Annotated in this window: 58 protein-coding genes (2 of these 58 only partly in view); 51 read left to right on the top strand and 7 right to left on the bottom strand. The window is 58.0% G+C overall.

Features of this window, described 5'->3' with window-relative positions:
* The 12 genes from ACQ4WY_RS26050 to ACQ4WY_RS25995 form a co-directional block, all read left to right on the top strand.
* Positions 1-8, top strand: the 3' end of a protein-coding gene (locus tag ACQ4WY_RS26050; RefSeq protein ID WP_436506583.1) for a phosphatidate cytidylyltransferase. The gene continues 826 nt to the left of window position 1, outside the view; only the last 8 of its 834 coding nucleotides appear in the window; the start codon falls outside the window, past its left edge; its stop codon occupies positions 6-8.
* An 8-nt stretch (positions 9-16) separates the two neighbouring features.
* On the top strand, positions 17-1201 hold the full coding sequence (ispC, locus tag ACQ4WY_RS26045; protein WP_436506582.1) for a 1-deoxy-D-xylulose-5-phosphate reductoisomerase: 1185 nt from the start codon (positions 17-19) through the stop codon (positions 1199-1201).
* Positions 1198-2559 (top strand): RIP metalloprotease RseP, encoded by a 1362-nt coding sequence (gene rseP, locus ACQ4WY_RS26040; RefSeq protein WP_436506581.1) that lies wholly within the window; start codon positions 1198-1200, stop codon positions 2557-2559. Before ispC ends, rseP begins: the two co-directional genes overlap by 4 nt.
* An 83-nt stretch (positions 2560-2642) precedes the next feature.
* Positions 2643-4979, top strand: coding sequence for an outer membrane protein assembly factor BamA (bamA, locus tag ACQ4WY_RS26035; protein ID WP_436506580.1), 2337 nt, complete (start codon positions 2643-2645; stop codon positions 4977-4979).
* A 51-nt stretch (positions 4980-5030) separates the two neighbouring features.
* Positions 5031-5549, top strand: a complete 519-nt coding sequence (locus ACQ4WY_RS26030; protein ID WP_353657557.1) for an OmpH/Skp family outer membrane protein — start codon at positions 5031-5033, stop codon at positions 5547-5549.
* 25 nt (positions 5550-5574) lie between these two features.
* A complete protein-coding gene (lpxD, locus tag ACQ4WY_RS26025; protein WP_353657556.1) occupies positions 5575-6630 on the top strand; it encodes a UDP-3-O-(3-hydroxymyristoyl)glucosamine N-acyltransferase in 1056 nt (351 codons plus the stop codon).
* Positions 6627-7121 carry a 3-hydroxyacyl-ACP dehydratase FabZ gene (gene fabZ, locus ACQ4WY_RS26020; protein ID WP_070257388.1) on the top strand — a complete coding sequence of 165 codons (495 nt, stop codon included), beginning with the start codon at positions 6627-6629 and terminating at the stop codon, positions 7119-7121. Before lpxD ends, fabZ begins: the two co-directional genes overlap by 4 nt.
* On the top strand, positions 7121-7912 hold the full coding sequence (gene lpxA, locus ACQ4WY_RS26015; RefSeq protein WP_436506579.1) for an acyl-ACP--UDP-N-acetylglucosamine O-acyltransferase: 792 nt from the start codon (positions 7121-7123) through the stop codon (positions 7910-7912). The genes fabZ and lpxA overlap by 1 nt, the downstream gene beginning before the upstream one ends.
* Positions 7896-9080, top strand: a complete 1185-nt coding sequence (gene lpxB / locus ACQ4WY_RS26010; protein WP_436506578.1) for a lipid-A-disaccharide synthase — start codon at positions 7896-7898, stop codon at positions 9078-9080. The genes lpxA and lpxB overlap by 17 nt, the downstream gene beginning before the upstream one ends.
* A gap of 44 nt (positions 9081-9124) precedes the next feature.
* Positions 9125-9763, top strand: a complete 639-nt coding sequence (gene rnhB / locus ACQ4WY_RS26005) for a ribonuclease HII (RefSeq protein ID WP_436472847.1) — start codon at positions 9125-9127, stop codon at positions 9761-9763.
* The gene (locus ACQ4WY_RS26000; RefSeq protein WP_353657553.1) at positions 9760-10545 is read left to right on the top strand and encodes a TrmH family RNA methyltransferase; all 786 of its coding nucleotides are present in this window, start codon (positions 9760-9762) and stop codon (positions 10543-10545) included. Before rnhB ends, ACQ4WY_RS26000 begins: the two co-directional genes overlap by 4 nt.
* Before the next feature lie 22 nt (positions 10546-10567).
* Entirely contained in the window at positions 10568-11782 is a 1215-nt protein-coding gene (locus ACQ4WY_RS25995; protein WP_436506577.1) for an aminotransferase class V-fold PLP-dependent enzyme, read from the top strand.
* Positions 11783-11826: 44 nt separating this feature from the next.
* On the opposite strand, the gene ppsR is transcribed toward ACQ4WY_RS25995, so the two are convergent.
* A complete protein-coding gene (gene ppsR / locus ACQ4WY_RS25990) occupies positions 11827-12675 on the bottom strand; it encodes a posphoenolpyruvate synthetase regulatory kinase/phosphorylase PpsR (protein WP_436506576.1) in 849 nt (282 codons plus the stop codon).
* 152 nt (positions 12676-12827) lie between these two features.
* On the opposite strand from ppsR, the gene ppsA reads away from it, so the two are divergent.
* From ppsA to ACQ4WY_RS25965, 5 genes are all read left to right on the top strand, one after another.
* Positions 12828-15260 carry a phosphoenolpyruvate synthase gene (gene ppsA, locus ACQ4WY_RS25985; RefSeq protein WP_071078407.1) on the top strand — a complete coding sequence of 811 codons (2433 nt, stop codon included), beginning with the start codon at positions 12828-12830 and terminating at the stop codon, positions 15258-15260.
* Between the two features lie 141 nt (positions 15261-15401).
* Positions 15402-15899, top strand: coding sequence for a Dps family protein (locus ACQ4WY_RS25980; protein ID WP_034752224.1), 498 nt, complete (start codon positions 15402-15404; stop codon positions 15897-15899).
* 185 nt (positions 15900-16084) lie between these two features.
* A complete protein-coding gene (locus ACQ4WY_RS25975; RefSeq protein ID WP_436506575.1) occupies positions 16085-16501 on the top strand; it encodes an NfeD family protein in 417 nt (138 codons plus the stop codon).
* A gap of 15 nt (positions 16502-16516) precedes the next feature.
* Positions 16517-17461, top strand: coding sequence for an SPFH domain-containing protein (locus ACQ4WY_RS25970; protein WP_436506574.1), 945 nt, complete (start codon positions 16517-16519; stop codon positions 17459-17461).
* A 632-nt stretch (positions 17462-18093) separates the two neighbouring features.
* A complete protein-coding gene (locus ACQ4WY_RS25965; RefSeq protein ID WP_010397665.1) occupies positions 18094-18402 on the top strand; it encodes an H-NS histone family protein in 309 nt (102 codons plus the stop codon).
* Positions 18403-18716: 314 nt separating this feature from the next.
* Here the strand turns inward: ACQ4WY_RS25965 and smpB are convergent, their stop codons facing one another.
* A complete protein-coding gene (gene smpB, locus ACQ4WY_RS25960; protein WP_034752217.1) occupies positions 18717-19166 on the bottom strand; it encodes an SsrA-binding protein SmpB in 450 nt (149 codons plus the stop codon).
* Between the two features lie 92 nt (positions 19167-19258).
* Here smpB and ACQ4WY_RS25955 point away from each other — a divergent pair, with 92 nt between their 5' ends.
* Complete coding sequence (locus ACQ4WY_RS25955) at positions 19259-19690, top strand: type II toxin-antitoxin system RatA family toxin (RefSeq protein ID WP_436506573.1); 432 nt, start codon at positions 19259-19261, stop codon at positions 19688-19690.
* Positions 19683-19979 (top strand): RnfH family protein, encoded by a 297-nt coding sequence (locus ACQ4WY_RS25950; RefSeq protein WP_436506572.1) that lies wholly within the window; start codon positions 19683-19685, stop codon positions 19977-19979. The genes ACQ4WY_RS25955 and ACQ4WY_RS25950 overlap by 8 nt, the downstream gene beginning before the upstream one ends.
* Before the next feature lie 220 nt (positions 19980-20199).
* Here the strand turns inward: ACQ4WY_RS25950 and ACQ4WY_RS25945 are convergent, their stop codons facing one another.
* Positions 20200-21240, bottom strand: coding sequence for an SMI1/KNR4 family protein (locus tag ACQ4WY_RS25945; RefSeq protein WP_436506571.1), 1041 nt, complete (start codon positions 21238-21240; stop codon positions 20200-20202).
* A gap of 462 nt (positions 21241-21702) precedes the next feature.
* Between ACQ4WY_RS25945 and guaB the strand changes: the two genes are divergently transcribed.
* The 3 genes from guaB to ACQ4WY_RS25930 all read left to right on the top strand — a co-directional run bounded on the left by guaB (position 21703) and on the right by ACQ4WY_RS25930 (position 26540).
* Positions 21703-23163, top strand: a complete 1461-nt coding sequence (gene guaB / locus ACQ4WY_RS25940; RefSeq protein WP_099377100.1) for an IMP dehydrogenase — start codon at positions 21703-21705, stop codon at positions 23161-23163.
* A 170-nt stretch (positions 23164-23333) separates the two neighbouring features.
* Entirely contained in the window at positions 23334-24944 is a 1611-nt protein-coding gene (gene guaA / locus ACQ4WY_RS25935; RefSeq protein WP_426075120.1) for a glutamine-hydrolyzing GMP synthase, read from the top strand.
* A 399-nt stretch (positions 24945-25343) separates the two neighbouring features.
* Positions 25344-26540 (top strand): tyrosine-type recombinase/integrase, encoded by a 1197-nt coding sequence (locus ACQ4WY_RS25930; RefSeq protein WP_436506570.1) that lies wholly within the window; start codon positions 25344-25346, stop codon positions 26538-26540.
* A 4-nt stretch (positions 26541-26544) separates the two neighbouring features.
* On the opposite strand, the gene ACQ4WY_RS25925 is transcribed toward ACQ4WY_RS25930, so the two are convergent.
* Together ACQ4WY_RS25925 and ACQ4WY_RS25920 are read right to left on the bottom strand one after the other, a co-directional pair.
* Positions 26545-26937, bottom strand: a complete 393-nt coding sequence (locus tag ACQ4WY_RS25925; protein WP_436506569.1) for a helix-turn-helix transcriptional regulator — start codon at positions 26935-26937, stop codon at positions 26545-26547.
* An 803-nt stretch (positions 26938-27740) separates the two neighbouring features.
* A complete protein-coding gene (locus ACQ4WY_RS25920; protein WP_436506568.1) occupies positions 27741-28526 on the bottom strand; it encodes a hypothetical protein in 786 nt (261 codons plus the stop codon).
* Positions 28527-29115: 589 nt separating this feature from the next.
* On the opposite strand from ACQ4WY_RS25920, the gene ACQ4WY_RS25915 reads away from it, so the two are divergent.
* The 4 genes from ACQ4WY_RS25915 (at position 29116) to ACQ4WY_RS25900 (ending at position 32331) form a co-directional block, all read left to right on the top strand.
* Positions 29116-29736: a hypothetical protein gene (locus ACQ4WY_RS25915; protein ID WP_436506567.1), complete on the top strand. Its 621-nt coding sequence runs from the start codon at positions 29116-29118 to the stop codon at positions 29734-29736.
* On the top strand, positions 29729-30106 hold the full coding sequence (locus ACQ4WY_RS25910; protein ID WP_436506566.1) for a hypothetical protein: 378 nt from the start codon (positions 29729-29731) through the stop codon (positions 30104-30106). Before ACQ4WY_RS25915 ends, ACQ4WY_RS25910 begins: the two co-directional genes overlap by 8 nt.
* A complete protein-coding gene (locus tag ACQ4WY_RS25905) occupies positions 30081-31103 on the top strand; it encodes a DUF7146 domain-containing protein (RefSeq protein WP_436506565.1) in 1023 nt (340 codons plus the stop codon). Before ACQ4WY_RS25910 ends, ACQ4WY_RS25905 begins: the two co-directional genes overlap by 26 nt.
* Positions 31104-31269: 166 nt before the next feature.
* Entirely contained in the window at positions 31270-32331 is a 1062-nt protein-coding gene (locus ACQ4WY_RS25900; protein WP_436506564.1) for a DUF932 domain-containing protein, read from the top strand.
* A gap of 196 nt (positions 32332-32527) precedes the next feature.
* Here the strand turns inward: ACQ4WY_RS25900 and ACQ4WY_RS25895 are convergent, their stop codons facing one another.
* Positions 32528-33109, bottom strand: a complete 582-nt coding sequence (locus tag ACQ4WY_RS25895) for a hypothetical protein (RefSeq protein ID WP_436506562.1) — start codon at positions 33107-33109, stop codon at positions 32528-32530.
* A 74-nt stretch (positions 33110-33183) separates the two neighbouring features.
* Entirely contained in the window at positions 33184-33879 is a 696-nt protein-coding gene (locus tag ACQ4WY_RS25890; protein ID WP_436506561.1) for a S24 family peptidase, read from the bottom strand.
* A 350-nt stretch (positions 33880-34229) separates the two neighbouring features.
* On the opposite strand from ACQ4WY_RS25890, the gene ACQ4WY_RS25885 reads away from it, so the two are divergent.
* From ACQ4WY_RS25885 to trbC, 25 genes are all read left to right on the top strand, one after another.
* Complete coding sequence (locus ACQ4WY_RS25885; protein WP_436506559.1) at positions 34230-34577, top strand: flagellar transcriptional regulator FlhD; 348 nt, start codon at positions 34230-34232, stop codon at positions 34575-34577.
* Between the two features lie 7 nt (positions 34578-34584).
* Complete coding sequence (locus ACQ4WY_RS25880) at positions 34585-35166, top strand: FlhC family transcriptional regulator (RefSeq protein WP_436506558.1); 582 nt, start codon at positions 34585-34587, stop codon at positions 35164-35166.
* A gap of 679 nt (positions 35167-35845) precedes the next feature.
* Positions 35846-36301 (top strand): DUF2262 domain-containing protein, encoded by a 456-nt coding sequence (locus ACQ4WY_RS25875; protein WP_436506556.1) that lies wholly within the window; start codon positions 35846-35848, stop codon positions 36299-36301.
* A gap of 178 nt (positions 36302-36479) precedes the next feature.
* Positions 36480-36941, top strand: coding sequence for a hypothetical protein (locus ACQ4WY_RS25870; protein ID WP_436506555.1), 462 nt, complete (start codon positions 36480-36482; stop codon positions 36939-36941).
* Positions 36942-37012: 71 nt separating this feature from the next.
* Entirely contained in the window at positions 37013-37312 is a 300-nt protein-coding gene (locus tag ACQ4WY_RS25865) for a hypothetical protein (protein ID WP_436506554.1), read from the top strand.
* A gap of 621 nt (positions 37313-37933) precedes the next feature.
* A complete protein-coding gene (locus ACQ4WY_RS25860) occupies positions 37934-38764 on the top strand; it encodes a GTP-binding protein (RefSeq protein WP_436506553.1) in 831 nt (276 codons plus the stop codon).
* Between the two features lie 385 nt (positions 38765-39149).
* Positions 39150-40967 (top strand): MobH family relaxase, encoded by a 1818-nt coding sequence (mobH, locus tag ACQ4WY_RS25855; RefSeq protein WP_436506552.1) that lies wholly within the window; start codon positions 39150-39152, stop codon positions 40965-40967.
* Positions 40968-40969: 2 nt separating this feature from the next.
* Positions 40970-42883: a conjugative transfer system coupling protein TraD gene (gene traD, locus ACQ4WY_RS25850; RefSeq protein ID WP_436506551.1), complete on the top strand. Its 1914-nt coding sequence runs from the start codon at positions 40970-40972 to the stop codon at positions 42881-42883.
* The gene (locus tag ACQ4WY_RS25845) at positions 42877-43491 is read left to right on the top strand and encodes an IncC plasmid conjugative DNA transfer DtrJ family protein (RefSeq protein ID WP_436506550.1); all 615 of its coding nucleotides are present in this window, start codon (positions 42877-42879) and stop codon (positions 43489-43491) included. The genes traD and ACQ4WY_RS25845 overlap by 7 nt, the downstream gene beginning before the upstream one ends.
* Positions 43492-43646: 155 nt before the next feature.
* Complete coding sequence (locus ACQ4WY_RS25840) at positions 43647-44153, top strand: hypothetical protein (protein WP_436506549.1); 507 nt, start codon at positions 43647-43649, stop codon at positions 44151-44153.
* 153 nt (positions 44154-44306) lie between these two features.
* On the top strand, positions 44307-44867 hold the full coding sequence (locus ACQ4WY_RS25835; RefSeq protein WP_436506548.1) for a lytic transglycosylase domain-containing protein: 561 nt from the start codon (positions 44307-44309) through the stop codon (positions 44865-44867).
* A 137-nt stretch (positions 44868-45004) separates the two neighbouring features.
* Positions 45005-45574 (top strand): OmpA family protein, encoded by a 570-nt coding sequence (locus tag ACQ4WY_RS25830; protein WP_436506546.1) that lies wholly within the window; start codon positions 45005-45007, stop codon positions 45572-45574.
* A gap of 172 nt (positions 45575-45746) precedes the next feature.
* Positions 45747-46127: a hypothetical protein gene (locus tag ACQ4WY_RS25825; RefSeq protein WP_436506545.1), complete on the top strand. Its 381-nt coding sequence runs from the start codon at positions 45747-45749 to the stop codon at positions 46125-46127.
* A gap of 44 nt (positions 46128-46171) precedes the next feature.
* Positions 46172-46471 carry a type IV conjugative transfer system protein TraL gene (gene traL / locus ACQ4WY_RS25820; protein ID WP_092804423.1) on the top strand — a complete coding sequence of 100 codons (300 nt, stop codon included), beginning with the start codon at positions 46172-46174 and terminating at the stop codon, positions 46469-46471.
* Positions 46472-46487: 16 nt separating this feature from the next.
* Entirely contained in the window at positions 46488-47090 is a 603-nt protein-coding gene (traE, locus tag ACQ4WY_RS25815; protein WP_436506543.1) for a type IV conjugative transfer system protein TraE, read from the top strand.
* A complete protein-coding gene (locus ACQ4WY_RS25810; RefSeq protein ID WP_436506541.1) occupies positions 47041-47847 on the top strand; it encodes a type-F conjugative transfer system secretin TraK in 807 nt (268 codons plus the stop codon). The genes traE and ACQ4WY_RS25810 overlap by 50 nt, the downstream gene beginning before the upstream one ends.
* A 6-nt stretch (positions 47848-47853) precedes the next feature.
* Positions 47854-49236, top strand: a complete 1383-nt coding sequence (locus ACQ4WY_RS25805; RefSeq protein ID WP_436506539.1) for a TraB/VirB10 family protein — start codon at positions 47854-47856, stop codon at positions 49234-49236.
* Positions 49220-49996, top strand: coding sequence for a DsbC family protein (locus tag ACQ4WY_RS25800; protein WP_436506537.1), 777 nt, complete (start codon positions 49220-49222; stop codon positions 49994-49996). The genes ACQ4WY_RS25805 and ACQ4WY_RS25800 overlap by 17 nt, the downstream gene beginning before the upstream one ends.
* 2 nt (positions 49997-49998) lie before the next feature.
* On the top strand, positions 49999-50661 hold the full coding sequence (locus tag ACQ4WY_RS25795) for a TraV family lipoprotein (protein WP_436506535.1): 663 nt from the start codon (positions 49999-50001) through the stop codon (positions 50659-50661).
* A gap of 26 nt (positions 50662-50687) precedes the next feature.
* Positions 50688-53255: a type IV secretion system protein TraC gene (gene traC / locus ACQ4WY_RS25790; RefSeq protein ID WP_436506534.1), complete on the top strand. Its 2568-nt coding sequence runs from the start codon at positions 50688-50690 to the stop codon at positions 53253-53255.
* Positions 53256-53260: 5 nt separating this feature from the next.
* Positions 53261-53605, top strand: coding sequence for a hypothetical protein (locus ACQ4WY_RS25785; protein ID WP_436506533.1), 345 nt, complete (start codon positions 53261-53263; stop codon positions 53603-53605).
* Positions 53602-54126 carry a conjugative transfer signal peptidase TraF gene (gene traF / locus ACQ4WY_RS25780; RefSeq protein WP_436506532.1) on the top strand — a complete coding sequence of 175 codons (525 nt, stop codon included), beginning with the start codon at positions 53602-53604 and terminating at the stop codon, positions 54124-54126. The genes ACQ4WY_RS25785 and traF overlap by 4 nt, the downstream gene beginning before the upstream one ends.
* Positions 54127-54138: 12 nt before the next feature.
* Complete coding sequence (gene traW / locus ACQ4WY_RS25775) at positions 54139-54834, top strand: type-F conjugative transfer system protein TraW (RefSeq protein WP_436506531.1); 696 nt, start codon at positions 54139-54141, stop codon at positions 54832-54834.
* Positions 54831-55838 (top strand): conjugal transfer pilus assembly protein TraU, encoded by a 1008-nt coding sequence (gene traU / locus ACQ4WY_RS25770; protein ID WP_436506530.1) that lies wholly within the window; start codon positions 54831-54833, stop codon positions 55836-55838. The genes traW and traU overlap by 4 nt, the downstream gene beginning before the upstream one ends.
* Positions 55828-56166 carry the 5' portion of a type-F conjugative transfer system pilin assembly protein TrbC gene (gene trbC / locus ACQ4WY_RS25765; RefSeq protein WP_436506529.1) on the top strand. Its footprint extends 435 nt past the window's final position, so 339 of the gene's 774 nt are visible here — the first part of the coding sequence; its start codon is at positions 55828-55830; its stop codon lies beyond the right edge, outside the window. Before traU ends, trbC begins: the two co-directional genes overlap by 11 nt.

The raw sequence follows: 56166 nt of genomic DNA, 5'->3' as shown, positions 1-56166 counted from the left end.
GGCTTTAAGGAAACTCATGCAATACATCACCATCCTTGGCGCGACCGGTTCGATCGGCGTGTCCACCCTGGACGTGCTCGCGCGTCATCCGGAGCAGTACAGCGTGTATGCGCTGAGCGCGCACAGCCGTGTGGCCGAACTGGCCGCCCAGTGCCTGCAGTTCCGTCCCCAGCGCGCCGTCGTCGGCACGGCAGACGCCGCGCTTGAACTGACGCGCTTGCTACGGGGGCAGGGCGTCGAGACGCAAGTCGAGTACGGTGTGGACGCCCTGTGCGCCATCGCCAGCGCGCCGCAGGTGACGGGTGTGATGGCGGCCATCGTCGGCGCGGCCGGCCTGGCGCCCACTCTGGCGGCGGCGCGTGCGGGCAAGAAAGTATTGCTGGCGAACAAGGAAGCGCTCGTCATGTCCGGCCAGTTGTTCATCGATGCCGTGCACGATAACGGTGCCGTGCTGCTGCCGATCGACAGCGAACACAATGCCATCTTCCAATGCATGCCGCACGCCCATGGCCGCGCGCCTGGCGCCGCAGGCGTGGCGAAAATCGTGCTGACGGCGTCAGGCGGCCCCTTCCTCACGCGCGACGTCGAGACGCTCGACACGGTCACGCCGGACCAGGCCTGCAAGCATCCGACCTGGGCCATGGGGCGCAAGATTTCCGTCGATTCGGCCACCATGATGAACAAGGGGCTGGAAGTGATCGAGGCGCACTGGCTGTTCGGTGCGCCAGCGGAGCAGATCGAGGTGCTGATCCACCCGCAAAGCGTGATTCATTCGATGGTGTCGTATATCGACGGCTCCGTGCTGGCCCAGCTGGGTAATCCGGACATGCGCACGCCAATCGCGCATGCGCTGGCCTATCCGCAGCGCATCGCTTCCGGCGTCGCGCAACTGGACCTGGCGCAAGTGGCTACCTTGCAGTTCGAACGTCCCGATTTTCGCCGTTTCCCCTGCCTGGCGCTGGCCTTCGACGCCTTGCGCGCAGGCGGTACGGCGCCGGCCCTGCTGAACGCGGCCAATGAAGTGGCCGTGCAAGCCTTCCTCGACGAGCAGATCGGCTTCCGCCAGATCGACCGCGTCATCGCCCACGTGATCGAGACGGTGCCGCACGGCGCCGCTTCCAGCATCGAGGCCGTGATGGAGCAGGACCGCCTGGCCAGAGTGGCCGCGCAGGCTTACATCGCCCACAGGCTGGCGGCATGACCTTGATTACCACCTTGCTGGCGTTTATCGTCGCGCTGGGCTCGCTGATCACCTTGCACGAGCTGGGCCACTACCTGGTGGCGCGCTGGTGCGGCGTGAAAGTGCTGCGTTTCTCGATCGGTATGGGAAAAGTGGTGTATTCGCGCAAGTTTGGCAAGGACCAGACGGAATGGGCGATTTCCGCGCTGCCGCTGGGCGGCTATGTGAGCATGCTCGACAGCCGCGCGCAAGACCTCAGTGATTTGCCGGAAAGCGAACTGCGGCGCGAATTCACGCGCCAGAGCGTGTGGCGCCGCATCGCCATCGTGGCCGCCGGCCCGCTGGCCAATTTCCTCGTCGCCATCGTGTTGTACGCGGGTCTGTTCATGTACGGCATCGAAGAGCCGTCGAGCAAGCTCGGTCCCGTGGCCGAGCAGACGGCTGCGTATGCGGCCGGTTTGCGCAGCGGCGATACCGTTGAAACGGTGAATGGCAAGGCTGTGGCCAGCTGGTCCGAGCTGCGCTGGGAACTGATCCAGGCCACCCTCGACAAGCAGCCGGCCCGCATCGAAGTGCGCCGGCCCGACCGCGGCCAGCAGGAGGCGACCTTGCCGACGGCCAGCCTGACGGAAACGGACCTGGAAGGCGACGTGCTGGGCAAGCTGGGTCTGACCCTGGCCCGTTCCGCGCCCACCCTGATGGAAATCATGCCCGGTGGCGCCGCCGCGCGCGCCGGCCTGCAGAAAAACGACCAGATCCTGGCCATCGACGAACAGCCCGTGCACGACGTGGCGGCCGTCATCGCCACCCTGAGCCAGGCGCCGGGCCGGACTTTGCAATTGCAACTCTTGCGCCAGGGCCAGGACCTGACCCTGTCGATTACGCCGGAAGCCGTGCCGGGCGCCGGGGCAGAGGGAGCTGTAACAGTTGGTAAGATACAGGCAAAGCTGGGGCAGGTGCCAGATATGATCACCGTGGCCTCCGGACCGTTCTCTGCCGTGGGCAAGGCGTCCGCCAAGGTCTGGGATACCAGTGTCATGAGCTTGAAAATGCTGGGCAAGATGATCACCGGCCAGGTCTCGCTGAAGAATGTGACGGGGCCTATTACCATCGCCGATTACGCGGGCCAGACGGCGCGCATCGGCCTGGTAAGCTACCTGAGCTTCATTGCCTTCATCAGTATCAGTCTGGGCGTGATGAATTTGCTACCCATTCCTGTTCTGGATGGCGGGCATTTGCTGTATTATTCGCTGGAAGTTTTGACCGGACGCCCCTTACCGGAGCGCGTAGGCGAGATTGCCCAGCGCCTGGGGATCGGTTTGTTGCTGACCTTGATGGTGCTTGCCGTCTTTAATGACGTATTGCGATTGCTGAATTAGGGCGCTGGTTGATGCCATTGCGTGAGTCGCACAAGCAATCTTTTGTGTATGTTGTCCATTGATTTACCCATTGAATAACCCCAATGAAATTACATTCTGCTCGTTTTGCCTTGCCTTCCTTTCGTCGCAGCCTGATCGGCGCCGCCGTCATGGCCTTCTGTTCCGGCCACGCGCTGGCCGTCCAGCCATTTACTGTCAAGGACATCCGGGTCGAAGGGATCCAGCGTACCGAAGCGGGCACCGTCTTTGCCTACCTGCCGGTGCGGGTCGGCGAAACGTTCTCCGACGAGAAGAGCGTTGCCGCCATCAAGGCCCTGTATGCGACGGGCATGTTCAAGGATGTGCGCCTGGAAGCCGATGGCGACGTGCTGGTGGTGCTGGTCGAGGAACGCCCGGCCATCGCGACCGTGCAATTTACGGGTACCAAGGAATTTGAAAAGGATGTGCTGGTCAAGGCATTGAAGGAAATCGGCGTGGGTGAAGCCAAGATTTTCGACAAGGCATCCGTTGACCGCGCGGAACAGGAACTCAAGCGCCAGTACCTGTCGCATGGCCTGTACGGCGTGAAGATCACCACCACCGTCACGCCGATCGAGCGCAACCGCGTCAACGTGGTGTTCGCCGTCGACGAGGGCGATGTGGCCCGCATCAAGCAGATCAACATCGTCGGCAACAAGGCTTTCACCGACAAAGAACTGCGCGAACAGCTGGCCCTGAACACGGGCGGCTGGTTCAGCTGGTACACCAAGGCCGATCAATATTCGAAGACCAAGCTGACGGGCGACATCGAGGCGCTCAAGTCCTACTACCTGGACCGCGGCTATATCGAGATGCAGGTCGACTCGACGCAAGTGTCGATCACGCCCGATAAAAAAGACATTTACCTGACGATCAATATCACCGAAGGTGAAAAGTACAAGATCGCCGGCACCAAGTTCGAAGGCGAGATGTTTGGCCGCGAAGAAGAGCTGAAAGCCCTGAACCTGATGCGCGAAGGCGAAATCTATTCGGGCGCGCGCCTGACGGCGACGAACAAGCGCATCCAGGACCGCCTGGCCACGTTCGGCTATGCCTTTGCCAACGTCAACGCCAATCCGGAAATCAACCGTGAAAAGCATGAAGTCGGTTTCACCTTCTTCATCGATCCGGGCAAGCGCGTGTACGTGCGCCACATGAATATCGCCGGCAATACCACCACGCGCGATGAAGTCATCCGCCGCGAATTCCGCCAGTTTGAATCGTCCTGGTATGACAGCAACAAGATCAAGCTGTCGCGCGACCGTGTCGACCGCCTGGGCTACTTCAAGGATGTGACCATCGACACGCCGGAAGCGCAGGGCACGACCGACCAGGTCGACGTCAACGTGACGGTGGTGGAAAAACCAACGGGTAACTTCCTGATCGGCGGCGCCTTCTCGCAATCGGAGAAGTTCACCCTGTCGGCGTCGATTTCGCAGGCCAACTTTGCCGGTAGCGGCAACACGGTCGGCATTGAGCTCAATACCAGCCATTACAGCCGCACGATCGCGTTTTCGCAAACCAATCCGTACTACACGGACGACGGCATTTCGCGCAGCTTTGAAGTCTATCTGCGTACGACTGAACCGCCGGCGCTGAACATCGGCAGCTACAAGATCAAGCAAACCGGTGGCCGCGTCAGTTTCGGCGTGCCGTTCTCGGAAGTCGACACCGTCTTCTTCGGTATCGGCGCCGAGCGTTCGCGCATCGAGACCGACATCACCAGCCCGATCCGCTTCAAGCAGTACGTGATCGACAATGGCGGCCCGTCTGACGGCATCGGTTCGGCTACCACCAATTCCATCCCGCTGACGGCGGCATGGCAGCGCGACAGCCGCGACAGCGCGCTGACGCCATCGATCGGCCGCTACCAGCGCGTCAATCTGGAGGCTGACCTGATCGGCGACCAGAAGTACTTCCGTGCCATCTATGAGCACCAGTATTTCCGTCCGCTGTTCAGCAAGGTTACCCTGGCTCTGAAGGGCGAGATTGATTATGGCCACGGCATCGGCAAGCACGTGTATCCGGTCTTCAAGAACTTCTACGGCGGCGGCATCGGTTCGGTACGCGGCTACCTGAGTTCCTCGCTGGGCGCGGTCGAACCGAGCACCAACGATGCCTTGGGCGGCGCTTCGCGCCTGATCGGTAACGCGGAACTGCAGATGCCATTCCCCGGTTCGGGCAATGACCGCAGCCTGCGTTGGTTCGGTTTCCTTGACGGCGGCCAGGTCTACCAGGAAGGCGAAAAAATGCGGATTTCGCAATTGCGCTATTCTGCTGGCTTGGGCATCAGCTGGATTTCACCGGTGGGCCCGCTCAAGCTGAGCTATGCCAAGCCGCTTAACGCCAAGCCGACGGACCGCCTGGAGCGCTTCCAGTTCCAGATGGGTACCGGTTTCTAACCGGCCATCTGAATCGGGACGACAGCTTTTACTTTTTGACCATGGAGTATCATGAATACCGCATCCGCCACCCTGCCCAAGTCCCTTGCCATGATTGCATTGTGCTGGAGTTCGCTGTTGCCGGTGCAGGCGCAGGCTCAGGATTCGAAGATCGCCTGGATCAGCAGCGAACGTATTTATAACGAATCGAAGCTGGCCAAAGCGGCCAGCGCCAAACTGGCCGAAGAGTTCCGCTCGCGTGAAAAAGCCGTGCAGGAACTGGCCAGCCGCTTCAAGGTCGCCAACGAAGCCCTGGAAAAGGACATGCCGACCCTGAGCGAGGCGGAGCGCGCCAAGCGCCAGCGCGAGTTTTTCGAGCTGGACAAGGAATTGCAGCGCCGCCAGCGCGAGTTCCGCGAAGACTTGAGCCAGCGCACGAACGAAGAGCGCAGCGCCATCGCGGAAAAAGCCAACACCATCATCCAGCAGATGGCGCATATCGAAGGATATGACATCGTGCTGCAGGAAGCCCTGTGGGCCAGCCCACGCATCGACATTACCGACAAGGTCTTGAAGGCGCTGGACAAGTAACAGCAATAAAATAAGGGTTAAATAGATGGGCACTCGACTAGGAGATTTGGTCGAACGCTTCGGCGGGCAATTGGCGGGCGATCCCAACCTGGAAGTCACAGGCATCGCACCGCTGGCCGACGCCGGCGCTTCGCACATCAGCTTTCTCAGCAATAGCAAGTTCCGCGCGCAGGCCGCCCAGAGCGGCGCTGCGGCACTGATCCTCACGCCAGCCGACGATGCGCTGATCGGCGACGACTACGCCGGCGCGCGCATCGTTACACCGAATCCCTATGTGTATTTCGCGCGCGCGGCGCAGTATTTCGCCGCCCTGCATGAGATCAAGGCCCCGATCGGCATACATCCGGGCGCCTTTGTCGACGCCAGCGCGCAAGTTGACGCAAGCGCCTCCGTCGGCGTGCATGCGGTGATCGAAGCGGGCGCCGTGATTGGCCCTGGCTGCGTGATCGGTGCCGGCTGCGTGGTGGGGCGCGACGCCGTCATCGGCGCAGGCACCCAGCTGTTCGCCAACGTGACGTTCCACGCGCGCTGCGTGATCGGCCAGCGCGGCATCATCCATTCGGGCGCCGTGATCGGCACCGATGGATTCGGCTTCGCCAACGAAGGCGGCGTGTATATCAAGATTCCGCAGACGGGCAGGGTGGTGATCGGTGACGATGTCGATATCGGCGCCAACACCACCATCGACCGTGGCGCACTGGCCGACACCATCATTGAAGATGGCGTCAAGCTCGATAACCAGATCCAGATCGGCCATAACTGCCACATCGGCGCACACACGGCCATGGCCGGCTGCGTCGGGGTGGCCGGCAGCGCCATCATCGGCAAGTACTGTACCTTTGGCGGCGCCGCCATGGTGCTGGGGCACCTGACCATTGCCGACCGCGTCCACGTGGGCTCGGGCAGCATGGTCTCGCGGTCGATTCTCGAAGCGGGCCAGTACACGGGTTTTTATCCGCTGGCCAAGAACGCCGACTGGGAAAAGAGCGCCGCCATCGTGCGCAACCTGTCAAGCATGCGCGAGAAGATCCGCGCGCTTGAAAAAACAATTAAAACACTGACCACGCAAGACGAAAAATGACTACTGAAAAAAAGACCCTCGACATCCTCGCCATCAAATCGCTGCTGCCGCACCGTTACCCGCTGCTGCTGGTTGACCGCGTGCTGGACTGGGAAGCGAATAAAACCATCACCGCCATCAAGAACGTGACGGTCAATGAAGAGTTCTTCCAGGGGCATTTCCCGCACAAACCGGTCATGCCCGGCGTGCTGATGATCGAAGCGCTGGCGCAGACGGCGGCCTTGCTGTCGTTCCTGACGATGGGCGTGAAACCGGACGAAAATTCGGTGGTGTACTTTGTCGGCATCGACAATGCGCGCTTCAAGCGTCCTGTCGAACCGGGCGACCAGCTGAAGATGGATGTGGAAATCCTGCGCGTCTCGCGCGGCATCTGGAAATACAAGGCCGTCGGTACGGTCGACGGCAAGCTGGCGGTGGAAGCGGAACTGATGTGCACCATCCGCAGCGCGCAGGATGCGAGCCAGTCTGCGAGTCAGCCAGCGGGGCAGTAATGGCGGCCATCCACTCCACGGCAGTCATCGATCCGAAGGCCGAGCTCGATAGCTCGGTCGAAGTGGGCCCGTACACCATCATCGGTCCGCACGTGCGCATCGGCGCTGGCACCAAGGTGGGCCCGCACGTGGTCATTGACGGCCATACGACGATCGGCAGCGACAATCACCTGTTCCAGTTTTCCTCCATCGGCGCACAGCCGCAGGATAAAAAATGGGCGGGCGAGGCGACGCGTCTGGAAATCGGCGACCGTAACACCATTCGCGAATTTTGCACCTTCAACACGGGAACCGTGCAGGGTGGCGGCGTGACGCGCCTGGGCGACGACAACTGGATCTCGGCGTATGTGCACCTGGCGCACGACTGCCTGGTCGGCAACAACACGATCTTTTCGAACAACGCCCAACTGGCGGGCCACGTGGAGATCGGCGACTGGGTCATCATGAGCGGTTTCGCCAATGTGCACCAGTTCTGCAAGATCGGCGCGCATGCCTTTGTCGGCATGAGCACCAGCCTGACGCAGGACGTGCCGCCTTTCGTGCTCCTGAACGGCAATCCGGCGCAGGCGCATGGCGTCAATATCGAGGGCTTGAAACGCCGCGGCTTTACGCGCGAGCAGATCAACGGCGTCCGCACCGCGTATAAACTCATCTATCGCTCCGGACTGACCCTGGAAGAATCCAAGGCAGCCCTGTTCGAAGAAGAAGCGGCGTCGTCGCCCGAGGTGGCGCAACACATTCGCGCCATGCGTGAATTCTTGGGCGTGGCGTCGCGTGGCATCGTCCGCTGACCAGGCCAGCGGCCTGTCGGTCGCCAATGTCGCCATCGTCGCCGGCGAGGTGTCGGGCGACCTGCTGGCCAGCCGGCTGCTGTCCGGCCTCGTGCCGCAGTTGCCCGGCGCCCGCTTCCACGGCATCGGCGGCGAGCACATGGCCAAACAGGGCTTTGTTTCCGACTGGCCGCTCGACAAACTGACCGTGCGCGGCCTGTTCGAGATCATTCCCCGCTACCGCGAGATCAAGGGCATCCAGAACGCGCTGCGCGACCAGTTGCTGGCGGAGCGTCCCGCCGTCTTCATCGGTGCCGACTACCCGGGTTTTAACCTGGGGCTGGAGCAGCAGCTGAAGGAAGGCGGCATCCCCACCGTGCATTACATCGGGCCGCAGATCTGGGCCTGGCGCGGTGGCCGCATCAAGAAAATCATCAAGGCCGTCTCGCACATGCTGGTGATCTTCCCGTTCGAGGAAGAGATCTACCGCAAGGCGGGCGTACCCGTCACCTATGTCGGCCATCCGCTGGCCGAAATGATTCCCCTGCAGCCTGACGAAGCGGCCGCGCGCCGTGTCCTGGGCTTGCCGGAAGACGCGAATGTCGTGACACTGATGCCGGGCAGCCGCATGGGCGAACTCAAATACAATACGGTGGCATTTGTCGGCGCCTGCAAGCTGCTGCTGGCGCGCGACCGTTCCTTGCGCTTTGTCGCGCCCATGGCCGGCGAAAAGCAGCGCCAGTACTTCCTGCAATTGATAGCGGAAGCGGGCTTGCAGGACGTCGAGATACTGCTGACCGATGGCGGCTCGCACACGGCCATCTGCGCCGCCGATGCGGTGCTGGTGGCGTCCGGCACAGCGTCGCTGGAAGTGGCGCTGTACAAGAAGCCCATGGTCATCGCCTACAAGATGATGCGCGCGTCATGGGAAATCATGCGCCACATGGGCTATCAGCCGTGGATTGGTTTGCCAAACATCCTGGCGCGCGACTACTTGGTGCCCGAGCTGCTGCAAAACGCGGCCAGCCCGGAAGCGCTGGCCGAGGCCATGTGGCAGCAGCTGAGCGACGTGCCGGGCCGTCTGCGCCTGGTGCAGCGCTTTGCGGACATGCACCACAGCCTGCTGCGCGACAGCGCGCGAGAGAGCGCCAACGCCGTCATGCAAGTCATCGCCAGCAACCGGAAATAAATCCCGATCACCGCTTCAACCGCAGTACCAACCAAAGATTCAACGTGAAAAATATCTATCCCGGCCTGTTTGACGACTTGCCATTCTCGCTCGATGAAATCATCTGCGGCGTCGACGAGGCAGGCCGCGGTCCGCTGGCCGGCCCCGTGTTCGCCGCCGCCGTGATTCTCGACCCGCAGCAGCCGATCGACGGCTTGCGCGATTCGAAAAAACTCACCGAAGCCAAGCGCGACCTGCTGGCGCCGCAGATCAAGGCCAAGGCCCTGGCCTGGGCCATCGCCGAAGCGTCGGAAGAGGAAATCGACCGCCTGAACATTTTGCAGGCGTCGATGCTGGCCATGCGCCGCGCCGTCGAGGCTTTGGCCACCGTGCCGACCCTGGCCCTGATCGACGGCAATCGCTGCCCCGTGATGCCGATACGCGGCATGGCCATCATCGGCGGCGATGACAAGGTCGATTCGATTTCCGCCGCCTCGATCCTGGCCAAGACGGCGCGCGACGCGGCCCTGGTGCACCTGCATGCGGCGTATCCCGAGTACTGTTTCGACCAGCACAAGGGCTATGGCACCAAATTGCACCTGGAGCGCTTGCACTTGCACGGCGCCTCGCCCGTGCACCGCCGCTCGTTCGCGCCCGTGCGCAACGTGATCGCCCTGTTCGGTGGACAAGAGGTGGTGGCATGAAGACGATTACCTCGCGCGACAACGCGCAATACAAGGATTTGCTGAAACTGGCGGGCAGTTCGCAGGCGCGCCGCAAGTCGGGCCGTACCCTGCTCGACGGCGTGCATCTGTGCCAGTCCTACTTGCAGCTGCGCGGCATGCCGGAGCAGTGCATCGTCAGCGAAAGCGCCTTGCAGAACCCGGAAGTGGCGGACATCGTCGGCCAGCTGGAAAGCCAGCGCGCGCATGTACTGGGCTTGCCCGATGCGCTGTACCACGCGGTTAGCCAGGTCGAACACGGCGTGGGCGTGATGTTCCTCATCGAGATGCCGGAGCGGACCGTGACGCAGCCCCTGAGCGTGTCGGCCGTGCTGCTCGATAACCTGCAAGACCCGGGCAATGTGGGCTCCATTCTGCGCAGCGCGGCCGCCGCGGGCATCACGCAGGTGTACTGCAGCGCCGGCACGGCCTTCTGCTGGTCGCCGAAGGTGCTGCGCGCGGCGATGGGCGCGCACTTCGTGCTCGACATCTTTGAAAACGTCGACCTGGCGGCGCTTGTTTCCGGCGCCAAGGTGGCGACACTCGCCACCAGCGGCTACGCCACGAAGCAGCTGTACGACGTCGACCTGCGCCAGCCCGTCGCCTGGCTGTTCGGCCATGAAGGGCAGGGCGTGGCCGACGATCTGCTGTCGATGGCGACGCACCAGGTGGTCATTCCCCATCTGGGCCAGATCGAATCGCTGAACGTGGCCGCCTGCGCCGCCGTCTGCTTTTTCGAGCAGCTGCGCCAGGGCCAGTCCTGACACCTTCCAACCAAAGCCCGCCATGCCGGATCATCCAGTTCTGCCTTTGCTCGCCGACGGTGCCGCACGTGACGAGGCCTGGTGGCGCCAAGCCGCTGCCTTTTATCCCGCGCCGCCGGACGCCATCGTCAATCTCGAGCATGGCTATTTCGGCGCGATGGCTGCGCCCGTGCAAGCGGCCTTCGAGCAGGCCGTGCGCTACACGAATGAACAGCTGAGTCCTTTCGTGCGCGGCGAGTTCACGCGCACGCATGTGGATATCCTGCGCCAGCGCGTTGCCGCGCTGATCCAGGCGGAGCCGCACGAGATCCTGCTGACCCGCAGCGGCACCGAGTCCATGCAGGTGCTGATCACGCAATATCACTGCCTGGCGCCCGGTGATACGGTGCTGTGGAGTAATCTCGACTATCCGGCCATGCGAATGGCCATGCGCTGGCTGGCACAGCGCCGTGGCGTCACCAGCACGCAAGTCACATTGCGCTTGCCCATCAGCGATGACGAGATCATCGCCAGTTACGCGCAAGCCATGCGCCAGGCAGTCAAGCCCAAATTGCTGCTGCTGTCGCAGGTGGCGCCAGCCAACGGCCAGCAAATGCCGGTGAAGGACATCATGGCGCTGGCGCGCGAACACGGCATCGACGTGCTGCTCGACAGCGCCCATGCGCTGGGGCAGGTCGACGTGGACGTGCAGGCCATGGGCGTGGATTTCGCCGGTTTCAATCTGCACAAATGGCTGGGAGCGCCGGCCGGACTCGGTGTCGTGTATATCCGCGCATCGCAGTTGCACAAGATCGAGCCGCATTTTGGCGACGATGATTATCCGCTTGACGATATCCGCGGCCGTCTGCACATGGGCATGCCGCCAATCGCCGCTATCCTGGCCGCGCCTGCCGCGTTTGACTTTCATGAGCGCTTGGGCGGCACGCCGGCCAAGATGGAGCGCCTGGCGTGGCTGCGCAATTGCTGGGTCAGCCGCGCCGCGCAACTGCCCGGCGTGCGCCTGCTGTCGCCGCAGGACGCAAAGCGCGGCACGGCGCTGGTGGCCTTTGCCGTCGATGGCATGAGCGCGCGCCAGCTGCAGCACGCCTTGCTGCAGCGCTTTGGCGTATTTACCGTGCAGCGCAATATCGGCGATACCGATATCGTGCGCGCCACGGTGGCCGTCACGACGCAGACCAGCGAACTTGATCAACTGGTCGCCGCGCTGACGGTGCTGTCCAGCGAAACGAACACCTGACAAAACCGTAGCGAGCGGACGCGCAGCAGGTTTGGTCAGGTGTTCTAGTAATCGCGGCGGTTCGGCTTAATCTCTTGCAAGATCGTCGTGGAGATCTCTTCGATTGACTTGGTGGTCGAGGAGAGCCAGCGAATACCTTCGCGTTTCATCATTTTTTCCGCTTCGTTGACCTCGTACCGGCAATTTTCGATGGCTGCATACTTGCTTCCAGCGCGTCTTTCGTTGCGTATTTCCGACAAACGTTCGGGCGTAATGCTTAATCCGAAAATTTTATTCTTAAATTCCAGCAGGGCCGATGGCAGCTTGTCGCGCTCGAAATCGTCGGGAATCAGCGGATAATTGGCCGCCTTGATACCGTATTGCATGGCCAGATACAGGCTGGTCGGGGTCTTGCCAGAGCGCGAAACACCCACCAGAATGACATCGGCCGAGGACAGGTTCTTGTGCGACTGGCCATCGTCGTGCGCCAGTGAATAGTTGATCGCCTCGATGCGGTTCTTGTATTCCTCGCTGTCGACGATGTTGTGCGAGCGGCCGATGGTATGGGTCGACATCACGCCCAGTTCCTGCTCCAGCGGCGCGACAAAGGTCTGGATCAGGTCCATGTGCATGCCGCTGGACTTGCGGATCACGGCCGACAGGTCGTTCTTTACGAGGGTGGAGAAAATGATCGGGCGCTGTCCGTCGGTGGCGAAGGCTTCGTTGATCTTGCGCGCCGCCTCGTAGGCCTTGTCCATGGTGTCGATGAAGGGCAGGCGGATCTGGCGGAAGCGCAGATCGAACTGCGTCAGCACCGAGTGACCGAACGTCTCGGCGGTGATACCGGTGCCGTCGGAAACGAAGAAGACGGTGCGGGCCGCGGAGGGCAGAGGAGGGCGTGGTTCTTGTGTCATGGGTTTTCGGATCAAGATTGTGCGTCGTCAATTTGCGCCGCACAAGGTAAAATGGCTGCAACGGTATGATTGTGCTGCACGACGCCAAGAATAACAAGAAGACTGTCTGTGCGCCGCGCGTAAAGATTTCTATCATCAGTAAGGGTGTCATTATGACCAACGCAGTATCGCAACAGCAGGAAGACAAGGACGCGGTGTATGTTGCCTCGTTCGAGCATTTGCGCATGACGGATGTCGAATCCGTCGGCGGCAAGAACGCCTCCCTGGGCGAAATGATCAGCCAACTGGCGGAAGCCGGCGTGCGCGTGCCCGGTGGCTTTGCCACCACGGCGCAGGCCTTCCGCGATTTCCTGTCGTATAGCGCCAATGGCGGCTTGCCGCTGGCCGAACGCATCGCCCAGCGCCTCGAAGGGCTGAACATCGATGACGTGCGCTCGCTGGCGCAAGCCGGTGCCGAGATTCGTCAGTGGATCGTGGAAACGCCATTCCAGCCACGCCTGGCCGCCGAAATCGACCAGTTCTATGCCAAGCTGGTGGCCGATTCCGATACCGAAATGTCGTTTGCCGTGCGCTCTTCGGCCACGGCGGAAGACTTGCCGGACGCGTCTTTTGCTGGTCAGCAAGAAACCTTCCTGAACGTGGTCGGCATCGACAACGTGCTCGACGCCATGAAGCAGGTGTTCGCGTCGCTGTACAACGACCGCGCCATCTCGTACCGCGTGCACAAGGGCTTTACGCACGCTGAAGTGGCCTTGTCGGCAGGCGTGCAGCGCATGGTGCGTTCCGACCTGGGCGCGGCCGGCGTAATGTTCACCATCGATACCGAGTCGGGCTTCAAGGACGTGGTCTTCGTCACCTCCAGCTATGGCCTGGGCGAAACCGTGGTGCAGGGCGCCGTCAATCCCGACGAATTCTATGTGCACAAGCCGATGCTGGAAAAAGGCAAGTCGCCTGTGATTCGCCGCAATATCGGCTCGAAGCTGCTGAAGATGGAATTTACGAACGAAGCGAAAGCTGGCCGCTCCGTGAAAACCGTCGACGTGCCCGTCGAAATGCGCAACCGCTACTCGCTGAACGATAGCGAAGTGGTGGAACTGGCCAAATACGCCGTCATCATCGAGAACCACTACGGCCGTCCGATGGACATCGAGTGGGGCAAGGATGGCCGCGACGGCAAGCTGTACATCCTGCAGGCGCGTCCTGAAACCGTCAAGTCGCAGCAAAAGGCGACCGACGTGCAAGAGCGTTTCAAGCTGAAAAGCACGGGCACCGTGCTGACGTCGGGCCGCGCCATCGGCCAGAAGATCGGTGCCGGCCCCGTGCGCGTGATTCACGACCCGGCCGACATGGAAAGAGTCCAGCCAGGCGACGTGCTCGTTGCCGACATGACGGATCCGAACTGGGAACCGGTCATGAAGCGCGCTTCGGCCATCGTCACCAACCGTGGCGGTCGTACTTGCCACGCTGCGATTATTGCGCGTGAACTGGGCGTGCCTGCCGTCGTCGGCTGCGGCAATGCCACCGACGTGCTGAAAGACGGCACGTTTGTCACCGTGGTGTGCTCCGAAGGCGACGAAGGCAAGATTTACGACGGCTTGCTGGAAACGGAAGTATCGGAAGTATCGCGCGGCGAATTGCCGAAGCTCGACACCAAGATCATGCTCAACGTGGGCAACCCGCAACTGGCGTTCGACTTCCAGTCCGTGCCGAATGCGGGCGTGGGCCTGGCGCGTCTGGAATTCATCATCAATAACAACATTGGTGTGCATCCGCGCGCGATCCTGGAATACCCGAACATCGACGCCGACTTGAAAAAGGCCGTGGAATCGGTGGCGCGTGGCCATGCATCGCCAAAAGCGTTCTACATCGACAAGCTGGCCGAAGGTATCGCCACCATCGCCGCCGCGTTCTGGCCGAAAAAAGTCATCGTGCGCCTGTCCGACTTCAAGTCGAACGAGTACAAAAAGCTGATCGGCGGTTCGCGCTACGAGCCGGACGAGGAAAACCCGATGCTGGGCTTCCGCGGCGCGGCGCGCTACCTGTCTGCCGACTTCTCCGAAGCGTTCAACATGGAATGCGAAGCGATGAAGCGCGTGCGCAACGACATGGGCCTGACGAACGTGGAAATCATGGTGCCATTCGTGCGCACCCTGGGCCAGGCCGAGAAAGTCATCGACCTGCTGGCGAAAAACGGCTTGAAGCGCGGCGAGAACGACCTGCGCGTCATCATGATGTGCGAAGTGCCGTCGAACGCCATCCTGGCCGACCAGTTCCTCGACCATTTCGACGGCTTCTCGATCGGTTCGAACGACCTGACCCAGCTGACCCTGGGCCTGGACCGCGATTCCGGCATGGAATTGCTGGCCGCCGACTTCGACGAGCGCGACCCTGCCGTGAAGGCGCTGCTGTCGCTGGCCATCAAGGCTTGCCTGGCACGCGGCAAGTACATCGGCATCTGCGGCCAGGGTCCTTCCGACCATCCTGACTTCGCCGTCTGGCTGATGGAGCAGGGCATCGAATCGATGTCCCTGAATCCGGATTCGGTGATCGACACCTGGCAAAAGCTCGCTGCGCTGAAAGCGTAAGCATCTGCCCTCTGAAAACCCGCTGCCGCTTACCTGGCAGCGGGTTTTTTTACGCCTGCCATGCGGCGCACGGCAGTATCCGATGGGCTTGCGCCAGATCAGCTAAAATGATTCTACCAATACATTGAAACGGGAGTTCTCATGGCAAGCAAGAAACCGAGCAAAGTGGCAAAGATCGACATCGGCATTTCCGAGGCGGACCGCGCGAAGATCGCGGAAGGCTTGTCCGGCCTGCTGGCCGACAGCTACACCTTGTACCTGATGACCCATAATTTTCACTGGAACGTCAAGGGGCCGATGTTCAACACCCTGCACCTGATGTTCATGACGCAATACACGGAACAGTGGGCCGCGCTGGACCTGATCGCCGAGCGCATTCGCGCCCTCGGCTATCCGGCGCCGGGCACCTACAAGGAATTCGTCAAGCTGGCTTCGATCAAGGAAATCGACGGCGTGCCGCCGGCGCTGGACATGGTCAGCCATCTGGTGTCGGCACAGGAAGCGACCGCGCGCACGGCGCGCCGCTTGTTCCCGCTGCTGGAAAAAGCCAATGACCAGCCGACGGCCGACCTGATCACGCAGCGCCTGGATTTGCATGAAAAGACGGCGTGGATGTTGCGCAGCCTGCTGGAAGAGTAAAAGAGTAAATGCCTTTCCGCCGGCGCTAATTCGCCTCTGGCTATTGACGTCATCAGGAATTGCGTTAGACTGCTTGTATATAGGTGTTTGGCAAGAATAATATCAGGCAGTAATACGCATTAAACCCCGTCGCTTATATAGGCCGCGGGGTTTTTTATTTTCGGATACGCAAAGATGGAGGCATCATGGCTGAATGGGTAGGCTGGTTTGTGGCGGCTGGCGCGGTATTGATCCTGGAGCTGTTTACGGGCACGTTCTATTTGCTGATGATCGCCATCGGCATCAGTGCCGGAGGACTGGTGGCGCTGGCGGGTGGTAATGGCGGCTGGCAAGCCCTGACGGCCGCCATTGTCGGCGTGGTGGCCACCCTGTTATTGCGGCGCAGCCGCTTTGGCAAGGCGGCGCGGCGCGATGCGTCGCAGGATCCGAATGTGAATCTCGATATTGGCCAAAGCGTGGTGGTCGCGCATTGGGTCGATGGCGCGGCGCGCGTCATGTACCGCGGCGCCTTGTGGGATGTGGAGCTGATTCCCGGCAGCGATGCGCAGGCCGGTCATTACACCATACGTGCCGTGCGTGGCAGTCGTTTGATCGTTGGATAACCTGGAGAGTAGATTATGGAAGTAAGCATCGGAAGCATGTCGCTGATCTTGTTATTGCTGGCACTGGTATTTGTCTTCAAGACAGTCAATGTGGTGCCGCAGCAGCATGCCTGGGTGGTGGAGCGCCTGGGCAAGTTCCATGCGGTATTGGGCCCTGGCCTGAATATTGTCGTGCCTTTTGTCGACCGCATCGCCTACAAGCACGTGCTCAAGGAAATTCCGCTCGACGTGCCGCCGCAGGTATGCATTACGCGCGACAATACGCAATTGCAGGTCGATGGCATTCTGTATTTTCAGATTACCGACGCCATGCGTGCTTCATATGGTTCATCGAATTATATTGCCGCCATTACGCAGTTGGCGCAAACGACCTTGCGTTCGGTAATCGGTAAAATGGAACTCGACAAGACATTTGAAGAACGCGACCATATCAATACGGCCATCGTGAATGCCATCGATGAATCGGCGGCGAATTGGGGCGTCAAGGTATTGCGCTATGAAATCAAGGATTTGACGCCACCCAAGGAAATCCTGCATGCGATGCAGGCACAGATTACGGCCGAGCGCGAAAAGCGCGCCCTGATTGCCGCTTCGGAAGGTCGCAAGCAGGAGCAGATCAATATCGCCAGCGGCGAGCGCGAAGCGAACATTGCCCGCTCGGAAGGCGAAAAGCAGGCATCGATCAACCGTGCCGAAGGCCAGGCTACAGCCATCGTTGCGCTGGCGCAGGCCAGCGCGGAAGCGCTGCGCCAGGTGGGCGCCGCCATTCGCGAGCCGGGTGGGGAGGATGCCGTCAACCTGAAAGTAGCCGAGCAGTATGTAGGCGCGTTCGCGCAATTGGCGAAAACAAATAACTCGATTATCGTGCCGGCCAATCTGGGTGATATGAGCGGTTTGATTGCCACGGCGATGCAGGTGGTGAAATCGCAGAAGCCGAAAGGCGGCGTGGCTATTCCCTGATTGTCTGGTGAATGGCAAACACATAGCAAGTTTGTCGTCAAAACTGCCCGCCGTATCGCGGGCAGTTTTCATTTGCGCTACTGGAATATGTGCTGGCAGCAGGACTCGAATATCTGCGCTTGAACCAGTAACGCTGAAAATCTTTTCTTTATGCTATGCTGTGCGCACTTTCGGGATTATATGCTGTCGTGCGACGCTTATCGATTTGATTGAAGTAGAATCTGCTGCGCATGCATGGCTATGATTGCACCGATATCCATGCCGGATGCCTGGTTGGTGTTTGAGTAGTCGATGCATAATGGGCGATAGTATTGCTCCCATGTATATTTTGAATTGCTATTTATAATTACTATAAATTGCAATGAAACAAAAAATACTGCAAAATAAATACTGCCACTGGCGCTGTATTGAATCGCAGCCGCAGATAGCCGGGATGCTGGCACAGGCAGTTCATGCGCGATGACCGTTACCCGTGATTGAAGGATTGCAGTGCTTGAAAGCCGGGAAGTAGGGTTTTTGGTAAAAGAATTGTAAAAAACAATCAAATCTCAAGAAAAATCACCTCAGTCGCGTTACAATTGGATAGAATTTAACTGTTCAGTTATATTTTTCAACTCACACAAGGAAATATCATGGATCTGTCCAGCTTATCCCTGTCCGAACTGCGCACCTTGCAGGACGACATCAAGAAGCAAATGAAGAAACGCGAACAGGACGATCTGTCCAAAGCGCGCGAGCAAATCCTGGCAATCGCCCAGAGCGTGGGCGTTTCCGTAAAAGATCTGGTTGGTACGGGTATCCGCGCTAAAACCGGCACGGTCGCGGTACGCTATCGCAATCCGGATGATGCGACGCAGCAATGGACTGGCCGTGGCCGTCAACCGAAATGGGTCAAAGAGTGGACCGATTCGGGCAAGTCGCGTGATCTGTTGAAGGTGTGATTCTGAAGGTTTAAAAAACCGTTCATTCGGATGCTTGTCCTGTGGAGTGGTACAGGTGTAGTACAAGGCAGCATGCAAGCATCCGGAACTTTCCTGATTTATCGTCTTTGGCCAGGCAGGCAAAGCTGTTTCATATCGTTTATCTCCCCGGTATTTTCACCAATACCCGTCTTATTCCCGCCGTATCTCTTCCTTTCCCTGTTTTCATCCCGTCGCGCTGTGCTTTTCCGCTTGCCGCAGACACCGGCAAAATAAAACCCGGCATATAGCCGGGCTTGAGGGTGTCGGCGCAGCACGCTGCGCGTGGTGCCGGATCAGCGGCGGTGCGACTTCATTGCCGCCTGCACTTCACGCGCGCCGTCGCGGTCGCGTTCCGCTGCCCGCTTGTCGTGCTGCTTCTTGCCCTTGGCCAGGCCGATTTCGCATTTCACGCGGCCGCCCTTGTAATGCAGGTTGAGCGGCACCAACGTATAGCCGGAGCGTTCCACCTTGCCGATCAGTTTATCCATTTCCGTACGGTGCAGCAGCAGCTTGCGCGTGCGCACGGCTTCCGGATGGATATGGGTGGAGGCGGTCGGCAGGGCGCTGATATGCGCGCCGAACAGGAAGAGTTCATCGCCGCGGACGACGACGTAGGCTTCCTTGATTTGTACACGGGCGTCGCGGATGGCTTTGACTTCCCAGCCTTCCAGCACGATGCCGGCTTCGTAGCGATCCTCGATAAAGTAGTCGTGGAAGGCTTTTCTGTTGTCTGCTATGGTCATGAGATGGTAAATGTGCGCGGGTCGGTTAAACTACTGTCTCGCGCAAGCGCGATAAAATCACTATATCCAACATCATAGCAAATGGTTCTTCAATGGCAGTAGTACATAAATCAGTTTTTCTCGGCTATAGCGCCGAACAAATGTTCGCGCTGGTGGCGGCAGTGGAGGATTATCCCAAATTTCTGCCCTGGTGCGGTGCGGTCGAGATACGCGAGCGGGGCGAGAACACGGTTGTCGCCAGCGTGGGCATACATTACCACGGCGTGCGCCAAAGCTTCACCACGTCCAACGAGAACGTGCCGTCGACTTCCATCAAGATGAAGCTGGTGGACGGTCCTTTCAAGACCCTCGACGGCGTATGGACCTTCAAGGCCCTGCGCGAAGATGCGTGCAAGATCGAGCTGGACCTGCATTACGAATTTTCCAGCCGCGTGCTCGAGCAGATCATCGGACCCGTCTTCGGCATGATCGCCAACAGCATGGTCGATTCCTTCTGCAAGCGCGCGGAGACGGTATATGGCTGAGGCCAGCATTCACGTGCAAGTCTGTCACGCCTTGCCCGATAGCAGCTTTCTGCGTTCATTGAAGGTGCCTGCAGGCACCACCATCGAGCAGGCGGTGGCGCTGAGCGGTTTGCTGCAGGAAATTCCCGGCATCGACTTGGCCATCAATATGGTGGGCATCTATGGCAAGAAGAAGCCGTTGGATACCATCCTGCGCGAGCATGACCGGGTGGAAGTGTACCGCCCCTTGCAGGCAGACCCGAAAGAAGCGCGCCGGCGCCGTGCCGGCAGCAAGCCAGCCAAGGGTTGAGCGGGCCGGGTGGCCGCCGCGTAACCGTTGCCTGGCGAGCGCCATTTTTTGCTATTTTCAAATATCTTTTCTATGCTGCAAGGACGGAGGGCTCGTGCTGCTGTGGGAGGTGCGGCGCCTGCGTAAAGTTGCAGCGACGGCTGACGAGTTGGATCGTAGCCTGGGGCCGACTGGCGGTGGAGTGGGGATGATCTGTGATCGGGCCAAGCGGCGAGCCGCGCTAAGCAGCCTTGGCGATCTCCTTGAGGAACTCGACAAAGCTGTCCGCATGGCGCTCAAAACGCCATACCCCTGCGCCGTGCTCGGCCGTATAGACGGGCGCGTCGCCATTTTCAATTGCGGAGAGATCCAGGCAGTATGGATCGGCGCCCGCATCGGCTATCACCACATAGTGGGCTGGCCAGTCGGCGATGACTTCTTGGTCGACGGGATTGTAGGAGTACCCGTGCTGCGCCTTGATCAGCCCCGCCGCGCCATACAGATTCAGGCCCTGGAAATACCGCTTGCTGTCGATATACACGCGCAGCGGCGAATAGCGGGCCAGGAAGCGCTGGTATTGTTCAGGCAAGGTCCAGCGCTGGTTGATGGCTGCCAGGTCGGCATTATCCGCAATGACCAGCCAGTTCGACGGGCTGGCCAGGTCCTGGTCTTTCTTGCGCTCGGCCGCCAGTTTTTTCTCCAGTTTCGCAGCCGCTTTTTCCAGTGCCGTACGTGGATCGTCCAGCGACGCATGCGTGGCCGGTGGCGCAACTCCCGCGCCGTCCGGGTAACCGGCGCGCTGCCAGGCAAGCACATCATCGAGCCTCAGGTTCTCGGCTTTCCAGTAGTCGGGAACGGCTGGCAAGCCGGCGTCAAATGGCTGGCGGCTCAGCACGGCCAGGCTTTTCACGGCCTTGGACTTCACCACCAGGGGCAGGGTAGCAGAGTTGGCGAGTCCCACCACGGTCTCGTAAGCATCCTTGCCCTGGCTTTTCATTAGGCCATCGATACCCCAGTAGGCAAGCTCCGGCATCGTGACGGCCCATGTAAAAAAGTCTTTCATCTCCTGCGGCTGCATTAGGCCCACGATGGAGTTGACCAGTGAGCTGCGCCAGTGCAGCAACTGGCCTTCGCGCGCATAAGTGCTCAGTATCTCCAGTACCGCCAGCCGGTCGGTTTCGCCGTGTTTCTTGATCAGTCGGTCCTTGAGCGTGGCAAACTTGCTGCCATCGGCTTCGTCGAATAGTTTGCGGTGCAGTGCTGCCAGTGGTGTGATCGCCATCGTGTTCCTGATTATTTTGTGTTGTCTGCTGATTTTACTAGCAAAGTGATTATTCAAAAGATAGTGTTTTAAGGTCAATATCATCTGCGTTCGATATGCATGTCTGCACAGAGACGTTGCAGTGATCTGATAGTGTAGGCAGATAGAACTGGTAGGATGATGGCTGCAAGTTTGTGCCTCATTGCCGTCCTTTGAAAAAGCCTTATCTTATTGTTGTCCTTCGGGGTTCGCTAGACGTTGCGGCACAGCAGTAAGCAGTCGGCGCGCTGCGCGAAATAGGCTTGAAAACGACGGCGACACGAGGGCGAAACCCGGGCGAAATTTGGGCGAAAACGTAGACTTTTCCAGACATTTAGAGATGAACGAAACGGCATTCCTACTATGTCTACAGAGGTTTGTGAATGTTTAAGACAAGAGGCAGGAATTTCTGTATAATCTGCTTTTGCGCCAATAGGAAATGCTATGCGTCTACTTCAAAAAGCACTCACATTCGATGACGTGCTGCTCGTCCCAGCCTACTCCAACGTTCTGCCCGCCGATACGTCCCTCAAAACTCGCCTGACCCGCAATATCACCCTGAATATCCCTTTGCTGTCCGCAGCCATGGATACGGTGACGGAAGCTCGCCTGGCGATCGCGATGGCCCAGGAAGGCGGCATCGGTATCATCCACAAGAATTTGAATCCGAAGGACCAGGCACGTGAAGTGGCCCGCGTAAAACGTTTCGAAGCTGGCGTGCTGCGGGATCCGATCACGATTCCACCAGAAATGAAAATCCGCGACGTGATCGCGCTGACGGAACAATACGGCATCAGCGGTTTCCCTGTCGTCAAGGGCAAGGAAGTCGTCGGCATCATCACCAACCGCGATTTGCGCTTTGAAAAGGAACTCGACGCGGAAGCTTCCGCCAAGATGACCCCGCGCGAAAAACTCGTCGTCGTCAACGAAGATGCCGATACGGCCGAAGCCAAGCGCCTGATGAACAAGCACCGCCTCGAGCGCGTGCTGGTCGTCAACGACGCCTTCGAATTGCGCGGCCTGATCACCGTCAAGGATATCCAGAAGTCGACTTCCCACCCGTTCGCGTCGAAAGACAGCCAGGGCAAATTGCTGGTCGGCGCTGCCGTCGGCGTAGGCGCCAAGGATGAAGAGCGCATCGACCTGCTGGTCGCCGCCGGCGTCGACGTGCTGGTGGTCGACACGGCCCACGGCCACTCGCAAGGCATCCTCGACCGCGTACGCTGGATCAAGACCAAGTACCCGCAAGTGGAAGTCATCGGCGGCAACATCGCTACCGCCGCCGCCGCCAAGGCGCTGGTGGAATACGGCGCCGATGCGGTCAAGGTCGGCATCGGTCCTGGTTCGATCTGCACCACGCGTATCGTCGCCGGTGTGGGCGTGCCGCAAATCACGGCTATCTCGAATGTTGCTGAAGCACTGGAAGGCACGGGCGTGCCATGTATCGCCGACGGCGGTATCCGCTTCTCCGGTGATATTTCCAAAGCGCTGGCCGCTGGCGCCTCGACCGTCATGATGGGTTCCATGTTTGCCGGTACGGAAGAAGCACCGGGCGAAGTGATCCTGTACCAGGGCCGCAGCTACAAATCGTACCGCGGCATGGGTTCGTTGGGCGCGATGTCCGATGGCTCGGCCGACCGTTATTTCCAGGACGCCACCATGAAGGCCGACAAGTTCGTGCCTGAAGGTATCGAAGGCCGCGTTGCTTACAAGGGCAGTGTGCTGGCGATCATCTTCCAACTGGTGGGCGGCGTGCGTCAATCGATGGGTTACTGCGGTTGCGCCACCATCGACGAATTGCGCGAAAAAGCGGAATTCGTGGAAATCACCTCGGCCGGCATGCGCGAGTCGCATGTCCATGATGTGCAAATCACGAAAGAAGCGCCAAACTACCGCTCCGAGTAAGCGCAACAGGAAAAATTGCCCATGGCTGCGTTACAGTGCCTCGCCGTACTATTCGTACTGTCTTCGGCAATGCGCCTTGCCCTGAACAATTTTTCCGCTGCGCTATAGCGACAGACCAGACCGGCGCCTAGTGCGCCGGTTTTGTAATGACCTCAGATAAAGTCCCCATCATGCATTCTAAAATCCTCATTCTCGATTTCGGTTCCCAAGTCACCCAGTTGATCGCCCGCCGCGTGCGCGATTCCGGCGTGTTTTCCGAAGTCTTCCCGTATGACGTCAGCGACGAATTCGTGCGCAACTATGGCGCCGCCGGCGTGATCCTGTCGGGCAGCCACAACTCCACGCTGGATGGCGACTCGCCGCGCGCGCCGCAAGCCGTGTTCGAGCTGGGCGTGCCCGTGCTGGGCATCTGCTACGGCATGCAAACCATGGCGGCCCAGCTGGGCGGCAAGGTGGAAAACGGCCTGGTACGCGAATTCGGCTACGCCGAAGTGCGCGCCCGCAGCCACACCAAGCTGCTCAACGGTATTGCCGACTTCGTCACCGACGAAGGCCACGGCATGCTGAAAGTGTGGATGAGCCATGGCGACAAAGTGCTTGAAATGCCGCCAGGCTTCAAGCTAATGGGCAACACCCCGAGCTGCCCGATCGCCGCCATGGCCGACGAAGAGCGCCAGTTCTACGGCGTGCAATTCCACCCGGAAGTGACGCACACGGTACAAGGCAAGGCCATGATCGGCCGCTTCGTGCATGAAATCTGCGGCTGCAAGTCGGACTGGAACATGCCCGACTACATCAGCGAAGCGGTGGAAAAAATCCGCGCGCAAGTCGGTACCGACGACGTCATCCTGGGCCTGTCCGGCGGCGTCGATTCGTCCGTCGCGGCGGCCCTGATCCACCGCGCCATCGGCGACCAGCTGACCTGCGTCTTCGTCGACCACGGCCTGCTGCGCCTGGACGAAGGCAAGATGGTGATGGACATGTTCGCCAAGAACCTGGGCGTAAAAGTCATCCGCGTCGATGCGGAAGAGCAGTTCATGGGCCACCTGGCCGGCGTTACCGATCCCGAGCAAAAGCGCAAGATCATCGGCCGCGAATTCGTCGAAGTCTTCCAGGTCGAATCAGGCAAGCTGGTCAACGCCAAATGGCTGGCGCAAGGCACGATTTACCCGGACGTCATCGAATCGGCCGGCAAGGGCAAGAAAGGCCAGACCATCAAGAGCCACCACAACGTGGGCGGCTTGCCGGACACCATGAAGCTCAAGTTGCTCGAACCCTTGCGCGAACTGTTCAAGGATGAAGTGCGCAAACTTGGCGTGGCCCTGGGCTTGCCGCATGACATGGTCTACCGCCACCCATTCCCGGGCCCGGGCCTGGGCGTGCGCATCCTCGGCGAAGTCAAGAAAGACTACGCCGACCTGCTGCGCCGCGCCGATGCCATCTTCATCGAAGAACTGCGCAACACGCCGTACGAATTCGTTGCCGGCCAGGCCGTCGACCCGGACGCGCTGCCAGCGAACTGGTACGAAGCGACGAGCCAGGCTTTCGCCGTCTTCCTGCCCGTCAAATCGGTGGGCGTGATGGGCGATGGCCGCACCTACGAATACGTGGTGGCCCTGCGCGCCGTGCAAACACAGGACTTCATGACGGCCCACTGGGCGCACTTGCCGCACAGCCTGCTGGGCAAGGTCTCCAACCGCATCATCAATGAAGTGCGCGGCATCAACCGCGTCGTCTACGATATCTCGGGCAAGCCGCCGGCGACCATCGAGTGGGAATAATCTCCCGTCCGGCACCGTAAGGTAACGCCGGGTCAATGAAACAGCTAAGCCCCTGATTTTTCAGGGGCTTTTTTTATTTTGTCTGGCAAACGCAAGCAACCCACGGCAGAGCCAAGCACGTTTTTTTGTGGGTATGTTTATGGGTACTCAACTTGCTGTCTGGAATATTTAACATTTGGTTCCTACTGTCCATTTTGCGCGGTGAGGGTACCAGTGAGGGTATTTTCCAGGTTAAGTATTTGATTTTAAAAATAATTTTTGATTTCGGGCGCGCTCATCGCGGCGAGGGTATCTGGACCTCGTCAATGGCGGCCGATGTGACTTTTTTTTCGGCTAAGTGATTGATTGTTTGAAATGAATCCGGTGCCAGTACAGACTGAGTATGAATGGGAGGTGCCCATGCTGAGCGATACGAAATTGAAGAACCTGAAACCAGCAGAGAAAGCCTACAAGGTGCCGGATCGTGATGGCATGTATGCGACGGTCCTCCCCAGCGGCACAATCTCGTTTCGCTACAACTACCGTGTTAATGGCCGATACGAAACCTTGGTGCTTGGACGGTACGGGGCCGGTGGCTTGAGTTTGCAGGAGGCAAGGGGACGCTTGCAAGAAGCGAAGAAAGCGCAATCGGGAGGCAAGTCCCCGTCGCGCCTCAAAGCCCAATCGCGCAATCAGTTGGCCGCTGGAGAACCATTCAGCGTCTGGGCCGAACGTTGGCTAACAAAGTACAAAATGGCGGAGTCGACCCGGGATATGCGACGCTCGGTGTACGAACGCGATCTGAAACGTCCATTTGGTAGTCTCTTGCTGCATGAAATTACGCACAACGAGTTGCGTTCCGTATGCGACGCCATCCTCGCACGTGGCGCCCCTGCGACCGCCGTGCATGCGCGCGAAATCGTTAAACTGGTCTTCAAGTATGCGGAACAGCGAGGACAACAGATAATCAACCCGGCTGATCTGGTCGCTCCCTCATCCATTGCCGTATTTGAGCCGCGCGACCGTGCCTTGGGCGCCGAAGAGATCGCGCTGTTCTACGAACATATCGAATACGTGCAGTGCGCGCCGACCTTGCGCCTGGCTTGCAAATTACTATTGCTCACGATGGTGCGCAAATCCGAACTGACGGACGCAACCTGGACCGAGGTTAACTTCACCGATGCTCTATGGACTATTCCGGCCAGGCGAATGAAGCGCCGCAACCCCCACAACGTCTATCTGTCGCGCCAGGTCCAGGATATGTTCGTCGCACTTCGTACCTGTGCTGGCACATCCCCGTACATTTTGCCGTCGCGATATGACCCTGATGTGCCGATGAATGGTGCTTCGCTCAATCGCATCCTGGTGTCGGTCTGCGCCGCGGCACGAGACTGTGGGAAACAACTGGCCGATTTTTCGCCGCACGATTTGCGGCGAACAGCATCGACCCTGCTGCACGAAGCCGGCTACAACACTGATTGGATCGAAAAATGTCTCGCCCACGAGCAGAGGGGCGTGCGAGCCGTGTACAACAAGGCCGAGTATTCGGTGCAGCGCCGAACCATGCTGCAGGAGTGGGCAGACATGATCGACGCCTGGACAAAGCCGAAAGAGTGAGAGACTACCTGAGCGCTTTGCGTTGTACTGGCTGTGCCTGCGGCACCGCTGGCAGGCGTGCCGCCGTTTGCTGTTCTGCGATCCAGGCGTCCACCTCCTTGAGGTCCCAGGCGACCAGGCGAGAGGTGATGCTAAAGCGCCGTGGAAACTGCCCTCGTTTTTCAAGGTTCAGGATGGTGCGCTCGCATAGCGGCACTTTTTGCAAGAGCTGGCGGCGTTTAATGAGGACCCGGCCAGGTACATTGAGTTCGCTCTCAGTCAGGACACGTGCACCGCGGCTGGCTTTTGGGCCAGACCGACGCTGGCGTTTGAGACCGCCGAAAAATGCCCGCTGGCCAACGGCAGGACGCATTAAGGAAGTGAAGGGCGATGGGTTCGAAGGGGGGATGTATTTCATGATGAACTGTCTCCATGAACGATGACGGATGATCCTGCGCCATGGTGGCTGCGTTGATCATGGACATCAAGTTGAAAACCGGCCTAGTCAGCTGGCAATTCACGGCAATTGGTGGTTGGCGCGGCGGCGGCTGTCAGTGACGTGTGGTGAATGGGCGATCTCTCTGTGAGAGATGGATGCCATGGCCATCGGAATAGCCTACTGGATGTTTTCTCCGCTCCGAACCCTTGTGATGTGTCCATGTTCGTCGAGCACCCGTTACCGCGCTACTGTGCTGCTGGCATCGTAGTCCGGAACAACAGAGATGGGCGGTGCGCCGGACGGCCTTTAGCGTTGGCACGAACATCTCTTCGAACAGGTGGAGCGTGCCGGCGCAGGAAGTCCATTGAATACAGAGCGGTGCATGTGCGGCGATGATATCCAGCTCGATGCTATGGCTCAGTCCGTAGGATTCCCGCTCTTCCTCCGTTAAAACTCCACATGCCAAGACCACCTTGTCGTGTGCATGGCACCATTCGATTAGGCGCCGGACATCATGCGGGACGAACCCGGATACCTGCTCGATCACTATTGTTGCTATGCCGCTTTGTAGTTGCGGCATGTCCAGGGGCGAAATGCCGTCGCCCCCTGGCTCCACCCGATAGGACGGACCAAACGCGGTTTCCATCGCTGCCAAGCACCATGCCGCTGGCGCTTCACTGCGGAGTAATATTTTGAGGCACATGGCTTCCTCCGTGCCGGATGGTTGGTGGGTTGGAATGCCTTCCTATCCGGGATGCGGGTAGGAAGGCTTGTAAGGTTCGTCAAGGACTTGTCGGCACTTCTTCGCTGAATGGGATGGCTTGAGTGCTTACAAAGCGCCCAGGACCCGGATTTGGCTCTGGGTGGTCTGGTGGTTGATGCGCTCCGTTGACGGCGGACGAGCCAGCTGAGCCATGGCCCGGGGAGGGCGGAGTGCTCGGTGCGGTGGGTTTGCGCTCGGATACGGGCAGTGCATTGATGCGTTTGAGTAGACCAAGGGACAGTGCGCGCGTGGTGGCGGTCACCGCCCGTACGGTTTTCTTGATCTGCGATTTTTCGGTGATCAGTTGACTTGTTGATAGCGCCTCGTCAATGCACAAGGTTTCGAGCATGGGCATGAGCTGGTCGACTTTGCTGATCAATTCCAGTAAGCGCCTGCCGAACATGGAAAACACTTTCGCTTCGATGGCAAGTGGTTCGATGTCATAGCTAGCCAATTCAGTGATGCCGTGTTGATGGCACAGTTTCTCGAAAGCGACGATACGCTGGTTCGCCAGGGCAATGCGCGCATCAAGCATGGTGCGCAGTTCCTGCTCCACTTTATCGACATCCTCGGCTGGTAATTTCATCCTGGCAAAGACTGAAATAAAATGGAAATTCGCTTGTGATACGTAGAAGCAGCGTAGGTACAAACGCTTGCCTTCGGGACTGGCGAGCGTGATGTTGACCTTGCGGCTCGCTGATTCGACGCGCGTCAGATCGGCGGCGGCCTCCTTGGCCAGCAACTTCCTGTTGGTTTCGCCGTGATCACGCGTGACGATCAAATGGGTGGGAGCTGGGTAGTTCATGGTGATGTCCTCGAAAATGCCCACTGGGCTACATAACATGGTGTACTCACCATCCTGTTGATTCAAGAGGAATGCGCGGAGCTTTGGAAGCGTATTTGCGGGTACTGCGTTCGCCATTCGGGCACGTTGATACCCGTATGGATGCGTATGCAACTGCGTGTTCCCAGTGCCGGAGGATTTGCCGGTAGCATTTTTCGTCGAACCTGTGTTGACAGGCAGGTGAGGGCGGCCTAAAGTCAGTAAGTTATCGCAGTAGCTAGCCCTGCATCGTCCGGCAAGTCTTATCAATTGCGCCCAGCGCCTCGCAGCACCGATTGGATAGTCTCCTGTTTCCAGGCGCGACGTCCGTGTTTCTGAATAATGAGAGTGTTTTGACGCACCACGCGCACCGCGCAGTTACGTCAAAGCACTTTGCATGCGTTTTCAGGACGGTAGCTGGCATCCCCGCCGAAACGGCATCAGCCGACAGTATTAAGCCAGTCAATTGAAGTTCCGGTGCGTCGTAGCAACCGGATGATTTATTTCCCCCTTTGGGACGATGCATCCCGGGAGGGAGCCGCCTCGTCTCTCTTTCTTATGCGAGGCAATCATGAGCAGATATCAGATCAACTATTGTCGCGTCCTTCAGGATGAAGACGCTGCTTGCCATCCTGGCTTGCTGCGGGAACCTGTGCGCAAGATCTCCGCGAGCGAAATCAAAGGCGAGGCGTTTGAATTTTCAGAAGAGGAGTTGGTGGCATTGCACTGGTGGCTATTACGCAAAGTGAGTTTGCTCAGCGACCCGCGCACGCCACTGGATGAGAAGTTCGAATTGGTCCGCTGGGTGTTCACTGATCCGGTTCGGGATACGCAGCCATTTTCCTTCGTCAATTGCATGAAGGTGGTGAGTGGCAGTCCGTTGTCGCAGCTACCGTTCATCGGTGGCGTTGATGCGCAGGAAGTGCGTGATTGGATTGGTTCCCAGTTGTGCCGCTGGTTTCTGAGTTCGCTGCAGGACTACCCCGAGTGGGCCCGCCAAGCGGTACTGGCAAAGCCAGACTGGATTTCCGAGAACTTATTCAAAAATCCACAATGGATAAATGAGCAGATCAAGCTCCATCAGTCCGATCTTTTTGCATCGTTGATTGCAGAGGACGACGAGGAATATTTGAGTGGCCATGGCGGTAAGTCTGCACGCCAGGTAAATACGATGGGAGGGCGCCATGCTTGATGCCTTCATTGCCGCTGCATTCCCTTCCGTTCGCTTTTGTCGGGTGCGGGACACCGATGAGTTGATTTTCAGAATCAAGGAAAGCGAGATTGTTGTGGGGAACGCAGGTCGGGTTTTTTACCTCGGTCAAGAACTGCGTTTAATACGCTTGTCCTTGGTGCCGGGCGGTTTTCAGGTCGATCCCCAGCGTGGGCGTCCGGAACGAAGAGCGATGTCCTTCACTGTAAACGAACTGCTGTCTGGGGAAGTTGGCGTTGCCATGGAACAGGGGTGGCTGTTCGCACGCCGCGTAACGTACCCGTGCGAAGGCAATTTTTCTTGGAGCCTGACATGGGGAGGTCAACATGACCAGAAACGAGGAAGAATTTAACGTGCATTTTCAGCTGGTTAAGCAGCGCGCGTTTGGGAGGTGGACGGAAATTCTGCTGGCGCTGGGCGTGGATGCGAAAGTGCTCAACCAACGTAATCAGCCGTGCCCATTGGGTGATTGCGGCGGCACCGACCGGTTTCAATACACGGACAAGTTTGGCCACGGTAATTATATTTGCCGTGGCTGTGGCGCCGGTGGCGGATTTAAGTTGTTGATGGGCTGCCTAGGACTGAATGCGGTTGATGCGCTGAGTAGGGTAGACGGCTACCTTGGTATGAACGCCCCGAGGACGCCACTCTCGCTCCCCCTGGTTTCACCCCTGGAACGTGACGGCCTGATTCGGAAAATTCTGGCTGAAACGGTGCCCGTTGCGCCGGGAGATGAGGTCGACAGGTATCTGCGGAAACGTGGCGTGAACCTGGAGCGATATCCATCGACGCTTCGCATGCATCCAGCATTGGGATACTACGAACGCAATTTGCTCACTGGTCAAGCCGTTGTGGTTCGACGGTACCCTGCCATGGTGGCCTGCGTGCAGGACAAGAGCGGCCGCACAGTATCGTTGCATCGGACTTACTTGAGCAATGGTGAGAAGGCCCGCGAATGCGCGGTCAAGAAGCTGCTGTGTGCTGGGATAGGCGGTGGCGCAATTCGTCTGGCGCCATCCACGGACGAATTGGCTGTGTGTGAAGGCATCGAAACGGCGCTGGCAGTGATGAAGCGTTCGCATCAGCCGGTGTGGGCGGGGATTAGTGCTGGAAACCTGGAAAAGCTGTGGATCCCGGAAACAGTCAAACGCCTACGAATTTACGCCGACAACGACGCGCATGCATTTTTTGATGGGCAGGCTGCGGCCTTTAGCCTTGCCCGACGCTACTTGAAATCCCATGCAGGACAGGCAGGGAAATCAGCCGAGGTGTTTGTGCCGAAGTCGGCGGGCGCCGATTGGGCAGAGGTGCTACTGACGATTTCACACCGCACGTGTCATGCGGCGTGAGGTGTTGAGAGCAAAGCAGTGAATGTGGCGCGGTGGCCGTTTGGTCGCCGCATGTTGGCGCAATAGTGCGCCCACGTGGAACTCAGTGAGTTCCGCGTGCTTGACCCTGCGGGGGATGCGCTCCCTCCAGGGAGTTGCAGCGCCCGCTTTTTTCATGGAGGTTGTGATGAAAACAGGACGTCCTTTGGAACAACTCGTCGTCGAACTTGAGCGGCAGGCGGCGCTCAAGAAGGACATGATCGTGCCGGCGACTAAGCTGGTGAGCGAGACGACAGCGGCAGGGCAGTGCAATCTCGTCATTGACGAACCCTATGGCAAAAAGCGCTACCTGATGAACGATTTTGCCTGTGGGCAGCTGGCAAAGAAACTGGATATACCGTTGCTGTATTTTAAGCGCATGCGTTCGTTTGATACCGAACTGCTCGATGAAAACATCAATGCGTGGTTCAGAATTTGTGCCAGCGAGAGTTACATGGTGCGTACCTTGGCAGGGCGTGCCCGGGCCTTTTTGTCGTCGCGCTTTCGTCGACTCGACAACATCGATCTGGCACACAGCATTTTACCGATCTTACTCACACTGCCCGGCGCTCGTTTTGAGTCGGTGGAGTTGACTGAAACCAAGATGTATTTGAAGGTGGTCAGTACCGAGGTGAAGCATGAGGTTGCACCAGGTGACATATTGCAGGCCGGCGTCGTGGTCAGCAACTCGGAGATCGGCGTGGGACGGCTGCGGGTCGAGCCGTTGATTTATCGCCTGAAATGCAGCAATGGGCTCATCGCTTGTGAGCGCTCGATGCGGAAAAACCATGCTGGGCGTTTGCTGGAGTGTGGCGATGACGTTATTCTGCAAGATGACACAGTGGAGGCCGAAGATCGCGCGATCTTTCTGAAAGCGCGGGACATGGTGCAGACCGCTGTGTCGGAGACGACCTTTCGACTTATATCGGAAAAGATGCGCAAGACCATGGGCATCGCATTGACGGGCGATCCGGTGAGATCTGTGGAGGTGTTGGCGAATCGCTTCGTATTGAACGAGGCGGAGCGAGCAGGTATATTGCGCCATTTGATTGCGGAACAGCAGCTGAACGGCTACGGCTTGCTCAATGCGGTGACAGGCTACTCGCAGGAAGTGGATGACTATGATCGTGCCACTGAGTTCGAGGAGATCGGTGGAAAGATGTTGGAGTTGTCGGGCAAGGAATGGCAACAGATCGTCGAAGCTGTCTAATTTGATCGCTGCATGGTTGAAAAATCCCCGGGGGCGTCTTTCCGCCACCGGGGAGTGGTATTAAGCGTCTGCGGAGCAACGCACATTGCCATCACACTGTAGATCGATGCCGTGTTCATCTGTGGACCAGAATTTGATCTCCCATAGGTGTTTTAAATCAAAGGACCGAAGGGCAGGCGTCATGGAGGATAGATGATTACTGCGCTGCTTCAAGTAGCGCGCTGCGATATGATTTTTTCAAGGACATAAATGCTGTTGGGCATAAGTTTTCAGCTGCTTTGAAGGTTTTGGCACAGTAGTTTGGCTTTTCGCTGTCTAGCAGTGCAGCGCCGCTATCCAGCACTGTGAGCGTTGGCCCGAAGTGGATTCCTTTGCTCAGCTCATTCAGGGCACCTAACTGGTCTGAATTGCCTTGCATTGCACAAGCCATCACTCCGAATTCCTGTAGTTTTCGAAGTTCTGCTGACCTGACATCGCAGTGCAATTCCATCGTGCCAAGATCATAAAGAACGGCACTATATGCGACCTGAAGATCCACATTAAGAGCCCTATTGTTGTTTAGAATTGCTACTAGTCCAACGGGAAGAATGACGACTGCGCCTGCTAGTTGGAAGATCGGGTTCGTCAGGGAGTCAATGATGCCTGAATACCAAGCAAGAACGGCATATGCGGTTGCCAGAGCAATTGCAAGTGCAGCGATTAATTGTCCATGCCAGAGGGCGGTTCCTGTAGAAGTAAGACCAATAATAAGTAAAACCGAAGCTACGACGCTGTGCATGTGTTCTCAATTAAATGGATTATTGCAAGGTATTGAGTGGGATTTAGCTGCCTATTGGCCCGTAGATTGTGATGTTATAGGGTTGAAAAATTCAGTACATTTTTAACGCGGCCGACGATTTTTAACGTGCTTGCGACTTTACCCATTTTTACCATGGTTGGCTTGTAGCGCATGTTCTCGCAGCGTAGGAGGAGACCCTCACCCACCACGATCTCTACGTGTCTCACAAGCACCTTTTCCTGATATTCAAGTACGTAGATGCCATTGATATCTATTTCGTGGACACACGCATCAAAGAAATACAAGGATCCTTCCTGGATTAACGGGGCCATGTCGTCACCACGCATGAGGCCGGTTAAGTCGGTTTCATTGAGCAATGCTGCCTGTGCCAGTAAATGGCCGATCCAGTCAAAGGGCGGAGCCACCTGGCCATACACTTGTTGGCGCACGCGAGGCGTTAATTGTTGCCGTGGGAAAGGGATGCGATGCGACGTTAATCCCAGAATCCAGTTTGCATCCATATCGAGCTGAAGGCAGACAATGGCGAGGGATTTCAGGTCGGGCAGACCTGGCTTTTCGTCATCGATCCAGCGCGCCACTGTTTGCAGCGCGCGCCCGGTAATACCGCTCAGGAAGTGCTCGCGTTGGGTCGGAAGTACTTCCCGTCTGTCGAGTTCTGCAATCAGCCGTTGCCGGACACCAGGGACGACATCAATGTCCAGTTCGCGGACGGCATCTTTAGAAAGCGGAATGTTATTGCTTATTGTCACGATTTTTGTCTCCATGCAGGAGTAAAGTGAGAGACTTTGATTTGTTTGTAGATTATTTGTAGCAGTTGTTACGGGTAGATTTTTGTGGGGTAGAGTTCGATTTTAGGGTGAGAATCGCATTTCCTCCAGTGAAATTTTGCCAAAGTGCATATAAATATTTTTATTCGATTAGCAGTTGCTATTGACCTTTGAATTTTTGCGGAGTAGTCTTTTTTTAATGTGCTATTGCCTTTGCGCGCAGTCCTCGTACCCATGACTTCGCCTATCAGTTGACCGACATGGCAGATGTGCACAGCGGAAACCGGATTAATGACCACGCCCCGCCATCGCGGGGCAAAGCGGGGTGGACCATGGAAGACGCGATTCGATATACGGAAGTGCAGTATCTCAACTTGAATTACTTACTCACTATCCAGGTGGGTTTGAAGCATGATCCCCTGGCCACTTGTTGTACCTTTCACCTCGACACTGCCTCAGCCGAGACGCTTGCTGCAATGAGCGTGGACTCATTGCAGCTGCTGGCCGCGAGCATGTCGCATGAAAGTCTGTTTAAGCCAATAGGTAATTTTAAAACTCTCCTTGAAACACCGCCCGTATTGGCCATGACTTTGTGCAGGGTCGGCGCTGCTGATCAGGATGCTACCCGTGGCCCGTCGCGTGCTGGCCAGGCTACTACGGCTCATGCGCGCTTGGCGTAGGTGACGTATGGCTTACGAACATGCAGAGCGGCACATCCAGGCGCTGCAGCTTGCCAAATCCTGCGTCGAACAGGGTGCGCGGATGAAAACCGTCGCCTACTTGACCGGATTGAGTGCATCACTGCTGCGGGAGTATTTCTACAATGACCGAGCGGCCACCGGCGGCCGATGGCCTAGCTCGCAGGATTGGTACCATATGGCGACCTTGGTGCAACGTGCCGAGGCGTCACTAATCGCTACTATTTTTCATTTCTTGCGTACGCAACATGCATGTTCGGCACGCAAGGCCATGGTCTGCGCCTATAAAATGTATCGAGAGCGATGGACTGGCCGGTCCAGCATTTCGTTTGACCGAGCTTTCGAGCTGATCGCTAGCGTGGAAGGCATTTGGACCCACCATTCATCGCAATTGGCTCTGCACACCTGCCCCCGGTGCCGCTGCCGTTATTTGATCGCACTCGGGGATACATCTGCGGACCACTCCGGGTGTGTGTTTTGCAAGCTCGTCAAACGCTATGCTACTGATTCCCGTATTCAATCGAGCTTTGCTGGCAATCCTGACTTGCACCTGACCGTAGAGAAAAATTAGTCATTTAATGGATTGTTCAGAGTTTGCTTGTAGTTCTGTATTGATGGTTATGCATTGCTAACTACTATTAGGTTTGATACCCATCGCAATCCTATGTATTGGTCTTTAATGCAATAATCTCGTACACTGCGCCATTCAGCACGTCCGCTATCGGCCAGAAGCGGCCTCTCGCGGTCGTCTAAACTTTCTTGCAAGTTGTGGAGCGCAATGATGATGGAACCCACTAATGTCCCCCCAGACTTCATCCCGATCTTTAACTTCAAAAACCAGCTGTCGAGATCAATCACGTTGGCACTGGAGTTGAATCCACTAGAGATTGTTTTAGCGCCTGGTGATGTTGTCCATGTATTCGTCTACAAAGACGACATCACACTACCAATGACCATGGAACTTAGCGAGGACTACCTGCAAATTCATCCCCACCGTAGTTGGGGCAACTGGTACGCGTACAAAAACGGGGAAGACGTTTCGGGAGAGCCGTATCGAACTCCAGTCAGCACATGGTAGCTGCAGGGTCCGTAAAATCAAGTTCGGATTTGCCGATGTCCGGTTTGGGGCGGCAACGGCCGAGCCGGCAGATGCCAGTTTACGGTCGAGTACAACCGACAGGAACCGGCCAGAAGCGGTCGGTTACAACGATCAGTTAGACAAAGAACCAATTAATGTATTAGGAGGAATTATGCAACATCCCCAGTTAGGAACTCTTGAAATTGGTGAAGAATCGGGCGTAGGGACGCTTTCTTTCGATTGCCGAAGTATCCCGCTAATAATTGAACTGGATGATATTACGCTCGACGATGTGTTGGCGTTTGCTGCGATTATCGCAAGCTCTTTAGAAACTTACGACCGGATTTCGAAAGAAATAATCACGACCGATCTCTTGGATACCTATAACTCTGGGTGGAATGAGTATGATGAGGTCCAGGACGACGGCACTACCAAGTCTGTAGTAAATCCAATGCTCAGTTCCACTGAGTTTAAAACGCGTTTCGTTTTGAGTAGCGTAACGATCACCGGGGACTCCAGCGTTGACCTTAGGTATGAAGACGGTGGACTATTCTGGGGGCATAGCGTTTTTGTTGAGTCTCTTGATGGCGCGGACTTTACAAACGCACGAGCGCAACTGTTTGGCTAATACGTGGAACAGCACAGCCCCAACAACCGTTTTTTCGCTGAGCGTAGTTGTAATTTGAATGCCCTCGAAGGGGCCGCAAGTGGCGATGACGGATGCGACACGAACGAGTAGAATCGGCCAGAAGCGGACCTTCGGGGACGAGCATAAACGCGAGTTGTGAAACATATTGGAAATTGGAATGACGACAGAGCAAAAGCAGTTACTCGATAGACGGAAAAGGGATTTCCCGGCATTTTACGAACAGCTGATTCCATCGCTTGTCGATTTCGTTAGCAAGATGGGAATCAATCCCGCACACGAGGTACTGAACAACGCTCCGAGGTTCGTGCCGCTTTTGTCGACGGCATTAAGGAATTTGGACGTTGTAGACGAAGAGGACAAGGCATGGCTGCTGGCCCGACTTGGGTATTTTATCGGCGAGTACTTTACGCAGAAGTATTCCGGTGCTTGGTACCCCAATGAAAACCCAGCATCCAGATATTTTGCGCGATATGTGGTTGGGAAGTTCTCGATAGCGAGTCAGCGTGAACTCAATCTGGACCCGTGCATGATAGCTGAGGCCTACATTAGCATCCCTATGCCGCGTGCGCTCGAACCTTTGCTGCAAGAAGCTGAGCAGGAATTGATCGGTTCGGCATAGGTTACCGATGACGGCAACCGGCCAGAAGCGGACACTCTCACATCCCAACATTTATCTGTGGTGAAGGCGAAATGGATCGATTGGACGCGATTTATCAGAATGCTGTTGACCTGGAAGTAGACCATCTTGCTCGACTTTCTCCGTGCGAATTAATGCAAATTCAGCCGAAAAGCTGGAAAGTGGATACGGAGCAGAGTGTCGTCGAACTGGCGTACTTAATATTCGATGGCGGTGACCATCGACACATCGCGGTCATGGCCGAGCGACCTGCTCTGCTTGGTTTCGCCAGAAGGAAATTCGCAGGTGCACTCAAAGTGCAACTGAGCAGTGAGCGACTGTCCAGCTCCGAACTCGCAGCCCTGTACGATTAAGGTCAGCCAGGGCGAACATACAATCAGACTCAGCAGTGTCTGCAATGGGGCATAACCTGCCAACGACGGCAACCGGCCAAAAGGAGACGCTCAAATTGAATTCTAATTTGTAAGATGCCATGGAAAAACGACGGAGGCATAACCACCGATGGACGCTGAAGTATCGGAAGTATCCGGACTTCGATTCGTCGTATCGATTGTTGAAGCGCCAAACACATTCAATTTCCTTGCTTCAGCGATGGAGGCTTATGCGGTCAATTGCCGGTAGGGAGCATCTGCATCTGATTCGCTATTTCGAGCGTCGTGAAATAGCAATGCAGCGCCCAAACTACGGTCCGATCCTCCGGCAGCGACGGCTACAAATTGCGAAATCGTTCTCCAAGATGGGCTATGAAGTAAATCCGGTATTGCTCGGCTATGCCCTCCCAAAGGGGCCATCTGGTTTTTGGCTAGAACAGGTATGTCCGTGGGAAGGTCCCCGTTCTCTCGCCGCGCCCTTAGTGGCCGGAGCTTGAATATCAAAACACTTTGCCGATGACCGCTATGGGGCGAAACCTGCCGATGACGGCAATCGGCCATAAGCGGTCTTTCAGTACCTCATACAGATTGGAAATTTTGAATATGAAATTGAATAAAGCCGTCGTGGCCATCTTGTTTTCCATTTCCCAATCTGCGTGGGCGAATTCAATTGATGTAGTTCTTCTTGGCGACAATGGTCGACTGAGTCTAATCAAACAGTGTGGCGACGACTGCAAGGAAGGTGCGAGCGTCATTGGTACTCCGCCACAAGATAGCACCGCGTCAGAAATTGCAACGTATTCGTCTCGGGCCAAACACGCTGTAATTGTTGTAGATGCAACGAAAGGTCCACTGCCAATTACACGCGAGCATATCCAAATTGCCAGACAGGCTGGAGTTTCGAGCTTGTCAATAATGTTTGTGAATATGGCCGGTTTGGACGGCATGAAAGACGCAGGAGAGCTCGTTGAACTCGAAGAGATGGAAGTCCGAGAAATAATGAACACTTACGAAATGCATGGGGATAGGGCAATGGTGTTTCACGACACCAAAATCAAATCAATCTCCCAACTTCGTACGAACGGACTTGGGCTTCCGTCAGCACTAAAGTTCGGCGCATCGGTATCCCAACGGCAATCGGTCCAAATGAAGTACCTCAATGGGAAACGGCTCGATTCATACGTCTACTTGCTGACTCAAAAAGAATCAAAGCACACATTGCCACTCAACAAAAATACGCCGGTGCGGCTTTGGGTAAATGGCCAAGTGTCTGATGGCGCCGTAATTTCAGAGAAGGGTATCAGTCCGGGAGGGAATGGCAAGCTCTTGCTCGAAACGGCATCTTCGGTTTCAGCAGCAGAGGGTTCTCGATTTCTCCTGGAACGAGACGGCAGAGTCATCGCCATGGGGGTGGTAATTCACGTTGGCAACTAATACACATCGAAGAACTCGACCGACGGCACGCGGCGCTAGGTGTCGCTGGCGGCATCCTTGAATGGTCATGGCTTCAAGCGAAAAAGTACGTTCAATCGAAATGACCGCTTTGGGGCGGAAGCGGACGTACACGGCAGTCAGTGACAGGATTGCGTACGTGCTTTCAGCAGGGGTACCCCTTTGGCTACGGTAGTGCCGGCCGATATGCTCGGGTCCATTTTCGCGGCTCACCTTCTTGTACATCTAGCATTGTCAAAGGAGGGTGCCTGTTTATCGGTGACCGAGCCGTGTGTCGATGAATGATCGCAGCAGAAGGCAGGCTTTCACCTGGACGTAAGTCGATCTGCATAGCCATAATGTTCACCTAGCCAAGTGAGTGAGCCTTATGGCCGGTGTGAATATCCTCAAGTACCTGGGTTGGCTTGGCCACGATCGCCAATGTGATCGCGGCCGGCAGTCCACACCCATCTGTCCGCAACGCTCACTGCCCCAAACTGCTCATACGCGTGACGGCGGGATGCGTCCCCGTAGTGTTGATGCGATCTTGGACGATAATCGGGATATCCTGGGGCGCATCAAATTGGCCTATGGTGGCGATGCGAATGCCTTTGCCAAGGAAATGCTTCCGCTCATCAGGAAGTACACCGCTTACGTGAACGTATTGCCAGCGACGCAGGACCGTTTTTTTTCTCGTCCCGGAGGTTTAGTACGCCTGGGTCTGGAGACGGCGTTCTTCGCACTGCAAGCTACAGACTCGCAGATTTTTGCTGGCAGGTCGACGATTTCTACTCGTCGACAGTTGGAGCCACGCTGGCGCTTTGGTACCTTCGCCGCTGGTCTATGCGCATATCTCTACCGCGCATTGGACACTGTCGTCGTGAGTGATGCGCATGGAACCGTGTGGCAGCCATACCAGACACCACTCGGGGAATGGATGCAAACACACGAGGTCGACCGTCTGTTCGTCAGGTGGAGTGAGGCCAAGCAGGAGTGCCGCTCCCTATCGCTGTTCGCGCTACCGATGATCCTACCGATCGACACGTTGGCCTACCTGACCCACGACGGCTCGACGATCGTCGCCCACATGCTTGCGGCGATCAGTGGCGAGGTGAGGTATCAAGATCATAATGTCATTGACCACCTCGTCAATCGAGCATCAACTTTGGTGATACACCGCGACTTGCGCGACGCTGATGCGCCGGCAGGTAGGGCGCGGGCGAGAGCCTACCTTGCGAGGTTTCTCCTGAACGCGATGCGCGAGCTGGTGCAGTCTCATCAGGGATGGGTGCCCAATTCGGATCGGTCCCGCATGTGGCTTGGGCGGGATGGTTTGTTTCTGCTGTGGCCGAACGGTATGAGCGACATACTCACCTTGCTGGAAGACGAGGGATTGTATGGTTTACCAGCCTCACCAGCAGACGCGATGGAAATTCTGAGCGATGCCGGGATTATCCTGCCAATGAGTTCGGATGAGCCTGTTTGGCTGATCCGGCCGCCAGGCGCCCCTGAACCCTTGGAGGCGTTGAAGTTGGTGACGCCAGGCGTTGTCCTTGCTGTGTTACACCCGCCACCAGTGGCGCTGGACATGGATATTGCTGCCTACTGCACTCGTGACGAGGTGCGAGCTACCGAGAATGATACTAAACCACGGCAGGCGAAGGCAGCATCCTCCCAGGTTCAGGGCGAATGTGTTGCCCCAGAGACGCCGCCCGATGTTAGCGATCGTCAGTTGTCGCTGCCAACCATCCCACCGATGCCTGCAACTGCGGCTGGCACTGGTATCGAACCACCTGCAGGTGCTCGCCAAGGAAAGGCGAAGAAGGTCAAAAATACTCAGTCAATGCAGTCGGCAAGCAAAAGCTACTCGTTACGCGCACCGATTCGCCTGAATCCTGGCATTGCCAACGTACTGCGAGCGATCGTGCAGACCCTCAATGAGACGAGCTTGCCTCCGGCATGCTATCCCATGGCGTCTGGTCTGTTTGTCCCCTTGGACGCCTTCGTGGCGCGACAGGTGGATGTGAAGATGGGAATACGCGCACTTGCCGATGCCAACATGCTGGTCGCAGGGCCAGCCGGAACCGAGCCTGTTGAGTATCACAACCTGCATGGCAAGCAACTGGCCGGAATGGTCATCGCTCGTCAATTCATCGAGGGCATGGATGGAGCAGGGGAGACCCCAATCAATTCGAACGCAGGTTGACCATGTTGCTGCGACCGTATGAAATGCCATGGCGTAGTCCCGTTGAGGGGGCTGCCGCCCTAGCATGGATTCTCGCCGCCGCCATTTTTTGCTTTCTAATACCTGATCAATTGCCACCGCGAGCGGGCTTTCCGCTCATTTTTGTTTCAGCCCTCATTGCCCTATATCGCTGCCAGCAAGCCCTACATGTTGTGCGTATTCGTGCCGCGTTGTCTGGCCGGGCGATGGAAATGGTTCCCATCGCCCGGCTGGCCACATGGACCGGCGATCCTGAACAGGTCGTATTCGGCCTGGGCTTTATCTGGCTGCCACTGCACTCTCAGCGGCTTTACGAGCTGATCAAGATCGATTACCGCGCGATGACCATCTCTCCCTGGCTCATACGCGCTTTGGGGTATCAGCCCAATCCACAATCCGACGCAGAGATTGGCTTGCCCTGGATTCATGGCGTCGAGTCGCAAGAGCGCTTGTTGACACGGCCGCTGCAGAACTTTGAAGGGGGAACCTTGGTGGTCGGAACCACGCAGTCCGGCAAAGGGGTATGCCTTGGCTGGTTGATTTTTCAAGCCATACGACGTGGTGATGTCGTCATTATTATTGATCCAAAAAATTCACGTCGTCTCAAAAGATTGGTCATGAAGGCCTGCCAACTGTATCGTGAGCCAGACAGTTTTCTTTGGTTTCATCCCGCTTTTCCGGAAATGGGTGTTCGTCTTGACTTCACGTTTAACTGGCAAAAACCCACCGAAGTGGCTTCGCGTATTCAGTCAATCATGCCACCGGACACGGCCGGAACGTTTAGCGCATTTGGTTGGGACGCGGTGAATGTTGTCGTGCAAGGGATGGTGCAACTGGAGAAACGCCCGAATTTGGCTAAGCTAAAGCAATATATTGAAGGCGGCGTCGAACCAATCCTGGAGCAGGCGCTCGAACGGTTTTACGAGGAGCTCCTGGGCATGCAATGGCGTAGCACACCCGAGATGGCGCGTTTGCTCGATAAAGCGCGGAGAGGGCAGATCAAATCGCCGACGTCAGCTGCGAGCCATGAACTATTAGCGTATGTGTCGTACTACGACCACCATGTGCATGAGGCTAGGCGTGATCCTGTGGTCAGTTCACAGGTCCGGGTATTTCAGCATAACCGCGAGCATTATCAGAAAATAACCGCTAATCTTTTACCGATCTTGTCCATGCTGACATCCGGAGACCTGGGGAAAAGCCTGTCGCCGGATCCTTTTGATGCGGATGATCTGCGTCCGATCATGAATCTGGAAAAGATCGAGCACGCGGGACATGTACTGCTTCTGTGTCTGGATTCGTTGCCAGATCCTTCCGTTGCAACGGCAATCGGCGCCATGGCGCTGGCCGACCTGGCGGCCCGCTCAGGCATTCGCTACAACCTGGGAGGAGAGCGGCGCATTTCCCTGTTTGTGGATGAGCTATCGAACGTGATCAATCAACCGTTGATCGAAATACTGAATAAAGGTGCCGAGGGAGGGCTGTACACCACGGCCGCCATGCAGACGATTGCCGACCTGGCGAAACGCCTTGGCAGCCAGGAGGCGGCACGTATGGCATTGGGGAACTTGAACAACCTCATTGCATTCCGAACCAAAGATCAGCCCACTCAGGAGTTCATCAATGAAACACTGGGGCAGACCACCATCCATAGCATGAAAGTCGGGCACAACACGGCCAGGGACGGCCACTTTACGGATTTTACGGCAGTCGATTCAACGCAGTTGAGCGAGGAAGTCAACGAGTTGGTCCCGCCATCGATCCTCGGTAAATTACCCAATTTGCAGTTCTTCGCCTCCGTGTCCGGCGGCCATGTCTACAAAGGGCGGTTCACGCTAATTGACCCGGGCGCGGACGATGTAAGCCGCGACCAGAAGGAGGAGGGTGAAGCATGCTGATTCGGTTGATGGCCATTGTTTCGCTGAGCGTGCTCCTGATTCTGGTGCTGTACCTGCCGTCAGCCTTCCCGCCTCAGCGATTTGTCGCGCAGATCCGCGCGGAGCATATGGCCAGTGCGGACTGCTGGGGTGATCTGTATGCACGCCGCGTGTTGAGCCGCATGTTTCAGTATCAAGCTGCATTGGAATCCCAACCGGCATCGGCCAACGTCCACGAGGTGACGCGCGATCCGGTAGCACAACCCGTCGCCGATAGCCTGGGCCGGGTGCGTCAGCAGCTTTTTCAGAACAGCTATTTCCGCTCGCTCGATATGTTGACCATGCTGGCGCTGTATAGACTGGCAGGCCTCGTGCAGTGGTGGGCACTGTTCGTGGTGCTGATCTCAGCCTGCATCGTGGATGCCTTGGTGCGTCGGCGTATTAAACGTTTGGTGTTCGCCAAGCAGCACCCGGAGTGGTTCGCGGCAGCAATGGGCATGGCGATTTTGCTGATTTGTCTGGTGGCAGTAGCGTGTGTGCTTCCTGTTCAACTGTCTCCGCTTCTGTTGCCCGCCATGTTGTGTGTGATCGCGTGGCTGGCAGGACAAATGGTGGCGCAGTATGCGTGAGTGTGAAGGTAGAAGTCCCGTAGCTGTGGCTACACGCCGAGGGGGATCTGGGTTCATCCAAATGGTCCACAAAAAGCGCGACTTTTTGGACAAACATTGTAGCTGCGATACGCTAGCATGATGTCATACGCAGTCAATTTCGATTTCGAGTCGCCATGAATACTGAATTTCGTTCGATGCCGTCCTCATCTTCCGCTCACACGGCCGCTACGCATCGTTCTGCTGCCTCATCCTCGCGGTGTGACGAAACGATCGGTACGCTGGTCTGGATGGAGGAATTTCATCAACTCGACCGGTTGTTCAACCATCAGCACAATTGTTCGCCAAAATTGCGGTATCCCGATCTGATTAGTGCTTGTATTGCAAGAGTGTTTGTACAGCCGGAACCGGCGAAACATATTTTTTCGTTTTTGCATACCCGGATGGTGTTGCGCGACCAATGCATGCCGCGTCGACAAGAGGAAATCTGGCGCGCGCAGTATGTATTGTTGCTGGCGCTGCAGAAGTCCGAAATGAACCGGCATCCCCATCCTCGATTCGACCTGGGACAGTTTACGACCGCGTGCATCGCCCTGGCCCTGCAGGAAGAGGGGGCGCAAGGGAAAATATTTGAACAGGCCCGGCGCAATATCGCCGAGCGAGCAGTATCGCACCTGCCATAAGAGGCAGATCGCAAGGCATACCGCAAACGGATATGCGACCCGAAGTGACCTTGCCAGGCTGATGCCAGGCTTACCCGATGTACACCTTTGATGGTCTGGCGCCTGCGCGCGCCGGGTGGATCAACGCTTTCGGGTTAATGCCTGCTCCTTGCCATGGAACGACATCTTTCATGCTTCATAGCGATCCTCGTTGTTTGTCCGGGTCCTGCCTGGGCTTGCTGGGAACAAGCCGCCGTTCGCCACAATGTGCCGGCACCGCTGCTCTATGCGATTGCTCAAGCGGAATCGTCACTGGATCCGAACGCAGTCAATCGCCGCCATCTGCGCCAAACCGGTACCGTGGATATCGGTTATATGGGCGTCAATTCCAATCCACGGGTTCTACGCAATTTGGGGGTGACCGAGCAAGAACTGCATGAACCCTGTAAAAACATTCATGCTGGTTCCCGAATTCTCGTGGAAAAGCTGCAAAGGTACGGCAATACCTGGGAGGCGATCGGTGCATACAACGCCTCGTGTACCAAACTTGATGCGGCCCAATGCCAGGCTACGCGCACGCGCTACGCCTGGCGCGTATATGGCTTTCTCACCAATACCACGCCGCCGGCAATACAACGCGCTACGCCGCGGGGCAAGTACCGGAAGCAGAAAAATGCGCGCGCTGAATCGGTCGGTCCAATGCAGCCTGCGCTGGTGGCAGTGGGGCTGACATGAGACGCTCTATTGCGCATGCCGCACTAGCCGCCACAGGAATGGCTGCAGCCAGCTTGCTGATGGCCTCCTGCGTAAATGTGCATACCCAGCCACAACCTGCAGGACTGCCTTCCCGCGCAGCCACGCCTGGGTCCCACATGCAGATCATCACCCAGCTTCACTACGGTAGACAGGCACGCTACGGCCTGTGTATCGATCCAGCTTGCCCTACGCGCACGCCCAAGACGCTGGCCAGACGGGATGCGCATAGAGAAGATGTGCCGCAAACCACGATTACGGCAGCCAGAACCGAGCGGACACTGGCTGGGACACCCGTGGGAGCCGGTGCAGCGAACGAAAATGATTTGTCCGATGTCACCGAACTTGCGGTGTACTTTGCGCCGGGCTCTTCCCGTCTCGATAGAACGGCCCAACACGTTCTGCAGCAATTTCTCACGCTGGTGCAGCCAGCGTCCCATGTTCGTATCGCCGGCAGAACAGACAACACCGGAACGCCGGCCCGGAACGATGCCATCGCACACCAGCGCGCGGCCAGGGTTGAGCGCTATCTGCGCCGCCATCTGCATGTGCCTGCAGTTCAGCTTGAGGTGGGAAGCAGCGGCGCCTGCTGTTACTCCGCCGCCAATGCGACCGAGACGGGCCGCCAGAATAACCGGAGGGTGGAGCTCAGCCTCACCGCCGACGCACCTCGGCAGGTCCAGAGATGATGACCGAAGCGCACCTGATCAAGCTGACTTCGGCATGGGTAACGTACCGGCCGGGCAAGATTGCGTGGCAATGCCCCGTCCGTGGTCCCCCTTACGCCGCCATGCCGCATCACCTAGCCGCCCGCACAGACAGTTTTAGGCAATTTTATTCACGATCACGATTGGAATGCACATGAACACCCTGCAGTACGTCACAGCTCTCCCTTTCAAACAACACGGCAAGCGGCCGCTTGGCCTGCGCGTCTCCACAGCGGCCAAGGTTCTGGCGCTGCTAACCCTGATCACCCTGGGCCTACTCGCCGCTATTCCCGCCACCGCCATCGACCTCGTCGCGTTCACCGGCATCACCGGCCCGCTGACGTCAGCACTGACGCAATTGGCCGCACTGGCCCCCGGCGTTAAAGCACTGGTCGGCTTCATCGGCTTCGTGGTGGCCCTGATCTCGCTGACCGCCCTGCGAAATTTCGGTCCGGTGCTGTTCTACATCGGCATGGCGATTTTCGGCGCGGTCGGGCTGGTCATTGGTGGCGCCATCATGGGCGCCACAATCTGAACCAGGCTGGCGCAGACACCGTACATTGAGAAAAGGAGGACGCCATGGAAGCCGATACCTATATTCCCCGGCGCCTGGACGACCAATGGAAGATTGGCCTATGGGACTTTGATGTCGCCTTTCCCGTCCTCCTTTCGATCTTTGTCGGCTATCTGGCCAGCAGCAAACTCGGATTTTTTCTCGCGGTCTGCGCCGGCGTCGCCGTATCGCGCTGGCTCAGCCGCAAAAAAGCGGACAAGCATCCGGCCTTTGTCCTGCACTGGGCGTACTGGTACCTGCCTGTCAGCCCGCTGACGTCCATGCGCTCGACCCCGCCTTCGCATATCCGCAAGATGGTCGGGTAGGACCAAGGAGAGCACCGTGAAACTGGAAACCTATCAGGATGACCTAGGCGCCCTGCGGCGCCGCGTGTTCGACCAGCGCCTGGCCATTGGCATCCTGTCTGTTTGCCTGATGCTGGCGTTGACCATCATTGTCCGCATCGCGGGCACGGAACGCACTGTCATTGTGCCGCCGGCCATCAATAAAACATTCTGGATCGAGGACGGCAAGGCCAGCAACGACTATCTGGTGCAGATGTCCGGCTACATCGCCTACCTGATGCTGGACGTCACGCCGAAGTCAATCGAATGGAAGAAGGACATGCTGCTCAGCTGGTGCCTGCCGGAGAACGCCGGCAGCATCAAGACCCGCCAGGATCTGGAGGCGGCAAGACTGAAGAAGCTCAATGCGAGCACGTATTTCCAGATGCAGCAACTGGTGCCGGACGAAGAAACGCAATCGGTCACGATGACCGGCTACCTCAAAACCCAGGTGAACGGGGCCAATACATCTGACAACCTCAAGACCTACCGTGCGGACTTCGTCTTCCGTGGCGCGCGCGTGCATTTGAAAGATTTTAAGGAGTTGAAAGATGGAAAACCGGATACTGCCACTGGCGTGGCTGCTGCTGGGGCTCGTTGAGCTCCCCGCTTGGGCCGTACAGACCAGAGATGTGAGGGACGGCGCCACCATCGAGGCGATCATCGCCGCACATGAGCCGACGCGCATCCGCATCGAGGGCGGCAAGATCATCGACGTCGTAGGCAACATCTACTCGAGCAGCAACTGTGCTCCCAAACCCGCCGACGCCAGCCTGCCCGTAGCGCCAGGTGCCGGCACGGCCGTCAATCCCGGCGGCCAGCTGTCGCTTGCCTGCGACCTGGCCAAAGGCGAGATCTATATTCAGCCGGTGGGCACTGCTGCCAAGCCGATCAACCTGTTTATTTCTTCCGCTACGGCCACCTACACCTTGCGCCTGAACCGCGCGGAGGTTCCCGCAGACACCATCGTGATCTCGGACAAGTCGGCCAGGCGCCAGGCCAGGGCAGCCAATGCCGGCGGCGCGGCGCCGGCGAGGTCTGCCACATTCATCCGCTCCCTGAAAACGATGCTGATGTTCATGGCTTCCGAGCAGGTGCCCGACGACGTCCGGATGGAAGAGCGCGACGAAGCGCGCCTGCTGTGGGCAGAAGCAGAAATGAAGCTCATCCGCCAGTTTGAGGGCCGTGGCCTCATCGGCGAGACCTATGCACTCAGCAATATCAGCGGTGCGCCGCTGGTGCTCGCAGAACAGGAATTTGACCGCGACGATGGCGATGTCCTGGCCGTCGCCATCGACAACCTCAACTTGCGTCCGAACGAGAGCACGCGGGTCTACGTCATTCGGGCAGGGGAGTGAATCGCCATGCGCATCATGCAAACACTGAAATCCTACACGGCACGGTTGACGCCCAGGCAGCAGCAGTACTTGGCCGCCGCCAGTATCGTGACAGCCTGCATTGGCATCCTGTGGGCGGTGCTGGCCTATTCCGACTCCGGCAGTCCCGCCCGGCAGCTTCCCAAGTCGACCGACAAACGCGCCACCGTCAATGTGGATGGGGCCAGCATGATGGTGCCGGGCCAGATCTCGCCAGAAGATCAATGGGTCGGCAATGCTGGCAAAAAGCTGGCCCAATATGACAATGACAAGGAAGCGCAAGACAAAATCAACAGCGATCGCAAGGCCGTAGAAGCAGCCTTGCTCAAGCGCCTGGCGGATCTGGAAGCAAAAACGGCCGCCACGGCAGAACAGGGGCTGCCACCAGCGTCGCCCGCGCCCGTCACGCCGCCCATTCCCCAGCCATCGGCGCCGGCTCCGTTGCAATACCCTCCCGGTACGCCATTAGGTGGCAACGCGCCGCCAGGACCACCCGCCAACGACGTAGCAAGTGGCAACACCGGTTTACTACGGCCAAACGAGACACCGGAGACGCTCGCCCCCATGATCCGCGTGTCCCTGGCCACCGCGACAGAGTCCAGCGGGAACACCGGGGCCGCCAAGGAGGCCGGGGCCAATGGCGTAAAACCGGCAAACACGCTGGACGACTTCCTGCCAGTCGGCATCCTGCCGGGAGAACTGCTCGGCGGGATTGATGCCCCGACGGGCGGCCAGGCCCAAAGCAATCCGCTGCCAGCACTCATCAAGATTTCAGCCGCTGCCATCCTGCCTAATCAGTTCCGCGCGGACGTCAAGGAGTGCTTTGTGGTTGCCTCCGGCTATGGCGACATCAGTTCCGAACGCGCGTACCTGCGCACCGATGTGCTCTCCTGCATCCGCTACGACCGCTCGGTGATCGAGGTCAAGATCGAGGGCAACATCTTTGGGGAGGATGGCAACCTGGGGCTGCGCGGCACGCTCGTCTCCAAACAGGGGCAGCTGCTGGCCAACAGCCTACGCGCAGGCATCGTTAGCGGCATCGGCCAGGGTTTTGCACAAGGCAACAGCTCATTTACGACCTCGCCGTTTGGCACCCTGTCGACGACGACCGGCGGCACCGGCGATCAGTTCCGCCGCGGCATTGGCAGCGGCATGGGGAGCGCGCTCAACAACCTGGCCAACTATTACATCCGGCTCGCCGAACAGACGTTTCCCGTCATCGAGGTGCATGCGGGCCGCAAAGTGGACGTGGTGCTGACTCGCGGCGTGCGCATTCCCGCGCGGCCCATGTCACGCAGCGACGCGGACCGGCAGGATCAGCTCGGACTCGCCGAGCGCACGATGGAGGTTCCCAATGACGAAGCTGACTAAACTGGGCCTCGCCGCACTCGCCTGCGCCGCCACATTGGTCGCCCACGCCAGTACGGCCGAAGACACATTGCTCGCCGCGCTGAAGCGATCCTATCCCGGCACGGCCTTTGATACGGTCACGGCGACGCCGATCCCCCACGTCTTCGAGGTGTGGATGGGAGAGAACGTCGGCTTTGTCGCCGATACACGCCCTGACTACATGATTTTTGGCCGCCTGGTCGATCTGCGCGCCATGCGCGACGTGACCGCACCGAAACTGCAGCAGCGGAGCGACGCCGCCAGCCCGGCAGCACCGACGGCAGCGGCTATCGATGTACGCCAGTTGCCGTTGGCCGATGCGATCGTCTCCACGCAGGGCAAGGGCGAACGCGTCCTGTATCTCTTCACCGATCCACATTGTCCGTATTGCCGCCAGCTCGAACCGGAACTGACGAAAATCCCTAACCTGCGCATCTACAACTTCATGGTGCCTTTCCAGGACCAGGCGTTACCTGTGCGCATCTGGTGCGCTGCCGACCGCCTGGCTGCTTGGCGCAGCGCCGTCAGCGGCACGTTGGACGAGCACGGCGCACCTGTCCAATGCGCCCATCCGCTCGACCGCAACCTGGCCCTGGCCAGCAAGTTGGGCGTGCAGGGCACGCCGACTCTCTTCTTTGCTGACGGCGCACGGGAAACCGGCTTTATCAATGCCAGCGAGATCGAGGCCCATCTGGCGCAGGCCGCTTCCAGCCGCCAAGCCAGCAAGAACCCCAAGGAGTAATCATGCAGCTGATTCCATCGAATTCGTTCCGCGTCAAAAACCTGTCCGCCACAGCGGTTTGCCTGATGCTTCTTGCCGGGTGCGGTGACATGACGGGCCTGGGCGGCAAGTCGGAATATGCCTGCAAGGCGCCGGAAGGCGTGCAGTGCAACTCCGTATCCGGCAATTACTACAACTCGTTGCCATCGGGCGGCGGCGCGGCGGCCAAAGGGGCTCCCACAAAAGGAACGCCGCGTGCAGTCCCGCGCAGCATGTACACCATGGCCAAAGCTGCCTCCAGCGGCAGTTCCATGCAGGGACAGCCTGCATTCGAGCCAACCGCGCTGCGCTCCCCGCCGCGCGTCATGCGGCTCTGGATCAAACCGTGGGAAGACAGCGACCATGATCTCCACGATCAGTCCTTTGTCTACCTGCAGACAGACCCAGGCCGGTGGCAGATCGCTCATGCGCAGCGGCAGATCCGTGATGCCTATGCTCCCTTGAAACCGCCCACACCTCAGCAGATGTCATCCCCGAGTACAGCGTCTCCCTCCGGACAGGCCAACTCCGGCGCCGAAACACGGCCAACTTCGCCGCCAGCGGGAGCGCCTACCGATCCGCCAATCGGGGCCGTCACGACGGTTCCAGAAGGCGCGCCGTCTCAAGCGCCGGCAACAAACCCATAGCGGAGTTGAATGCAGAGAGGACAAATATGCTCAAGTTTTTTACTCCCGAAAAAGCTGGCGAAGGGATCGGCGCTGGCATCTGGGATCTGTTTGGATTACGCATAGGCGAGGAGTTTTCCAAGGATCAGTTTGCCAGCTGGCTACCGTACGGTCCCTATGTGGACAGCGAGCAGCTGTTCATCAATCGCCATCACCGGCTCGGTTTCATGCTCGAACTCATGCCCCAGGCCGGCGCCGATGAGCGCATGGTGGAAGTGCTGCAAAGCCTGTATACCAATTGTCCCGCCAACACGGGTGTGCAATTTCACCTGTTTGGCTCGCCGGATATCCGCGCCCCGCTGATCCAATATGCCAACATGCGAATGGAAGACGAGGATCAATATGAGAACTCGCAACAGTGGGGCCGGCCGGCGAGGAACAGCAACCTGTACCGCCAGCTGGCACGCCAGCGCGTGCAACATCTGCTGGCCGGGAGCCAGAAATCCCTGACCAAGGGATTTCATTTTACGCTGCGCGACTTTCGGTTGATGATGAGCGTCACGATGGATGGACGCGCCGATGATATCGGCAAGCGCGAAGCGGCCATCAGTTTGCGTGACTCGATGGCAAGTACCCTTGACGCCGCTTCTTTACCCAGCAACGTATGCGAAGCGGCCGACTTAATCAACTGGTGCGCACTGTTCACCAATCCGCACCGGCTCGCAGACGGTTTCACCCCATGGATTCACTACGATGAGGGTAGGGAATTGCGGGATCAGATTGTGGACTTCGATACCGTCCAGGAGCCGACCAACGAAGGCATCCGGTTTTCGAAGCCAGGCAAGCCGCAGCACGTGGAAACCCGCTTCTTCTCCATTAAATCGTTTCCTGAACGTTTCCCCCTCTGGCAGATGGGGGCGCTCATCGGCCACGCCATGCAACCGGCACTGCAGTACCGTGCGCCGTTCCTGCTCACCATGGGCGTGCACATCCTCGATACGAACACGACGCGGACATTGATTACGGCGAACCACATCCGCGCGACACAGAACGCTGGCAGCAAGATGGCGGCCATTATGCCGGACGTTCAGAAGAAACAGGAAGACTGGAATGCCGTCGCCAACGCCATGGATGTCGGCGGCAACCTCGTCTCGATGTATCACCAGCTGGCCATTTTCTCGCCGCCCGCCGAGGCGACAGCGGCGGCAGAAGCGGCCAAAGCCATCTGGCGTGCCAGCGGCTTTGAACTCAATGCCGATGTGTACATGCACCGCCAGGCGCTGCTGGCGAGCTTGCCCATGACCCTGACGCCCGCATTCCACAATGATATGAAGAAGATGAAGCGGGTGACGCGCAAATCCATGGCGAACGCCATCCATCTCGCGCCCTTGCTGGCGGAATGGCGAGGAACCGACACGCCAACACTCATCTTCGCTGGCCGCCGCGGCCAGCTCGTGACGCTGGACCTGTATGACAACGACCTGGGCAACTACAATTTTGCCGTCGTCGGCGCTCCAGGTTCCGGCAAGTCCGTCACCCTCAACGAGATAGCCTGGTCATACCGATCCGGCGGTGCGCAAGTGCGCCTGCTTGATCTCGGGCGCTCATTCGAGAAGCTGTGTAAGAAAGCCAATGGCACGCATGTCGAGTTCAGCCCCCGCTCGAAGATCATTTTGAACCCGTTTACAGCGGTAAATGATATTCACGAAGACATCGATATGCTGTTGCCCGCCCTGGCGAAGATGTGTTCCATGAGTCAGCAATTGCAAGAAGTGCAATACAAGGCGATTTCAACGGTCCTACTGAAGCTATGGAAATCATACGGCAATGATCTGACGATCACCGCTTTGCGCGACGAATTTAAGACCGGCAATATTGCGGAACTCGAAATCAAAGGCGATGACCGCATCCGCGATCTTGCCATCATGCTCAATCCATACTCGAAGGACGGGCAGTACGAACGATTCTTCGAGGGCAAGAATAACGTCGACTTCTCGAATGACCTCGTCGTGATCGAAAACGAAGAACTCAAACGCAAGCCAGATCTGCACGCCGTCGTCAATATCCTGCTGATGTACCAGATCACCGGCGAGATGTACCTGAACCGCGATCGCAAGAAGCTCCTAATCATTGATGAACTCAAGCAACAGCTTGGAGAGATCGGTGCAGACGACCCGGTCAAGGCCGCCGTGGTGGAAGAAGCAGCCCGGCGTGCGCGCAAGTATGGCGGTGCACTGGGCACCGCGACGCAGGGTGCCGATGACTATTACGGTTCGGTGCAAATGACGGCCGCTTTCAACTGCTCCGACTGGGTTTTCCTGCTGCGGCAAAAACCGGAGTCGATTGAAATCCTGGAAAGTAACAAGCGCATCGTCATGGATGCGTCCAAAAAGCGGCTGCTCAATTCGCTGCGCACCGAGGCCGGCGCCTTTGCGGAGATGTATGTCTCGTCGCCCATCGGCGAAGGCGTCGTACGCCTGGTCATTGATCCAGCCACGCAGCTGCTGTTCTCGAACAAACTCGCCGATAACAAGCCGATTGATGCCTTGCGTGCCCAAGGCTACTCCATCGACGAGGCCATCGCCCGGGTACTGGCCGACAGGGGACTCCAATGAGGATCATGCTGATCAATATCCTCGTATCAGCCTGCTTCGTGGCGATCGGCATTGCGGCATATGACCGGCTGGTGCTGCGGCCGATGCTGGTCATCGGTGTCGTCGACGCGGCGAACGTCTTCAATGCAAAACAGGAACAGTACCTCAAAGCGATGACGAGCAGCCATACTGACATAGAACGGCGGCAGGCGATATCGGACGCTGAAAAATTTGTCACCAGCTTTGCTGCTGCGTTGGCGGAATTGCCGGAGGAGTGCACATGCCTGGTGGTCGACAAAACGGCGGTGATCGGCAGCCGCGCGACGCTGATTGATCTCACTCCATTGCTCAGAAAAAAGGTGAAACTGTGACCCGCGATTTCTTTCAGCATGTGCGCAGACGCTGGTATCTGTACCTGGTGCTGGTCATGATCTGGACACTCGCCTATGTGCGTCTGTTTATCGATGCCACACCGCGCTTGCCTATTCTGTTTAACGTGACACCCAGCTTGCCCTACACGGTCGCGGTGGTCAACTACCGTGCCCACGGCATCCGCCGCGGCGACTTCGTGGTGTATGCCTTCGAAGGGCCGGCGCAGCGCATCTTCCCCGGCCTGTACCACCAGCCGTTCTTCAAGATCGTGCGCGGCGTGGCCGGCGACAAAGTGACCGTCCGGGATCGCCACGTGTTCGTCAATGGTGAGGAAGTCGGTTTTGCCAAGACCCATACCAACGTCAAACATCTCCGGCTCGATCCCATCGCCGAGATGGTGATTCCGCCATCGTATTTTTATGTGCAAGGCACCAGCCCGGACAGCTTCGATTCACGCTACAGCATCAATGGCCTGGTACGCGCCGACGCGGTCCTGGGCGTCGTCATTCCGATCTTCTGACGCGAGGAGAAAATGATTGCATTACTGGAGCCGACACCTCCGACACTACGCTTCCCCTGCCTGCCATGCGGTGAGCTGACCATGCGGATCTTCTCCGTCCTGTTGCTGGCCAGTGGCCTCATGGGAGCATTGGCAGAGGCCGAGGAGCTGGCCGCGATCGGGCCGACGTATCCGATTGCCGAGCAAAACCTGCTCGACATGATCGCCCACCGCCTGCGCGCGCTGGAAAAGAGCGGCCAGCTTCACGCACTGCAGGAGCAGGCGATCGCCAAAGGCAGGGCGGCCGTGGCCAACCCGGCACCGGTGGCAGGTTTGACGCCGGCGAAGGCACCACGAACCATTTATTTTGACCCCACCTATGTGCTCGACAAGAACATCCTCGACGCACAAGGTCACGTCCTGTTCCCCGCAGGCACCCGTACTAATCCGCTGGCGATCACGTCCATGTCGAAAAAACTGCTGTTTTTTGACGCGCGCGATCCTGCACAGGCAAGGATGGCGCGCAGCCTGCTCCAGCGCGATGGCGCGCGGATCAAGCCGGTACTCGTCGGCGGTTCGTATCTGGAGCTGATGAAACAGTGGAAAACGCGGATCTACTTCGATCAGCAGGGCAGATTAGTAGGGCGCTTTGGCATCCAGCATGTCCCGGCCTTGGTCTACCAGGAAGGCATGCGCCTGCGCATTGACGAAATTGTGGTGGTTAGATGAGCCTACTAAAACACACCATCGGTTTGATCCTGCTCCTCATCGGGGCAGGCCATGCCCAGGCGGCGCCGGTCGGTACCTGCACTGGCGCCTTTCCGAACCCGATCACGGATATCTGCTGGTCATGCATCCTGCCGATTTCCCTGGGCAGTGTCACTTTGGGCAACCTGGGCGGCCAGGAAGACACCGCCAATCCATCCAGTCCGATCTGCACGTGCAAAGTCAATCCGGTGATCGGCCTGTCCATTGGCTTTTGGGAACCCGTGCGCCAGGTGGAAGTGGTGCGCAAACCGTTCTGCCTGGTGTCCCTCGGTGGCGTCGACCTCAATCCTGGCATTGCCGCGCCGGAAGCCGCCCGGGCCACGGACGCTGGCGGCGCCCAGGATGCCTTCTACCAGGCGCATTTTTATGTGAATCCGGTCATGTACTGGCTCAAGGCGGTCGCCGACTTCCCCTGCCTGGAGGCCGGCTCTTTCGATATCGCCTACATGACCGAGGTCGACCCCCTATGGGGCGACGACGAACTCACGCTCATTATCAATCCGGAAACGGTTCTCTTTGCCAATCCCGGTGCCGTCGCCGCCTGCGCTGCCGACTGCGTTGCCGCCACGGCGGGATTTGGCCGCCGCGAATTGTTCTGGTGTGCCGGCTGCCAGGGCGGTCTTTTCCCGCTCGATGGCCACGCGGCCTACCACGTAGGCGGGGTGCGCACCGCCGAATTGATGATGCAGCGCATCACCGCCAAGATGCACCGCGAGCTGCTGACGTGGGGCATGCATGGCCAGAAAGGGTTGTGCGGTCCGTACTTCCTGCCGGAAATGGACAAGACGGCCTACAAATCCCAGCTGACATATCCCATCCCGGCCACCGACAAGGAACTGGGCAAATGCTGCCAGCCTTTTGGACGCACTACCATCGCCTGGGGAGCGGGCAAGGAATACCCGGTCAAGGGCGAAGATTTTGCATTTATGTTATTTCGAAAAAGGAACTGCTGTGTTGGCTACTAATCCGATCCAAGTGCCCCCTGCGGGCGCCAAGCCTGATGCGCTGCGTGCCATGGCAGGGCTGGGTGCATTGTTCTTTGCCCAGGCAGTGGCGGCACAAGCGATGCCGCACATTTCCGACGCAGATATTGAACGCGCCAAGAAGCTACAACCCGTGATCACTGACGCGGATATCGTCCGCGCGGTAAGGGCCAATCCCATGCCGCAAGACCCGTCGCCAGGGCAACCACCCACTACGTCACGGATGCGGATCGACGCCTTGCCCCAGCCTCGCCCAACGCCACCCGTCGATCTGGGCGCCATTGCCAAAGGCTACGAAGCGGCACACAAC

This window comes from Janthinobacterium salmonicoloratum, assembly GCF_051380845.1.
GTDB lineage: Bacteria > Pseudomonadota > Gammaproteobacteria > Burkholderiales > Burkholderiaceae_D > Janthinobacterium > Janthinobacterium lividum_F.
This window is presented reverse-complemented; position numbering and strand designations above follow the sequence as displayed.

Excerpts from the sequence above, each read along its gene's own strand:
- ispC (WP_436506582.1), top strand. The coding sequence starts at position 17 with ATGCAATACATCACCATCCTTGGCGCGACCGGTTCGATCGGCGTGTCC.
- rseP (WP_436506581.1), top strand. The coding sequence starts at position 1,198 with ATGACCTTGATTACCACCTTGCTGGCGTTTATCGTCGCGCTGGGCTCG.
- bamA (WP_436506580.1), top strand. The coding sequence starts at position 2,643 with ATGAAATTACATTCTGCTCGTTTTGCCTTGCCTTCCTTTCGTCGCAGC.
- ACQ4WY_RS26030 (WP_353657557.1), top strand. The coding sequence starts at position 5,031 with ATGAATACCGCATCCGCCACCCTGCCCAAGTCCCTTGCCATGATTGCA.
- lpxD (WP_353657556.1), top strand. The coding sequence starts at position 5,575 with ATGGGCACTCGACTAGGAGATTTGGTCGAACGCTTCGGCGGGCAATTG.
- fabZ (WP_070257388.1), top strand. The coding sequence starts at position 6,627 with ATGACTACTGAAAAAAAGACCCTCGACATCCTCGCCATCAAATCGCTG.
- lpxA (WP_436506579.1), top strand. The coding sequence starts at position 7,121 with ATGGCGGCCATCCACTCCACGGCAGTCATCGATCCGAAGGCCGAGCTC.
- ACQ4WY_RS26000 (WP_353657553.1), top strand. The coding sequence starts at position 9,760 with ATGAAGACGATTACCTCGCGCGACAACGCGCAATACAAGGATTTGCTG.
- ACQ4WY_RS25995 (WP_436506577.1), top strand. The coding sequence starts at position 10,568 with ATGCCGGATCATCCAGTTCTGCCTTTGCTCGCCGACGGTGCCGCACGT.
- ppsR (WP_436506576.1), bottom strand. The coding sequence starts at position 12,675 with ATGACACAAGAACCACGCCCTCCTCTGCCCTCCGCGGCCCGCACCGTC.
- ppsA (WP_071078407.1), top strand. The coding sequence starts at position 12,828 with ATGACCAACGCAGTATCGCAACAGCAGGAAGACAAGGACGCGGTGTAT.
- ACQ4WY_RS25980 (WP_034752224.1), top strand. The coding sequence starts at position 15,402 with ATGGCAAGCAAGAAACCGAGCAAAGTGGCAAAGATCGACATCGGCATT.
- ACQ4WY_RS25975 (WP_436506575.1), top strand. The coding sequence starts at position 16,085 with ATGGCTGAATGGGTAGGCTGGTTTGTGGCGGCTGGCGCGGTATTGATC.
- ACQ4WY_RS25970 (WP_436506574.1), top strand. The coding sequence starts at position 16,517 with ATGGAAGTAAGCATCGGAAGCATGTCGCTGATCTTGTTATTGCTGGCA.
- ACQ4WY_RS25965 (WP_010397665.1), top strand. The coding sequence starts at position 18,094 with ATGGATCTGTCCAGCTTATCCCTGTCCGAACTGCGCACCTTGCAGGAC.
- smpB (WP_034752217.1), bottom strand. The coding sequence starts at position 19,166 with ATGACCATAGCAGACAACAGAAAAGCCTTCCACGACTACTTTATCGAG.
- ACQ4WY_RS25955 (WP_436506573.1), top strand. The coding sequence starts at position 19,259 with ATGGCAGTAGTACATAAATCAGTTTTTCTCGGCTATAGCGCCGAACAA.
- ACQ4WY_RS25950 (WP_436506572.1), top strand. The coding sequence starts at position 19,683 with ATGGCTGAGGCCAGCATTCACGTGCAAGTCTGTCACGCCTTGCCCGAT.
- ACQ4WY_RS25945 (WP_436506571.1), bottom strand. The coding sequence starts at position 21,240 with ATGGCGATCACACCACTGGCAGCACTGCACCGCAAACTATTCGACGAA.
- guaB (WP_099377100.1), top strand. The coding sequence starts at position 21,703 with ATGCGTCTACTTCAAAAAGCACTCACATTCGATGACGTGCTGCTCGTC.
- guaA (WP_426075120.1), top strand. The coding sequence starts at position 23,334 with ATGCATTCTAAAATCCTCATTCTCGATTTCGGTTCCCAAGTCACCCAG.
- ACQ4WY_RS25930 (WP_436506570.1), top strand. The coding sequence starts at position 25,344 with ATGCTGAGCGATACGAAATTGAAGAACCTGAAACCAGCAGAGAAAGCC.
- ACQ4WY_RS25925 (WP_436506569.1), bottom strand. The coding sequence starts at position 26,937 with ATGAAATACATCCCCCCTTCGAACCCATCGCCCTTCACTTCCTTAATG.
- ACQ4WY_RS25920 (WP_436506568.1), bottom strand. The coding sequence starts at position 28,526 with ATGAACTACCCAGCTCCCACCCATTTGATCGTCACGCGTGATCACGGC.
- ACQ4WY_RS25915 (WP_436506567.1), top strand. The coding sequence starts at position 29,116 with ATGAGCAGATATCAGATCAACTATTGTCGCGTCCTTCAGGATGAAGAC.
- ACQ4WY_RS25910 (WP_436506566.1), top strand. The coding sequence starts at position 29,729 with ATGCTTGATGCCTTCATTGCCGCTGCATTCCCTTCCGTTCGCTTTTGT.
- ACQ4WY_RS25905 (WP_436506565.1), top strand. The coding sequence starts at position 30,081 with ATGACCAGAAACGAGGAAGAATTTAACGTGCATTTTCAGCTGGTTAAG.
- ACQ4WY_RS25900 (WP_436506564.1), top strand. The coding sequence starts at position 31,270 with ATGAAAACAGGACGTCCTTTGGAACAACTCGTCGTCGAACTTGAGCGG.
- ACQ4WY_RS25895 (WP_436506562.1), bottom strand. The coding sequence starts at position 33,109 with ATGCACAGCGTCGTAGCTTCGGTTTTACTTATTATTGGTCTTACTTCT.
- ACQ4WY_RS25885 (WP_436506559.1), top strand. The coding sequence starts at position 34,230 with ATGGAAGACGCGATTCGATATACGGAAGTGCAGTATCTCAACTTGAAT.
- ACQ4WY_RS25880 (WP_436506558.1), top strand. The coding sequence starts at position 34,585 with ATGGCTTACGAACATGCAGAGCGGCACATCCAGGCGCTGCAGCTTGCC.
- ACQ4WY_RS25875 (WP_436506556.1), top strand. The coding sequence starts at position 35,846 with ATGCAACATCCCCAGTTAGGAACTCTTGAAATTGGTGAAGAATCGGGC.
- ACQ4WY_RS25870 (WP_436506555.1), top strand. The coding sequence starts at position 36,480 with ATGACGACAGAGCAAAAGCAGTTACTCGATAGACGGAAAAGGGATTTC.
- ACQ4WY_RS25865 (WP_436506554.1), top strand. The coding sequence starts at position 37,013 with ATGGATCGATTGGACGCGATTTATCAGAATGCTGTTGACCTGGAAGTA.
- ACQ4WY_RS25860 (WP_436506553.1), top strand. The coding sequence starts at position 37,934 with ATGAAATTGAATAAAGCCGTCGTGGCCATCTTGTTTTCCATTTCCCAA.
- mobH (WP_436506552.1), top strand. The coding sequence starts at position 39,150 with ATGGCCGGTGTGAATATCCTCAAGTACCTGGGTTGGCTTGGCCACGAT.
- traD (WP_436506551.1), top strand. The coding sequence starts at position 40,970 with ATGTTGCTGCGACCGTATGAAATGCCATGGCGTAGTCCCGTTGAGGGG.
- ACQ4WY_RS25845 (WP_436506550.1), top strand. The coding sequence starts at position 42,877 with ATGCTGATTCGGTTGATGGCCATTGTTTCGCTGAGCGTGCTCCTGATT.
- ACQ4WY_RS25840 (WP_436506549.1), top strand. The coding sequence starts at position 43,647 with ATGAATACTGAATTTCGTTCGATGCCGTCCTCATCTTCCGCTCACACG.
- ACQ4WY_RS25835 (WP_436506548.1), top strand. The coding sequence starts at position 44,307 with ATGGAACGACATCTTTCATGCTTCATAGCGATCCTCGTTGTTTGTCCG.
- ACQ4WY_RS25830 (WP_436506546.1), top strand. The coding sequence starts at position 45,005 with ATGCAGATCATCACCCAGCTTCACTACGGTAGACAGGCACGCTACGGC.
- ACQ4WY_RS25825 (WP_436506545.1), top strand. The coding sequence starts at position 45,747 with ATGAACACCCTGCAGTACGTCACAGCTCTCCCTTTCAAACAACACGGC.
- traL (WP_092804423.1), top strand. The coding sequence starts at position 46,172 with ATGGAAGCCGATACCTATATTCCCCGGCGCCTGGACGACCAATGGAAG.
- ACQ4WY_RS25810 (WP_436506541.1), top strand. The coding sequence starts at position 47,041 with ATGGAAAACCGGATACTGCCACTGGCGTGGCTGCTGCTGGGGCTCGTT.
- ACQ4WY_RS25805 (WP_436506539.1), top strand. The coding sequence starts at position 47,854 with ATGCGCATCATGCAAACACTGAAATCCTACACGGCACGGTTGACGCCC.
- ACQ4WY_RS25800 (WP_436506537.1), top strand. The coding sequence starts at position 49,220 with ATGACGAAGCTGACTAAACTGGGCCTCGCCGCACTCGCCTGCGCCGCC.
- ACQ4WY_RS25795 (WP_436506535.1), top strand. The coding sequence starts at position 49,999 with ATGCAGCTGATTCCATCGAATTCGTTCCGCGTCAAAAACCTGTCCGCC.
- traC (WP_436506534.1), top strand. The coding sequence starts at position 50,688 with ATGCTCAAGTTTTTTACTCCCGAAAAAGCTGGCGAAGGGATCGGCGCT.
- ACQ4WY_RS25785 (WP_436506533.1), top strand. The coding sequence starts at position 53,261 with ATGCTGATCAATATCCTCGTATCAGCCTGCTTCGTGGCGATCGGCATT.
- traW (WP_436506531.1), top strand. The coding sequence starts at position 54,139 with ATGATTGCATTACTGGAGCCGACACCTCCGACACTACGCTTCCCCTGC.
- traU (WP_436506530.1), top strand. The coding sequence starts at position 54,831 with ATGAGCCTACTAAAACACACCATCGGTTTGATCCTGCTCCTCATCGGG.